The sequence below is a fragment of the Sulfitobacter sp. TCYB15 genome (assembly GCF_040435955.1).
Taxonomy (GTDB): domain Bacteria; phylum Pseudomonadota; class Alphaproteobacteria; order Rhodobacterales; family Rhodobacteraceae; genus Sulfitobacter; species Sulfitobacter pontiacus.
This window is the reverse complement of record NZ_CP159194.1, coordinates 254157-302047: the sequence shown is the minus strand read 5'-3', so window position 1 is coordinate 302047 and position 47891 is coordinate 254157. Positions and strand designations below refer to the sequence as shown.

General features: G+C 57.7%; 41 protein-coding genes, 5 pseudogenes and 1 other annotated feature (1 of these 47 only partly in view). Of the genes and pseudogenes, 20 read left to right on the top strand and 26 right to left on the bottom strand.

Annotation, left to right across the window (positions count from 1 at the left end; all coding sequences use genetic code 11):
- Window positions 1-452: 452 nt before the first annotated feature.
- From ABM428_RS15865 to ABM428_RS15845, 5 genes are all read right to left on the bottom strand, one after another.
- Window positions 453-1382 carry a carbohydrate kinase gene (locus ABM428_RS15865; protein ID WP_353628451.1) on the bottom strand — a complete coding sequence of 310 codons (930 nt, stop codon included), beginning with the start codon at window positions 1380-1382 and terminating at the stop codon, window positions 453-455.
- Between the two features lie 7 nt (window positions 1383-1389).
- On the bottom strand, window positions 1390-2040 hold the full coding sequence (locus ABM428_RS15860) for a phosphoribulokinase (protein WP_353628450.1): 651 nt from the start codon (window positions 2038-2040) through the stop codon (window positions 1390-1392).
- A gap of 9 nt (window positions 2041-2049) precedes the next feature.
- Window positions 2050-2814 (bottom strand): ATP-binding cassette domain-containing protein, encoded by a 765-nt coding sequence (locus ABM428_RS15855; protein WP_353628449.1) that lies wholly within the window; start codon window positions 2812-2814, stop codon window positions 2050-2052.
- On the bottom strand, window positions 2814-3875 hold the full coding sequence (locus ABM428_RS15850; RefSeq protein ID WP_353628448.1) for an ABC transporter permease: 1062 nt from the start codon (window positions 3873-3875) through the stop codon (window positions 2814-2816). The genes ABM428_RS15855 and ABM428_RS15850 overlap by 1 nt, the downstream gene beginning before the upstream one ends.
- A gap of 101 nt (window positions 3876-3976) precedes the next feature.
- Window positions 3977-4996 (bottom strand): sugar ABC transporter substrate-binding protein, encoded by a 1020-nt coding sequence (locus ABM428_RS15845; RefSeq protein ID WP_353628447.1) that lies wholly within the window; start codon window positions 4994-4996, stop codon window positions 3977-3979.
- Window positions 4997-5160: 164 nt separating this feature from the next.
- On the opposite strand from ABM428_RS15845, the gene ABM428_RS15840 reads away from it, so the two are divergent.
- Together ABM428_RS15840 and ABM428_RS15835 are read left to right on the top strand one after the other, a co-directional pair.
- The gene (locus tag ABM428_RS15840) at window positions 5161-6348 is read left to right on the top strand and encodes an ROK family transcriptional regulator (protein WP_051577629.1); all 1188 of its coding nucleotides are present in this window, start codon (window positions 5161-5163) and stop codon (window positions 6346-6348) included.
- Between the two features lie 19 nt (window positions 6349-6367).
- Window positions 6368-7057, top strand: coding sequence for a D-lyxose/D-mannose family sugar isomerase (locus tag ABM428_RS15835; RefSeq protein WP_037967074.1), 690 nt, complete (start codon window positions 6368-6370; stop codon window positions 7055-7057).
- A 440-nt stretch (window positions 7058-7497) separates the two neighbouring features.
- On the opposite strand, the gene ABM428_RS15830 is transcribed toward ABM428_RS15835, so the two are convergent.
- A complete protein-coding gene (locus tag ABM428_RS15830; protein ID WP_353628446.1) occupies window positions 7498-8442 on the bottom strand; it encodes a LysR substrate-binding domain-containing protein in 945 nt (314 codons plus the stop codon).
- 60 nt (window positions 8443-8502) lie between these two features.
- Between ABM428_RS15830 and ABM428_RS15825 the strand changes: the two genes are divergently transcribed.
- Window positions 8503-9144 (top strand): DsbA family protein, encoded by a 642-nt coding sequence (locus ABM428_RS15825; RefSeq protein ID WP_353628445.1) that lies wholly within the window; start codon window positions 8503-8505, stop codon window positions 9142-9144.
- Window positions 9145-9169: 25 nt separating this feature from the next.
- On the top strand, window positions 9170-10063 hold the full coding sequence (locus ABM428_RS15820; RefSeq protein ID WP_353628444.1) for an MBL fold metallo-hydrolase: 894 nt from the start codon (window positions 9170-9172) through the stop codon (window positions 10061-10063).
- A gap of 500 nt (window positions 10064-10563) precedes the next feature.
- Here the strand turns inward: ABM428_RS15820 and ABM428_RS15815 are convergent, their stop codons facing one another.
- Complete coding sequence (locus ABM428_RS15815) at window positions 10564-10905, bottom strand: helix-turn-helix domain-containing protein (protein ID WP_353628443.1); 342 nt, start codon at window positions 10903-10905, stop codon at window positions 10564-10566.
- 106 nt (window positions 10906-11011) lie between these two features.
- Between ABM428_RS15815 and ABM428_RS15810 the strand changes: the two genes are divergently transcribed.
- The 4 genes and pseudogenes from ABM428_RS15810 to ABM428_RS15795 all read left to right on the top strand — a co-directional run bounded on the left by ABM428_RS15810 (window position 11012) and on the right by ABM428_RS15795 (window position 13574).
- A complete protein-coding gene (locus ABM428_RS15810) occupies window positions 11012-11941 on the top strand; it encodes a ring-cleaving dioxygenase (RefSeq protein WP_353628442.1) in 930 nt (309 codons plus the stop codon).
- A gap of 5 nt (window positions 11942-11946) precedes the next feature.
- The gene (locus tag ABM428_RS15805) at window positions 11947-12642 is read left to right on the top strand and encodes a dienelactone hydrolase family protein (RefSeq protein ID WP_353628441.1); all 696 of its coding nucleotides are present in this window, start codon (window positions 11947-11949) and stop codon (window positions 12640-12642) included.
- A gap of 43 nt (window positions 12643-12685) precedes the next feature.
- Window positions 12686-12820: pseudogene (locus ABM428_RS15800) on the top strand (IS30 family transposase); the annotation flags it as partial.
- A gap of 163 nt (window positions 12821-12983) precedes the next feature.
- Window positions 12984-13574 (top strand): NAD(P)H-dependent oxidoreductase, encoded by a 591-nt coding sequence (locus ABM428_RS15795; RefSeq protein WP_340245995.1) that lies wholly within the window; start codon window positions 12984-12986, stop codon window positions 13572-13574.
- A 619-nt stretch (window positions 13575-14193) separates the two neighbouring features.
- Here the strand turns inward: ABM428_RS15795 and ABM428_RS15790 are convergent.
- Entirely contained in the window at window positions 14194-14991 is a 798-nt protein-coding gene (locus ABM428_RS15790; protein WP_340245993.1) for an IS66 family transposase, read from the bottom strand.
- Window positions 14992-16234: 1243 nt separating this feature from the next.
- Between ABM428_RS15790 and ABM428_RS15785 the strand changes: the two genes are divergently transcribed.
- A complete protein-coding gene (locus ABM428_RS15785) occupies window positions 16235-16843 on the top strand; it encodes a hypothetical protein (protein ID WP_353628440.1) in 609 nt (202 codons plus the stop codon).
- Between the two features lie 161 nt (window positions 16844-17004).
- Here the strand turns inward: ABM428_RS15785 and ABM428_RS15780 are convergent, their stop codons facing one another.
- The 7 genes and pseudogenes from ABM428_RS15780 to ABM428_RS15750 all read right to left on the bottom strand — a co-directional run.
- Entirely contained in the window at window positions 17005-19281 is a 2277-nt protein-coding gene (locus ABM428_RS15780; RefSeq protein WP_353628439.1) for an AAA family ATPase, read from the bottom strand.
- A 14-nt stretch (window positions 19282-19295) separates the two neighbouring features.
- A complete protein-coding gene (locus tag ABM428_RS15775; RefSeq protein ID WP_353628438.1) occupies window positions 19296-19853 on the bottom strand; it encodes a group I intron-associated PD-(D/E)XK endonuclease in 558 nt (185 codons plus the stop codon).
- Between the two features lie 87 nt (window positions 19854-19940).
- Window positions 19941-20414 (bottom strand): hypothetical protein, encoded by a 474-nt coding sequence (locus tag ABM428_RS15770; RefSeq protein WP_353628437.1) that lies wholly within the window; start codon window positions 20412-20414, stop codon window positions 19941-19943.
- Window positions 20415-20832: 418 nt separating this feature from the next.
- Complete coding sequence (locus tag ABM428_RS15765; RefSeq protein WP_353628436.1) at window positions 20833-21852, bottom strand: relaxase/mobilization nuclease domain-containing protein; 1020 nt, start codon at window positions 21850-21852, stop codon at window positions 20833-20835.
- Window positions 21839-22183 carry a hypothetical protein gene (locus tag ABM428_RS15760; protein WP_353628560.1) on the bottom strand — a complete coding sequence of 115 codons (345 nt, stop codon included), beginning with the start codon at window positions 22181-22183 and terminating at the stop codon, window positions 21839-21841. The genes ABM428_RS15765 and ABM428_RS15760 overlap by 14 nt, the downstream gene beginning before the upstream one ends.
- 154 nt (window positions 22184-22337) lie before the next feature.
- Window positions 22338-22655: a hypothetical protein gene (locus ABM428_RS15755; RefSeq protein WP_353628435.1), complete on the bottom strand. Its 318-nt coding sequence runs from the start codon at window positions 22653-22655 to the stop codon at window positions 22338-22340.
- 17 nt (window positions 22656-22672) lie between these two features.
- Window positions 22673-23044: pseudogene (locus ABM428_RS15750) on the bottom strand (transposase); the annotation flags it as partial.
- Between the two features lie 216 nt (window positions 23045-23260).
- Between ABM428_RS15750 and ABM428_RS15745 the strand changes: the two are divergent.
- From ABM428_RS15745 to ABM428_RS15725, 4 genes and pseudogenes are all read left to right on the top strand, one after another.
- A pseudogene (locus ABM428_RS15745) lies at window positions 23261-24516 on the top strand (IS256 family transposase).
- 61 nt (window positions 24517-24577) lie between these two features.
- Window positions 24578-24796, top strand: a pseudogene (locus tag ABM428_RS17715) (helix-turn-helix domain-containing protein); the annotation flags it as partial.
- A 36-nt stretch (window positions 24797-24832) separates the two neighbouring features.
- Window positions 24833-26067 (top strand): IS3 family transposase gene (locus tag ABM428_RS15730; protein WP_353628253.1). Its coding sequence is split into 2 segments (ribosomal slippage): window positions 24833-25127 and window positions 25127-26067, totalling 1236 coding nucleotides; the frame shifts between segments, so codons are not numbered across the junction.
- Window positions 25120-25236 (top strand) — a sequence feature (AL1L pseudoknot). (Overlaps the previous gene by 117 nt.)
- Before the next feature lie 37 nt (window positions 26068-26104).
- Window positions 26105-26269, top strand: a pseudogene (locus ABM428_RS15725) (IS481 family transposase); the annotation flags it as partial.
- Between the two features lie 129 nt (window positions 26270-26398).
- Here ABM428_RS15725 and ABM428_RS15720 read toward each other — a convergent pair.
- Together ABM428_RS15720 and ABM428_RS15715 are read right to left on the bottom strand one after the other, a co-directional pair.
- Window positions 26399-29578, bottom strand: coding sequence for an efflux RND transporter permease subunit (locus ABM428_RS15720; protein ID WP_353628434.1), 3180 nt, complete (start codon window positions 29576-29578; stop codon window positions 26399-26401).
- Window positions 29575-30783, bottom strand: a complete 1209-nt coding sequence (locus ABM428_RS15715; RefSeq protein ID WP_353628433.1) for an efflux RND transporter periplasmic adaptor subunit — start codon at window positions 30781-30783, stop codon at window positions 29575-29577. Before ABM428_RS15715 ends, ABM428_RS15720 begins: the two co-directional genes overlap by 4 nt.
- 316 nt (window positions 30784-31099) lie before the next feature.
- Between ABM428_RS15715 and ABM428_RS15710 the strand changes: the two genes are divergently transcribed.
- Entirely contained in the window at window positions 31100-31855 is a 756-nt protein-coding gene (locus ABM428_RS15710; protein WP_353628432.1) for a TetR/AcrR family transcriptional regulator, read from the top strand.
- Window positions 31856-31895: 40 nt separating this feature from the next.
- Here ABM428_RS15710 and ABM428_RS15705 read toward each other — a convergent pair whose 3' ends face one another.
- The 6 genes from ABM428_RS15705 to ABM428_RS15680 all read right to left on the bottom strand — a co-directional run bounded on the left by ABM428_RS15705 (window position 31896) and on the right by ABM428_RS15680 (window position 37651).
- Window positions 31896-33203: a TRAP transporter large permease subunit gene (locus ABM428_RS15705; RefSeq protein WP_005848587.1), complete on the bottom strand. Its 1308-nt coding sequence runs from the start codon at window positions 33201-33203 to the stop codon at window positions 31896-31898.
- Window positions 33203-33709, bottom strand: a complete 507-nt coding sequence (locus tag ABM428_RS15700) for a TRAP transporter small permease (RefSeq protein WP_005848588.1) — start codon at window positions 33707-33709, stop codon at window positions 33203-33205. Before ABM428_RS15700 ends, ABM428_RS15705 begins: the two co-directional genes overlap by 1 nt.
- A gap of 56 nt (window positions 33710-33765) precedes the next feature.
- Entirely contained in the window at window positions 33766-34776 is a 1011-nt protein-coding gene (gene dctP, locus ABM428_RS15695) for a TRAP transporter substrate-binding protein DctP (protein ID WP_353628431.1), read from the bottom strand.
- A gap of 78 nt (window positions 34777-34854) precedes the next feature.
- The gene (gene leuD, locus ABM428_RS15690) at window positions 34855-35445 is read right to left on the bottom strand and encodes a 3-isopropylmalate dehydratase small subunit (protein ID WP_353628430.1); all 591 of its coding nucleotides are present in this window, start codon (window positions 35443-35445) and stop codon (window positions 34855-34857) included.
- Complete coding sequence (gene leuC, locus ABM428_RS15685; RefSeq protein WP_353628429.1) at window positions 35442-36839, bottom strand: 3-isopropylmalate dehydratase large subunit; 1398 nt, start codon at window positions 36837-36839, stop codon at window positions 35442-35444. Before leuC ends, leuD begins: the two co-directional genes overlap by 4 nt.
- A complete protein-coding gene (locus tag ABM428_RS15680) occupies window positions 36836-37651 on the bottom strand; it encodes a GntR family transcriptional regulator (protein WP_005848595.1) in 816 nt (271 codons plus the stop codon). Before ABM428_RS15680 ends, leuC begins: the two co-directional genes overlap by 4 nt.
- Before the next feature lie 141 nt (window positions 37652-37792).
- Between ABM428_RS15680 and ABM428_RS15675 the strand changes: the two genes are divergently transcribed.
- From ABM428_RS15675 to ABM428_RS15650, 6 genes are read left to right on the top strand one after another with little or no spacing between them, the layout of a single operon-like run.
- Window positions 37793-38359, top strand: a complete 567-nt coding sequence (locus ABM428_RS15675) for a tautomerase family protein (protein ID WP_353628428.1) — start codon at window positions 37793-37795, stop codon at window positions 38357-38359.
- Window positions 38356-40050: a hydantoinase B/oxoprolinase family protein gene (locus ABM428_RS15670; RefSeq protein ID WP_353628427.1), complete on the top strand. Its 1695-nt coding sequence runs from the start codon at window positions 38356-38358 to the stop codon at window positions 40048-40050. Before ABM428_RS15675 ends, ABM428_RS15670 begins: the two co-directional genes overlap by 4 nt.
- A complete protein-coding gene (locus ABM428_RS15665; RefSeq protein ID WP_353628426.1) occupies window positions 40047-42113 on the top strand; it encodes a hydantoinase/oxoprolinase family protein in 2067 nt (688 codons plus the stop codon). The genes ABM428_RS15670 and ABM428_RS15665 overlap by 4 nt, the downstream gene beginning before the upstream one ends.
- Window positions 42110-42712 (top strand): isochorismatase family cysteine hydrolase, encoded by a 603-nt coding sequence (locus tag ABM428_RS15660; RefSeq protein ID WP_353628425.1) that lies wholly within the window; start codon window positions 42110-42112, stop codon window positions 42710-42712. The genes ABM428_RS15665 and ABM428_RS15660 overlap by 4 nt, the downstream gene beginning before the upstream one ends.
- Window positions 42709-43569, top strand: a complete 861-nt coding sequence (locus ABM428_RS15655) for an oxaloacetate decarboxylase (RefSeq protein ID WP_180829695.1) — start codon at window positions 42709-42711, stop codon at window positions 43567-43569. The genes ABM428_RS15660 and ABM428_RS15655 overlap by 4 nt, the downstream gene beginning before the upstream one ends.
- Window positions 43556-44923 (top strand): FAD-dependent oxidoreductase, encoded by a 1368-nt coding sequence (locus ABM428_RS15650; RefSeq protein WP_353628424.1) that lies wholly within the window; start codon window positions 43556-43558, stop codon window positions 44921-44923. Before ABM428_RS15655 ends, ABM428_RS15650 begins: the two co-directional genes overlap by 14 nt.
- Before the next feature lie 49 nt (window positions 44924-44972).
- Here ABM428_RS15650 and ABM428_RS15645 read toward each other — a convergent pair whose 3' ends face one another.
- The 3 genes from ABM428_RS15645 to ABM428_RS15635 all read right to left on the bottom strand — a co-directional run.
- The gene (locus tag ABM428_RS15645) at window positions 44973-45737 is read right to left on the bottom strand and encodes an SDR family oxidoreductase (protein ID WP_353628423.1); all 765 of its coding nucleotides are present in this window, start codon (window positions 45735-45737) and stop codon (window positions 44973-44975) included.
- Window positions 45738-45762: 25 nt separating this feature from the next.
- Window positions 45763-47094: a histidinol dehydrogenase gene (gene hisD / locus ABM428_RS15640; RefSeq protein WP_353628422.1), complete on the bottom strand. Its 1332-nt coding sequence runs from the start codon at window positions 47092-47094 to the stop codon at window positions 45763-45765.
- A gap of 104 nt (window positions 47095-47198) precedes the next feature.
- Window positions 47199-47891, bottom strand: partial view of an HpcH/HpaI aldolase/citrate lyase family protein gene (locus ABM428_RS15635; protein ID WP_005848611.1) — the 3' portion only. It continues 72 nt past the right edge of the window; only the last 693 of its 765 coding nucleotides appear in the window; its start codon lies beyond the right edge, outside the window — the gene reads right to left on this strand; its stop codon occupies window positions 47199-47201.

The window sequence follows — 47891 nt, the reverse complement described above, 5'->3', positions numbered from 1 at the left end:
TGTCCGCTTCCTTGTCCGTTCACACCGATTCTCGACCTTCGAGACCCTCCTAAGGTGTAAAGCTATAGACAGGTCAAGTTTGGTGACGCTGAAAGTCGGCTTCGTCCGCAGACCGACGTTCCAGCAGATAAAATGCTGCACTGCGCATGAATGTCAGCAAAGTGAAAGCTGCATCGCGGCGAATGGAGCCTTAGTCAAAGGCCGGTTAGGGCCGTTCTCGTCTTTCAATAGGAAGGGCGGAGAGGAGACCCTCGCTGTAGATGCAAAGCTCCATTTCAACGTGGTGGGAACGGGGCCGCCACAACCGATAGCGCAGTTTTGCCAGCGGTGGCAATTGATCCATTTTAGCAAACGCTGAGCCCTGGTTGTAAAATGATCCCAGAAACTAACGCTCTTTCATAAGGATCGCTTTCGTCTAGATCAGCTGTCGCAAAAAATCCCAAACGCCACGCTCAGTCAACTTCACTACGCCAAGGTGGATTTGCTCCCGCGCGGGTTACTGTGATTGCGGCGACTTTTGCGCCGTATTCGATGGCGCTTTGCAGGGTTTCTGTCGTGATGCCTGATACCGTTATCTTGGTCAGCTTTCCGGCGTCAAACAGGTGTGCAAGAATGCCAGCGTTGAAAGTATCGCCTGCACCTACGGTATCAATGACTTTCGCGCGGACAGCGGGTATTTGTACCTCTGCGCCTGACTTCAGATAGCCGGTCGCGCCCTCTGCTCCGCGGGTCAGGATTACTGCGTCGGGGCCCAGTTCAAGCAGCGCGGTTGCCTTGCTTTTGAGGGACGACGGCCCCGGAACTAACCACTCCAAATCTTCGTCAGACACTTTGACGAGATCTGCGAGCCCTATAGCACCTTTAAGGCGCGATCTGTATGCCGGAATATTATCGACCAAACCCGGTCGGATATTGGGATCAATCATGACGGGGCGGTGCGCGCCCTCGGCCTTGAGTAGCGCGATATACGCGTCCGCGCTTGGTTCACAGGCTAGGCTGATCCCGCCGAGATATAAGGCCGAGACGTCAGTGGTCAGTGTGGGCATATCAACGGGGGTCAACATACGTCCGGCGGAGCCTTCGTCGACAAAGTTATAGGTCGCTTGGCCGCCGTTTAGCTGGACAAATGCGAGCGTAGTCGGGCGGTTTGACACCACGGCACGGGAGGTATCGACGTGGCTGGCTTTGAGGGCCGCCGCCAACTGTATACCGAACATATCCGTTGATAGACCTGTCAACATACCGGTGGGAATACCGAGCCGCCCTAGGGCGATTGCAGTGTTGAATATGGCACCGCCGACATGCGGAACAAAACCCTCGGGCCCTGCCAAGGTCGGGGCGGGGATCATATCGATCAAAGCTTCGCCGCAGCATAAAATCATTGAACAACTATACCTTGGAGATGGGGGGCTGAGCCGGCTGCGATGCGCGTAGAATCTGATTGTCGGAAAGGACGACGTCACACGGCAGACTGTTTTCAAGCACCAAAGTGGCGTTTGGCAGATCGTTGCTGTCTGTTTTTTCAGCCGCCTTCGCCGGTTCGCAGCCGTGATCGGCCCAGCGTTGCAGCAGCCGCTGCCGCAATACATCAAGCGGTACGTCGATCTGTACCGATAGATCCCACAATGGTGCGAGATCCCGCCAGTGGGGCTGGTCCAGAATTAGATAGTTGCCCTCTACGATGATCGTCGTGGTCTCGGGGCGCAGTACGCCCGCCCCTGCAATAGAAAGATCGCGCGTTCGGTCAAACAAAGGGAACACTACGTCATCCTCGGTTTTAAGCCGTTTCACGAGATGGACAAACCCCGCACTGTCAAACGTATTTGGCGCGCCCTTGCGACCGAGCAGACCGCGTTCGGACAGGATCTCGTTGCTGAGGTGAAAACCGTCCATCGGTACGACTTGAATGGTGTCGTTCCCTTCGGCCAGGGCTGTGGCCAAGGTGGACTTGCCGCTGGCCGGTGCGCCGACCAAGGCAACCAGTCGTCGTTTTCCAGAGAAAGATGTAGCCTCAATTTTGGCGAGTAGCTCGGTATTCACAGTCGTGCTCTATGCGGCGTCTGGCACGGCGGCACCGGTCATATAGGCCACCGCGTCGGACATGGAATGCTCCTTGGGGTTGATCAGACACAGGCGCTTGCCAAGACGGTGTACGTGGATGCGATCGGCAACCTCGAACACATGAGGCATGTTATGGCTGATCAAGATGATGGGAATACCGCGGCTCTTTACCTCGAGGATAAGTTCAAGGACCTTGCGGCTTTCTTTTACGCCAAGCGCAGCAGTCGGTTCGTCAAGAATGATAACCTTAGAGCCGAACGCAGCCGCCCGTGCCACAGCGACGCCCTGTCGCTGCCCGCCCGAAAGTGTTTCTACCGCCTGATTAATATTCTGGATCGTCATCAGCCCAAGCTCGGAAAGTTTTTCTCGGGCAACTTCTTCCATGCGTTTACGGTCAAGCTGGCGCAGCACAGAGCCGCGAAAGCCGGGTTTGCGCAACTCGCGTCCCATAAACATATTATCTGCGATAGAAAGTGCGGGGGACATGGCAAGCGTCTGGTACACCGTCTCGATGCCTGCGTTGCGCGCATCTATGGGGGACCGGAAGTGAATTTCCTTACCGTCTAGCGTTACGGTTCCTGCGTCGGGGATAACAGCGCCCGAGATTGCCTTGATCAACGAGCTTTTGCCGGCACCATTGTCGCCGATGATGGCAAGGATCTCGCCCGGCATGAGATCGAAGTCGCAGTGATCTAGGGCAGTAACCTTGCCGTAGCGTTTCACCAGACCACGGGCTTTCAACATAGGTTCCATTAGGCTGCTACCTTTCTAATCCATTGGTCCACTGCGACGGCGGCGATGATCAGCACGCCGATCAGGAGATATGTCCATTGAGCGTCCGCGCCCGCCAGCCGCAGCCCCAGAGTAAAGACGCCGACGATCAAGGCTCCGAAGAACGTTCCTAAGATAGAGCCCCGGCCGCCGAAGAGTGAAATTCCACCGATCACGACCGCCGTGATGCTTTCGATATTCAGTAACTGGCCGGACGTAGGGGAAACCGACCCGATGCGGCCGATCAAGGCCCATCCAGCGAAGGCGCAAATCAGGCCTGCTATGGCATAAACAGAGATGATGGTTTTCTTTACGTTAACGCCGGACAATTCGGCGGCATCGGGATCATCACCGACAGCGTAAACATGCCGCCCCCAAGCGGTGTGCTTAAGCACGTATGCCAGTACAAGAACCAAGACCAAAAGAAAGACCACACCTAGGGTAAAGATCGCACCACCCAGATTGAATTTCACGCCGAGAAGTTGAAGGAGTGGGGCTTCGGCCGCAATGACCTGACTGCGGATTGTCTCGTTGGCGGAGTATAGGAAGTTGGCGGCCAGCACGATCTGCCACATCCCAAGTGTCACGATAAAGGGGGGCAGTTTCATCACGGCCACAAGCCAACCGTTAATAGTGCCGATCAGCGTTCCGAAGATAAGACCGCAGGCCACGGCGACTTCGGCGGGCAGACCATAGCGGAATGTGAATTGCCCCATCACAACGGAGGAGATGACAGCAATCGCGCCAACGCTCAAATCGATGCCTGCCGTTAGGATAACAAGGCTTTGGGCGGCAGCAACGATCCCGACGATCTGCACCTGCTGCAAGATCAGCGTCAACGCGAAGGGAGAGAAGAAGCGGGACCCCAGTAACAAACCGAAGACAGCGATGGACGCAAGGAGCACGATCAGCGGCACAAGCGCTGGCGTAACATGCAAGGCGTGGTGCATCTTTTTGACAAATCCGTCAGAGGTGCGATCGAAACGTGCGACATCCGTCGCGCTCTTCGAGGCTGCGGCCTCATAATTATCACCGGTGGACATTTGTCGCTCCAATTCGTTCGACTGTGATCGTTAGCCTCGCGCGCGAGACGGGGGCCGGGCGATTGTCATCGCCCGGCATTTGCTCGTTACTCGTTAAGGGGTTAGCCCCAGCACAGGTCCTTGCCTTCGGCCACGCTGATGCTATCGACGCCGTCAACCGGCTTGTCGGTAACCAGGGCAACACCGGTGTCAAAGAAGTCCTTGCCTTCGGTGGCTTGTGGCTTCGTCCCGTCCTTGGCAAATGCGGCGATCGCCTCGATCCCCTTGGACGCCATCAACAACGGGTATTGCTGCGAAGTCGCCCCGATCACGCCCTCTTCGACGTTTTGAACGCCGGGACAGCCGCCATCAACAGAAACGATCAGTACGTCGTTCTCGCGGCCAATATCCTTAAGCGCCTCATAGGCACCGGCGGCGGCTGGCTCGTTGATCGTGTAGACGACGTTGATGTCTTGGTCCTGCGCGAGAAGGTTCTCCATCGCTTTGCGGCCCCCTTCTTCGTTGCCGGCAGTTACGTCGTTACCAACGATACGGGGGTCGGTTTCGTCACCCCATTTGCTGGGATCGCCCAGATCAATACCAAAGCCCTGCAAGAAGCCCTGATCGCGCAGAACGCCGACAGTCGGCTGGCTCACGGCCAGATCAAGCATGGCGATTTTCGCATTTTCAGCGTCGTCACCCAACGCGGCGGCGGCCCACTGGCCAATCAATTCGCCCGCCAGAAAGTTGTCTGTCGCAAAGGTCATATCGGCGGCGTCGATTGGATCAAGAGGCGTATCAAGCGCGATCACGAGGATACCCGCATCGCGCGCCTGCTGAACGGCTGGCACGATAGAAGAGGTGTCGGACGGCGTCAGAAGGATACCTTTCGCACCATTGGCGATGCAGGTTTCGATCGCGGACACCTGTGTCTCGTGATCACCGTCGATCTTGCCAGCATAGGTGTTGATCTGCATGCCAAGCTCTTCCGCCTTGGCCTGCGCGCCTTCGCGCATCTTTACGAAGAAGGGGTTGGTATCGGTCTTTGTGATCAAGCAGGCCGACACGGAATGTGCATCAGCCGATGCTGTTCCTGCCATTGCGATCAAGCCCAACGCGGTCCCGGCGATTAATTTCTTCATGACAATTCCTCCCAGAATTTTTTGATAACGGCACGATTCGGTGCGTTCCCGTGTCGTCAAAAATATTCGAAAGGGGTGTCCTGTCAATAAATAAATCAAGTTGACTTATTAATCAGTTCGCCTGAAATTAAATTTATGAAACCGCTATGGCTTGAGCATATTTAATGAATCCGATTACCAGCATAGACGCGATACATCGCGCGGATCAGAACCGGCTACGCAATCCGAACGAACGGGCAATCCTCTCCCTTCTGCAGCGCAATGGGCCGACACCGGGTAGCGACTTAGCACGGCAAACCGGTCTTTCAGCGCAGACAATCTCGGTCATTTTGCGCAAGCTGAAAAGCGACGGCCTGACCCGTCAATGCAAGCCCGTGCGGGGAAAGGTTGGAAAACCTTCGGTCCCAATCGCGCTGAACCCCCTTGGCGCTCTTTCTGTCGGGTGCAAGCTGGGGCGTCGTAGCTGCGACCTTATCGTCATGGATTTTTGCGGCACGACATTGTTCAAGCGCAACCTGATGTACGACATCGCCATACCGCAGACGGTCTTTACCTTCCTCGCGGAAAGCTATGCAGAAGCGCTCGTGGAGATTGGTCCGAAGGGGACAGAACGGCTTTGCGGTTTCGGCATCGCGGCGCCGTTTGAAATTTGGAAATGGGGGGCGTCCGACGGGAACACACCGGGTGAATTCCTTTCGTGGAAAGATCTCTCGTTCGAGCGCGAAATTGCGCGGTTCACCGATCTTCCTGTCTTTATGATGAACGACGCCACAAGCGCATGTTGGGCCGAACAGGTATATGGCCGCGGGCGGGAGTTTAGCGATTATGCCTATTTCTTTGTCTCCACGTTTATCGGCGGCGGTATAGTTCTTAATCAGGCGGTATACGAAGGCAGCCGCGGCAACGCTGGTGCATTTGGCCCCCTTCGAGTTGGTGACCGCGCAGGCCGGACCCAGCAGTTACTTGATGTCGCCTCCGTCCATGTTCTGGAAAGCGCCTTGGCGCAGAGCGGGAGGGGCTATCGGGATCTTTGGAAGCAACCGCAGGATTGGTCAGGCTTTGATGCAGAGGTCACTGACTGGATAGACGGCGCGGCCTATGCAATCGCACAGGCGTGCATGTCCGCCTGTGCAGTGATCGACTTTGAGGCGGTGATCATCGACGGCGCGCTGCCCGAAGATGTGCGCAGCCGTTTGGTTGCGGCTGTACGTCAAAAACTGCCGGACGAAGATAGTCGCGGATTGCTGATGCCTGAAGTCGCAGAGGGTGTTATCGGGGGCGAGGCGCGCGCGCTTGGTGCCGCCTGTGACCCGATCTATAGCCAATTTTTCAGTACAACCCAGCAGGTCTGACCGAAAGGACAAAGCCGAAATGAAACGCTCTGAAATCAACGCGCTTCTTGAAGCCGCAGGCGAAATGTTCGAACGGCATGGCTTCATTCTGCCGCCCTTCGCACAGTGGAGCCCGTCCGAGTTCATCAAGCGACGAAACAGCGCCGCACATCTGATCGACGCACGCTGTGGTTGGGATGTAACCGACTATGGCGCGGGGCGTTTTGACGATATGGGGCTGGTTCTATTTACCCTTCGCAACGGACGTCTGAGCGATCTGAACGCCGGTCGGGGCATGTGCTATGCCGAGAAACTTCTTGTTTCGCGTCAAGATCAATTGTCGCCGATGCACACCCACGTCGTCAAAGCCGAAGACATCATCAATCGGGGTGGCGGCACCCTGGTGGTGGAGCTGTTCGGCTCCGACGCCGAAGGGCAACTAGATCCCAAACGCGGCGGGACCGTCATGTGCGACGGTCTCTCGGTCCCGTTCAAAGCGGGCGATAAGCTACGGCTTGAACCGGGCGAGAGCATCACGCTGCGCCCCGGAGATTGGCATGCCTTCTGGGGCGAAAGGGCGGACGTGCTAATCGGCGAGGTCAGCACGGTAAACGACGACGAAACCGACAATATATTTCATGAACCCATTACACGCTTTTCCCAGATTAAAGAGGATGCAGAGCCAGCGCGGCTTTTGGTAAGCGACTACGCTACCCATTTTCTTGCATAGTCTACTGACTAAACTTAATCCCTGCAGCTCGCTTATCTTGAAGCGAGTTGCTGCTACTTGCTTTGAACGAGTGATTTGGTACTGGAGCACCACCGAATGTAGACGCGAATGTGTTAATCTGGGTAGGCGGTCTCAGCACATCTATAGAATAGTCATCGGACACGTCCTTATAACAAAAATCTTAGGGTGGTTAGACATGCCAGTTTCCGTAATTTTCACTCAACGTGGCCTTCATAAGAACTCCGCTGCACCGGAGCGTACCGATCTGGAGATGAAATACCGATATGGTACGTGAGCGACTGCCTTCCACATCCGATAGGGAGGGCGGAGATCTGCCGTTAGCTGCATTTGCCCAATTGGCTCCCCAAGAATGATAACGGGCATTCAGGGATATTTAGCAATTGTGCGGAGCAAAACTTCTTGGGCGCGGGCTATGACACCTAACCATTTTCTCTTAACTTTTCCGCTTGCCGCAGCATTTTTGTGAAGACAGTTACTTTTGCGGCGCGGAACTTTGCTGCCGGGAGCACCAAGAATATCCCCCCTTCGGGAAGATGCCACGCAGGCAAAACCTGCGTCAACGTCCCTGAGGTCAGACGATCACGCACCAGATAGTCAGGCAGGATCGCCAAGCCTGCGCCATTCTCTACGGCGGCCAGGATCGCGGGCGCGCTGTCGATTGTTAAATTGCTTTGCACGGTGACGGGGGCCGTTTCGCCGGCGGCGTTTTGGAACCGCCAGTGCAGCGGTTCGGATAAGGCCCTATTCGCAATAAATGGCACGTGAGCAAGATCGTTCGGGTGCCCCACGTCCTTGAATAGGTCGGAAGCCTTGCCCGACCCTACGAGAAGCTGTTGGAACCCCCCAAGTTTGCGCGCCAGCAAAGTGGAATCGCGCAGCCAGCCGACCCGAATGGCCAGATCAAGCTCTCCCTCCATAAGATCGGAAATCTCATCTCCCAGATAGAGCTCCACCTGGCAACCAGGGTACTGCCGGCGAAACGCTGCGACCAGCGGGGCCACAACTGTCGTCCCGTAATCATTCGGAGCGGTCAGACGTAATGTGCCGACGGGGTGCTCCGAAAGTTGCGACACCTCATTAAACGCCTCTTCCGCTTCGTTCAGGATCGAAGTGCAGCGCAGGTAGAACAGCCGCCCCGCATCGGTGCTGCTGACCTTGCGCGTGTTGCGTACCAGAAGCGCTGTCTTCAGCTCCTGCTCCAACTGCGTCACCTGACTGCTGACGACAGCCTTCGTGACCCCAAGGCGGTCTGCGGCCTTGGTAAAAGAGCCGGTTTCGATGACAGCGGCAAAATACGCCAACCGGTTGAGATTATGAGATTTGACCATATTCCCACTGTTAGCTTTTAGCATACGATCTGTCAAAATAACACGTCTTATCACAGATAGTGGGTGGCCCTATCTCCATAGCTAAGGAGACAGATCATGACTCAAAACGTAAAACTACATTACCTGTTCGATCCGCTGTGCGGCTGGTGCTACGGCACGTCTGCGACCATCGCCACGCTCGCCGCCCACCCCGCCGTCGACGTCCAACCACAGGCGACCGGCTTGTTTTCCGGCGCAGGCGCGCGGCCTATGAAAAGCTTTGCCCCGCAGGCGTGGGAAAATGACCAACGCATTGCCGCGCTGAGCGGACAGACCTTCAGTGAGGCCTACCGCCGCGATGTTTTGGGGGCCGACGATGCGTCTTTGGATTCCACCATCGCGACGCTCGCCGTTACTGCTGTGGCGGATAGCGCCCCCGACCGCGTGATCGAAGCCCTTTCGGCCATCCAGAGGGCACGATATGTCGACGGCAAGGATATCACCTCTGCGGCGGTTGTCGCAGACATTCTGACCGACCTCGGCCTGACAGACGCCGCCGCGCGCGTTCTGTCCCCCGATGCCGCCCTCACCGAGCTTGTGCGCAAACGCGGCGCGGTGGCACGGGATCTGATGTCATCCCACCACCTGCAAGGCGTTCCCGCCCTGATCGCCGATGTCGACGGCACCCAGTTCGCACTGGATGCCAGCAAACTTTACGCCGGACCCGACGCAATCCTCGCAGCGCTCGGGCGTGCGTAACCCCACCATAGAGAAAGGAAACACCATGAACCGCAGAGACCTTCTGAAACTGTCCACCGCAGCCGGTGCCGCCGCCCTGATATCCCCCAGCGTGTCTTTTGCAGACACGAATGGCCTGACATGGACACACTTCGTCGCAGGCGAAAACGGTTTCTACCGTGCGCCCGTTTTGATCCAAGGCGACACCGAAGCCGTCCTGATCGACGGTGGGTTCACCCTGCCCGATGGCCGCGCCTTGGCTGAAGAGATCCAGGCGACAGGCAAAACGCTGACAACCATCTACATCAGCCAAAGCGACCCTGACTTCTATTTCAGCTTGCGCCCGATCGTCGAAGCCTTCCCCGAGGCCCGCGTCATCGCAGCCAGCGAGACAGTCGCGGCCATCAACGCCAATGTGGCCAAGAAGGTCGAAACCTGGGGACCACAACTTGGCGAAAACGGCCCTGCGACTGTGGCCGAGGTGATCATTCCAGACGCCGACGACAGCACGACGTTGACAGTGGATGGCCACGCCATCGAGATCGTTCCCGCCAATGGGCTGGAGAACCGTCGCTATCTTTGGGTTGAAGACCTGCAAGCCGTGTTCGGCGGCGTTATGGTCTTTTCCGGCACCCACGTCTGGACCGCCGACACCCCCACCAAAGAACAGCGCGCCGCATGGATCGCCAACCTTGACGCCATCATCGCCCGTAACCCGCAGGTTGTCGTCCCCGGTCACATGACGCCGGACGCGCCGATGGGTCTCGCTGCGGTGGAATTTACAAAAGATTATCTCCTGGCCATTGAGGAAGAGCTGGCTACCGCGGAAAATTCGGAAGAGCTTCACGCTGCAATGACAGCCCGCTATCCCGTTCTGGGGATGACCGTTGCATTGGATGTCGGCAGCAAGGTTCTGACCGGCGAGATGGAATGGGGTTGATCCGCGCCTGATCCATTTTGTGGCGCTTGCCGCATACGCCCCCCTATAAACGAGAGCAGCCGAGACATATTGGCTGCTCTCGCTTGGTTTTGGATAAGCACTCCGTGAGATCGCCAGAAGATCCAAGGCGTCAGCAGTGTGACGGATGCGGCTCTCCTCATAACACCGCATGTAGAAAGCTGCGGTGCGGCTTCAGTCTTGGCCATGCTGGTAGTTTGAGGGACGTTCGTGTTGATCGACACCATGGGCAGAGAATAGCCTTTCAAATCAAAAATGCTGAACGCCAGATTTGTCCGCACGACACCAGTTCGTCGCCTCCGAGATTTTTCGATTGCAGAAAATGACCGCAAACCGGGCAGCGACCGCAGCATTTTGACTAGTCGGTGAACGGCAGGAATGGGCCGAAAGCACCAATAACTGCCAACTTAAAAGTTGGTGCGACGCACGTAGCTAATAATATACTGGTTCATCCGTTTTACCTCCGTTTTTTTCAAGCGTGATTAGAGCTCAATCTTTTCAATATTCTTCAGCACCGCATGCACGGCAAGGCCTGTCTCAGTCAGCCCATAGGTCACCTTGGGCGGAATGGTATTCTCTTGTTCGCGCCAAACCAGCCCGTCTGCTTCTAATTCGCGCAGGCGGGTGGTCAGCACCTTGGGAGAGATGCCGGTGATCTGGCGTCGCAACATACCGAAGCGGCAGGTCCGGTGATCGCCCAATACGTAGATCACATGGGTTTTCCATTGTCCCCAAAGCTTGCGCAGCAGCGTGTCCGCCGCGCAGGAGATGTCAACTGGATACCGGTCCTTGGGGCCGGGCACCTTTTTCTGGGTGGTTTCCATTTGGTAACTACTTTCACTTGGTAACTATCGCCTTACATAAGCTCCCAACCAACCGAAACAATACGCCGGACGTGCTTCGCGCTGCTGGCATCCTAAGGAGAGCACTATGTCCCAAGGTATTTCCCAAGCCATCCCCGGACTGCACCATGTTACTGCGATCTCTGGCCCGCCGCAGGATAACCTCGATTTCTGGGTGCGCACCCTCGGGCAGCGGCTGGTCAAACGCACCGTGAACTTCGACGATCCCGGCACCTATCACCTGTACTACGGTGACAAGGACGCGGCACCCGGATCGATCATGACCTTCTTTCCCTTCGTGGATGCCGGTCCGGGCCGTGCAGGGCCCGGTATGGCGTCGGCAGTGGCGTATGCGGTCCCCGATCTGGAACGGCGCATGGGTGAACTGGCCGAAGCCGCCATCGACTTCGAAGGACCTTTTGATCGTTTCGGCGAGCGTGCCATTGCCTTGAAGGACCCGGACGGGCTGCGCGTCGAACTGATCGAGGGCGGCGCTCGGGACGAGGGGTTTCACAGTGTGACGCTCTGGCTTGAAGAAGTCGTCGCCACCGCCGAGGTGCTCGAAGCGATGGGATATGTCCGCGAAGCCGAGGAGGCCAGCACAACCGGCGGCACCGACGGGGTGGAAGCTCGCATCCGCTACCGCTCGACCGACCCCGAACGCGGCTCAGCCGTGGACCTGATGACCTCGGACGCCCGTTCCATCGGACGCTCCGGTGCCGGGACAATCCATCATGTCGCCTTCCGCGCGCGGAATCAGGACGAGCAACTGGCATGGCGTGCGCGCCTCTCGACCGCGGGCCAGCAGATCACTCCGGTTATCGACAGGCAGTATTTCGACGCGATCTACTTCCGTACGCCTGGCGGTGTGCTCTTCGAGATCGCCACCGATCCACCAGGATTTGCGGTGGACGAAGATCCGGCCCACCTGGGCGAGGAGCTGAAACTTCCCAAGAAATATGAAGCTCACCGCGACCGTATCGAGCAGGTTCTGCCGCATATCCAAGTGCCGAAATGAGCGGTATGGCGACTGCGACCCGCGGTACCGGTCCGCACGCTAGGCAACGGCTGGTCACCGCCGGTGCCCCGCTTGAGCGTGCGCGGCTGGCTTTGGTGATAATCCATGGTCGGGGCGGCGCTCCGGAGGATATGGTCGGACTGGCCCACCACCTCGCGCTGCCGGATGTCGCCGTGCTTGCACCTCAGGCGGCCGAGCAGTCTTGGTGGCCGGATAGTTTTCTGGCGCCGCTGGAGGCCAATGAGCCGGAATTCGGCAGCGGGTTGAGCATCATCTCCTTCCTCCTCGATGACCTGTCTGATCAAGGCTTCGATCCAGCGCGCGTAGCGTTGATTGGCTTCTCGCAGGGGGCCTGTCTGGCGCTCGAAGCGGCAGCGCGGCTGGCGCGTCCGTTCCGCGCGGTGGCCGCGCTCTCCGGCGGGCTGGTCGGAACCGGAGAGGCGGGCGGGGCCCCGCGCGCCGATCTCTATGACCGCACCGGCAAGACCTTCGACTACGCGGGCCGACTTACGGATGTACCAGTGCTAATCGGCTGCCATGAGCGAGACCCACATATCCCACTGGCGCGGGTGCGTGAGAGCGCCAATGTCTTGCGCGATATGGGGGCAGAGGTTGAGACGCTAATCTTGCCCAACACCGGACATGGTATCGTCGCCGAAGAGGCAAATTGGCTACGCAAACAGCTGAACACCGAATGCTGAGTAGAGCGTCCAGTGATACCATGTGTCGACATCAACCGCGACGACGGCGCTGACAAATCGATATTTGAAGTCGATTTGCCTCCGCCTCAACAATACGCCGCGCATGTGCCTTGGCTACCCGGCGCCCGCTGAGTTCTTTGAAAGCAAGCTGATGAAAATCCGGAACCGGTTGGGGTAGAACGAGATATCAAGAACTGCAACTTAGCGTGAGTTCAAACACGCCGTGCACTATTTTCTATGTCCCGACATGTGGTCTGGCACTGATCTCTGAAACCTTGCGGCATTCGGAACCATTATGCGGGGACAACAGTTTCCAGCAGAGTAGACGGGAAAGGGATTTCATGAAGCCGAAGATCACAGTTCTATTTTATTCAGCGTATGGGACCAATCACGGTATCGCTGTTGAGGCTGCTCACGCTGCCAAGGCCGCCGGTGCCGATGTCAGGCTGCGCCGCTGCAAGGAAACTGCTCCTGACGAGGCGGTGAACAGTCAAGACGCTTGGCGCGAACAGCTGGAGAGGATGAAAGACATACCGGTAGCGACACCGGATGACATGGAATGGCCAGACGGATACTTCATCTCAGTGCCAACTCGTTTCGGCGTTTCAGCTAGTCAATTCCGCGCCTTCGTGGATACACTCGGCCCACTGTGGCAAAATGGCGCTCTGGCGAACAAGGCTATCACCGCGACTACATCGGCTCAGAACCCCCAAGGGGGCCAGGAAATGACAATTCAGTCGATATATACAACTGCAATGCATTGGGGCGCGATCATCGTACCACCCGGTTACGCCGACCCGATTAAGTTCGAAGATGGCGGAAACCCTTATGGTTACTCATGCACGCCAGGGGCGCTGAGCGATACCGGCAAAAAATCAGTGGCTTTTCAGGCTGAGCGGTTGGTAAATTTCACACGAAAGTTCATGAACTAAGCCCATAGTGCGAAAACTGAACGCAGGCACCATGGGCGAATGCAGCCAGCCCCTCCTACTACATTAGCTAATTACTCACGCTTTCTAAGATCGATACCGCCCCATTACATACAAGGTGAACCACTCAGACGAAGCTAAAAATACTTGCAGACTGCGGCTGAAGACCCATAAGCGTTGTCTGGACAGTACCTTCCCAATTTTCGCCTGAGCTGCGATTCCGTTTCTGACGGATATTCGGCGGGGGTTTCGCGATGGCGACTGCGGTAGAGTTTCTTATGGACTACTGGCTGGACATATATGGTGCTTAGACGTCTAAATATCAGGTACCGACACCTAAAAGACCATTCGTTAATCATGCTTTATCTAGTTGTGTGTATGGTTATCGAGGTAAGGCGGCCGAATAGGCAGCCAAGTTTCCCGCCGAATAGGCGGCTTAACTCACTATGTCGACCGCCGAATAGGCGGAAGAAGCCCGGCCCCTGATGGGGCCGGGTTTTTTGATTTTAGAGATATGATGGGACGCATATAAGCGATCCCTAGAGGCCACTGTCGGGTCAGCTTGACGTCTTGCAGTTTCATGGAAACAGGTCGTCGATGTCGCTTAGTGGGTGACCATTGGCTATCGTTGTGAGGGTTGTCTTGAGAAAGTCGAAAGCTCGACGCCGTTGATGTTGCAGGTCTGGATCAGTGAGGCGATGCGGCCCCAGACGATACCACCCTCATCATGTCCAGCGAAAAGGCCGTTTTTCCGACTGGAGGTGATGGGGCGGATCAGGTTTTCGACGCGGTTGTTATCGATCTCGACACGCCCATCGGCCGGGAACGCCTGCAGCCCGTCCCAGTGATTATGGATGTAGTTCAGCTTTTCACCCAGCCGAGACTTGGCGGAGATCTTGAGGCGTCCATCCTGGAGCCAATCGCCGAAGGCCGCGATCAGTGGAGCAATGCGGGTCTGGCGGGCCGACAGACGTTGGCCGGGGGAGATGCCACGGATATCGGCTTCGACGGCATAGATCTCGGCAATGCGGCGCAGGCCTTCGGCGGCGATTTGTGAGCCATCGCGGTCAAAGACTTCCTTCAGTTTGCGGCGCGCATGCGCCCGGCAATGGGCCACCCGAATTGGGGCACCGCCCTTGCGCGTGGGTTTGGTCAGCCGGTTATAGCCCTGGATCTGCAGGATACCGTCGAAGCCTGTCAGGTAGGTTTCGGCATTCGCGCCCGCCCGCCCGGGGGCATAGAAGTAAACCACACCGGGCGGATCTTCACCGCCCCATGTTCGGTCATCGTGGGCCAGTGCCCAGAGATAGCCAGTTTTGGTTTTACCGCGCCCCGGATCCAGCACCGGGGCGGTGGTTTCGTCGATTACCCGGCAGGCGATTGTGCAGCAGAGATGACAAGATTGCCTCCAGTCCATCATGACCTTTCCCGAAGTCCACAAGCTGCGTCGAGGCCAGTACCCGCAAAACGTAAATTTTTATGAAACCTTTTAGTACTATAACAATTTAAGTAATTCGAAAATAAAATCGAATTACTAAATTTATATTAATATATGAGAATTTCATGAACGATACTATACAAAAGTTAATTAATACAACAGCCTTAGGTCTGGCATATTCCTCCCAAGAGATCGACGCCGCGATGGAATTCCATCTCCGTAAAACACGTAGGTCTAACCCCCCTGGCACTTGGGATAACGCCGGTAGGTTTTACGCTGCGGAGCGCACGGATGCCGTCGAAATGTGTCGCGCCCCATCCAGGGCCTATCCGTATTCACAAATGACCGCGGCACGCACGGCAGCCCACTGTGCGGAGCTCCAAGGTGCTGATTGCGTAACGTATGTTCGCCGCATTGCACTAGCTATTAAGAGGCTGGAGAAGGGAGAAAGCGAAGAATCTATTCGCAAACTACTTCTACCAGGTGTTAAGATTCGAAAGGCGAGATGTTGCCTTGAACACGAGCTTTCTGATTAAATTTGACAATACCCCAGCATTTATTACAAGTGCTGGGGTATCTACGTCCGAGTGCATTTTTCACGTTCGTCTGTCTCAAGCCAACAAATGCCAGACAAAGCATCTCCAAATCTAGGATGCCTTAGATCCCAGTGCATGTTTGCACGTTTGCGGCTGAATACAGCTGGTAATCATGCACTCAGCGGCCGCTCCGCTGCCGTCGCCTTAATCCGTTGACTGCTATGCTTATAGGCTTTTCATCAAACAGACGCATGGTGTGGCTCAGAGTGAGCGTCAGACGTGTCGCCACAATCCCCCCCCACCCGCACAATATCGCAAAACCGTTCGGTACAATACAAAGCCGAAGGCGCACCCGAGACGATGTCGCGCATTTAGAAATCCAGGTCGGTTCATAGCACCATCGGTACCAGTCCACCCGCCAATCTGCGTCATCTCTCTTCAAGCTAACGGCTAGCTCGCGCTTTAATGGAGACCAAATCCATTTACAGACAGCATCTCCTTTTGCCGGTTGACGTATCTCCCAAGCTGACTTTAAGGGAATTACATATAATATATCAATCACTGCATATATTACTAAATACTTTCATCATGTTTTAAACATATTCGTGTATATCATTTTTGAGAAGGCCAGAGATATACAATATAAATTCTGGGATTACAAGTTAATGCTATTAATGGAGAAAAGGCATATGAAAAATTCGACAATTATTACAAGCTCTAAAATAAACAACAAAATCATAAAATTAGGCCTCCAAATAAAATCGATCACAATGGATATTAAAAGGGCGGAACAATCCAGCCGCTGGCTGGAAAACTGGCAGTCTGAGAAACTAGCGGGTCTTAATGCTGAGTTGAGGACTAAGGAGCTTGAGAAGGCCCAGCTCGAACAATCAATTCTGTCAGGATTGATCTCGGTGCTCGCTTTGGTGAACGGAAGAGCGCAAGCATACACTATATGCGCCGAAATGCTCATTGACCTGGCCCACGAGTTTGAAGGCATAATGGAGGACCGCGGCATTACGGTCAAAAACAGAGCTGGGGCTGAAGTGCGCTTTCGTCCAGCTGGAAAATCGGTAGCCCATTCGCCGATGGGTCGAAGTATCACGACCTATGTCGTCATGCGTCGGGTACACGACGGCTGGCGGCTCATCCACGCAGAGCGCGACTATTGCTATGACAATCAACGTGAGTTCATGGAGGTCGTCGTACGATCCTCTGCGCATGAAAATATGATCCGGCACGCGACACGTAACTTCTGCGTCTGGGATGAAACTCCGACTGATGGGTTGATGGCATGATGGATACACGCATGCCTCCGCAGAACCTTGGCCTGGAAGCACCCTATTCGGCACGACCCTACAGGCTTTCCGAAAATACTGTCGAAGCAACAGTAATCGCGGCGTCAGGTGATTGGCAGGGACCCTCTGGGTCCCTGCCAATATCAAGGTGTCGAAAGCGCTCAGGAGCTGGCGATGAGGTGTGCCGAGGGCATCTCGTCTGCATCGTTCGGCGCTTCAGAAGACAGGCGTTTTGAAAGGCTTAGAAGATCCATCCGGGTCAGCTCTTTCTTTTGCACGAGTTCAGCCGCGATGTTTTTAAGCATATCTATGTTATCATTGAGCAAGGCCCGTACTGCCGTTTCTGCTTCTTGCAAATGTGCCTCAATCCGCTGCTGCGTCTTGCCTGGTAGCTTTTGAAAATCCAATTGGCTTACATCCTGCCAGGCCAAGCCGGACTCGCCGAACGACCAATTGAGTTCCATCTGAGCGGCAAGAACCGTTGCTTGCGCGAGGTCGCTTGCGGGGCCCACGCCCGCGCCATTGCTTACCCCACCCAAGACCAACCTTTCAGCCGCGCGGCCGGCGAGGCACATTCTGAGTTTTGCCTTTGCTAGTCGAGACGTCATTGTGGCAAGAGGCGCTGGCTCGACCCTCCCTCCCCTTGCCGTCACCCAAACACCCAAAGGGGTGGGTAAGGGTGACAACAGAGCTGATAGAAGATGTCCTGCTTCGTGGATCGCAACACGGTGCAACAGCGCTGTGTCCAGTGCCGGCGCAATTTGATCGGTCGCCGCTTCCAGATGTTTTTGCGCCAAGGGTACATGATCTGTTCGCGCTCTGCTGAGCGCATCGCGGATAAGCGCTTCTGCGGTGGCACCAGACTCCCCAAGAATGCGCTCTGCAATAGCGCTCAGATTCAGAGCCGGATTGTTTGCGGATCCCAATTTGCGCGCGAGAATTCCCTCGAGCCCAGAACGGTCAGGTAACGGAATCTCCACTTTTAGATCAAACCGCCCGCTGCGAAGAACTGCAGGGTCGACGATGTCTAAATGATTGGTGGCGGCCAGCAGAATAAGACCTTCGACGTACGCCGCCTGATTAATCTGTTCAAGCAGACCGTTGACCACACCCCGCAGATAGCCGTCATTTAGCCTTTTTGAGGAGCGATCGGAAAAGCTGTCGATTTCATCGATAAACAAAACCGCAGGCGCTTGTTGCGCTGCGCGCTCGAATGCCGTCGCGAGGGCTGCAAGCATGTCACCTTGGTGGCCATGTCTTTGGCAGTCAGAATACGACGTAGTGATCAAAGGAATCCCTGCGCTTCCGGCGAAGGCGTTCGCTAGCATCGTCTTTCCTGTCCCCGGTGGGCCATAGAATATGGCGCTTCTGGTCAAATCCGACCAAGCCGCCCTGCCCTCTCGCCACGCATTCAGATCTTCGAGCATCCGTTTCAGCGGTGGCATAGCGCCGCCACATCCTTCCGCATCGCTCAGAGTAATGCGCGGCCCACTGTTCTGAACCGCCACAATCTGTGAAATACGGTCAGCGACACGTAGTGTCGTCGTTTCTTCGAACGCGGCAGCAACTTGAAGCGGCTCTAAGCGGCGAAGCGCGTCAGAACCTGGCAGTCGCTTCAGTAGCTCGTCTTCTGCAAGCTGGCCCGTATTACTATGAGTTAATCGCATCGTCTCAATTATTGCCTTCGCAGATAGACCAGGCCAGCGAAAGCTCTGATAGAGGAGGCTTTCCTGTTCCGCAGATAACTGACGTTTCGCACCACAAACCGCTAGAACGGGCGCGCGGCGCGTCAGACTTTTGTCGATCGCTTGTCTGAACTTAGGGATCGAGCGCTTTTGCTCGCTCGCTGCAAGATCAGAAGTGTTCGCATAGATATGACAAGCAACGTTCTGACCTGTCGGACAGGGTTGTTTTTCTTGCCAATGCGCCAGCACCTCTGCAGAAACGCTTTCAAGCTGAGACCGCATCTGAGCTGATGGGAAGAGCATCAGAGTAAGTCCCCCCGGGCGGAAAACCTGCTCAAGCGCATGTTGATCCTTAATCGTAGCGCACATTAAAATGATGGCGAGAACAGCTACCGGACGTGGTTGTATCTGCCATAAAGGTGAGATCTCTAAGTCAGTGCAGGCAAACGGGTCATCACCATCAGCAAAACACTGCTCGATTTCACTGGGTGTCAGTGTTTCCGCAGCGGGTGCCCCTTCAATACCGTCCGGTCTGCGCCGCACATCGTGTTCAAAAACCCGGCGAACGGGCGGTTTCAACAAGTCGATAGATGCTTCGCCGTCTGCTTCACGATCGTCATAATCGTAAAAGCGCTCGGCATTCGATCTCCACTCAGCAAGTGCGCTCTCGCGTAGCGCAGCGACGGTAGTTCGCGCCAGATCGGCAGAAAATGCGGTCGGAAACAGTGGGGGTTTTTGTAGGAGTTCGGTCATACTATTCACCCCGCTCAATAACAAAACGGCATCAGGCCGACGGGCGCTGGGGGCATCTGGTCAACGCCTAGATCAGCCAGTGCAGCCTCGAAACTTGCGCCCGGTCGACGTCTTAGAGCCGCTATTTCTTCAACACCGATAGACTGTGATCGACGTCGGTCCGTGGTGAACTTCACGACGTTTTCTGACAAGCAGACGAGTGCCAACAGATCAAAGTCATTGTCTGAATATCTGCGAACTCCGGCTGGTGATCGGTGGTACCCACGGGAAACGTTGAAGTTAAAACATCCGCCGCGTGGACGCGTTACAGTTTTGACTTGAACACGCAGAACGCCCTGCTCAAGGAATACAACGCAATCGAAAGGTGAATGCTCTGCGACTCCTACGCTTTGTAGTCCTAAACTTAAGAATACGCTTTCAACGAGCAATTCGCCTGCGCGCCCAAACTGTTTGCCGTGGTATCGACGAGTTTCCGTGTCAATTTCGGGAAACTGAAGAAGGTCTTGGTGAAGGGTGGTCGAAGGGCGGTTAAACACCTCTTCGAGCCCGACCAAGGTCGGTTGATGTGTCATTTTAATATCCTTGAATAGCAATAGGTCGCCCCGCCAGCCGCCTCTGCGGCGCTGGACACGGGCAAAAATTATGGAAAGGTTCGAGACTTATGCGTCGGGCGTGAAGCCGAGATCGCTTCCAGGCTCATCGGCCTCTGCGCGCTCGGCCATCTGCTCTAGAGAGAGCTCCGCTTCTTCCAGCATAAAATACACACGAGCTGGAGCTGCGGATTGCATAATCTGCGCGAGTTTAACCTGTGCCGCTTCCAACTCGAGCGGGGATTTGGAACGAATAGCACGATGGATCACGCCCGCGGCCCGACACAGTAGTTTGTCCGCCGGCTTGCGAGTGCGGAACGTAGCCAGCAATTTGGCGTCTTCCGCCAAGCCTTCCCACACGGCGTCAGTCTCGCTGCCCCAGGCAAACCCATCCGGCCAGTCAGTATCGTCAAAGAAAACTTCTTCATCGAGCGTCGACTGCATATTGCTGACGAGACGTTCGAACATAAGAGATTGTGGCGAGACCCCGAAATTTTGGCCTGTCGCTTGGTCAATTGGGTCGTTAAAATAGTCGTTAAGCATAATGATCTCCTTCATAGATCGTTGTGTTAGAGCGGGATAAGGGTTGCACCCCTTGTCTCGCTTGCATTATTATGATACCATTATATCAATATGTCAACCTATTATTAAGGGAACTATTGCAAAATGGTTAAAAAAGGGCGCCCTCCTGTCGATTCATCTGGGATAATGCTCAGGCTCCATAGCGATATAATAAAAAAAATAGACGGCTTTCGGAAAGAAGAAAACGATTTACCGACACGACCCGAAATGATCCGCCGAATGATACGAGACTGGATCGATGATAAGGAAAATATGAAATAAAAATATGATAACGCAAAAATATGAAATTAAATCCCTGCTGGGTCCGACAGTAAAGGCTTGAAATGCGATGAATAATTAGCTGGCGGGTTTTTCTGGCAAATTGAGCAGTAAGCTCAGGCTAGGTAACATCGGGTGGTTCATCATCTCGTAGCTGCCCGGTGTCGTGGCGATCAGGATCAGGCGGCCCATTTTTTGTCAGTTTAGCACTTCGAAAGCGTGTGATGACCTCATGAGCTTCGTGACCGACACCTCTTAAGCGCCGAACGGCTTCATCATGGGTCTGAGAACCCCGTGGTTGGTCGGCTTCCGCTGCGACGTCAAGAGCCCATGGTGGTACCGGTATTTGACGAGCGGTAGCGTTCTGGGGGCCGCTGAGTCGCAAGCCTTTTTGCACTAGATTGGTGAGGCTGTAGCCCTGCCCCAAACTACGCGGCCCGTATTGACGGCCGTGGAAACCGAATAGAACGTAGGGGGCACCGTCTGCTGTCTGGTCAATCGTCATGTCGATGCCAGCCTCGTCCAGAGCCGCTCTCATACGCGTCTCATCGGGTACACCGGCCATCGCTTCATCAATCGCTGCGCGTATGAAATCCTTGTGACAAGTCCCGGATTTTTCGACAGCGTGTAATTCCTTCATCGAACGAGCACGCCGATGTGAAGACCGGCGGGCTTCATCCACAACATGCGATGATGGCGTTGACTCTAAGTCAAACTCAGCTTCAATTTTGCGAAGCAGAAGTTCACTGCGGCGGTAGTCGTTTCTGTCTGATGCTGCTGTACCATCTAAGCGGATCCGGGAACCAAGGATATGGATGTGGGCATCGTGAAGTACAATCATATAATTCTCGATACCCATTCCAGCACACCAAGATCGACCTATTCCCGCCCAGTTCTTCCGCGACAGTTCACGGTCGGTTTGGGACGCCGAAATAGACACGTGATATAGATGTCTGTTCAGACGAGGACGCAGTTTGGCAACGTGATTGAGAAACTTGACTGCGGTGTCGGGCGCTCTTCCAATCGTGCTGGCAACAACGGACACGGACTCTCGCGGCCTTCCCGCATGGTCACGGGGACTGACGAGATAGCGAACCGTTGATCCTGCCCGACGTGGACGTGATATCTTAGCAATTGCCATGGTCTGAGCCGCTTCTAAGGATGGAAAACCGGACGGTGTGTAACTCGTTTTCCACGTTCCCCAGAAAGTCTATAATTTCCCTTCTCTTCAGTGTGGGATGTGTCTCGACGTGTGGTGAATAGTCCGCAATCAAATCGCTGATTTTGCTCAGCTGTCTGATGGTTTCTCTCTCTAAAAGCTGCAACGGTGCACGCGTTTGCTTGCTCAATACCCGCCCCCGAATATAATCAGAAAGCGATCGTCCCGCTGCTCTCTTGGTCAGTTCTTCACGTTCATCTTGTGTAACACGAAGTGTTACATGCCTTACTTTGTTACTTTTTGATCTGCTCATATTTAACCCCTTGTTAAGAGGCGCGATCAGAGCGAGCGTGTTACGTTTACATTGCTTGCCCAGAAAAATCGGCCTCAAAACGCAAGTGGTCGGGAAATCTTAAAAACGTTGAAAAGAAATCTGGTTAAAATTGCGGATGGCGCGAAAGCTATTTTTAGAAGTCAGGTCCGAACTCAAAAGTCCGCGCTACCAAAAAAAGGGAGAGTGCCTGAAGTTTTATGTTGCTGCGGTAATCCGTAAGGATCCGGCGTAGGCCACAACGAGGTTGTCGCTCGGGATCACGGTTCATTTCGATGAGCTCCTGCAGGTTTTCGATCCTAAACGGAGCGAAGGCGATGACACTATCGTCGTCGGGGCGGAAGACCCGGATTATACCATCTTCGGTTTTCATACAGATGGCGAGATCGAGGCTCTGATTAACGGTTTCGCCCAGTTCGACAGCGACGCGGTCGATAGTCTTGACGGAATGCATTGTGTTCAGCTGCCTGGTTACGTTGCTTGTGGAAGGAAGTGAGCTTTCCAGTGCCAAGGCATAAGTTCATGCATGCGCGAGACGGGCAAGTCGGGCAGCCGGGCGAGAACATCGGCGAGCCAGGCCTGCAGGTCGATGTCGTTCATTTTGGCGGTGACGATAAGGGTATACATGGCGGCAGCCCGTTAACCGCCGCGCTCGGAATCTACAAAGAGCCACGACTTTGTGCCCAATGCCACGCCACGTAAGGCGCGTTCGGCCGCATTATTCGTCAGGCAGATACGCCCGTCATCGAGGAATGCCGCGAAGGCCTGCCATCGGCCATGCTTCTCAAACATGTAGTTGATCGCTTTGACCACCTTGTTGTGTCTGGGAAGTTTCGCGCGCTCGATGTCGAAGTGTAGATATGTACGGACTCTCGGGACACTTTCTGTAAATTACCCAATTTGGGGTGTAGGAAGTTTTCATGACGAACGAAGAACTAGAGCAAGCTTAGAGCGCTCCAGCACGCCGAGAAGATCGGGAATGCCCGTAAGGCATGCGAGAGCGTCCGATCTTCTGTGTAATTGCGATCTGGTCCATTCTTCCTGAGAGGAGCAAGGACGATGACCATATCCGAGGAACTGCTGGACGAACTACTGAAGGGCTGCGAGCGGCCTGAAGACCTGCTTGGCGATGCCGGTCTAATGAAAGAGCTCAAGATTAAGCTGATGGAACGAATGCTCGGTGCTGAGCTGACGGCACATCTGGGCTATGAAGACGGCAAGGATGCCCCGCCTGATCAGACCAACCGTCGCAACGGGTCATCCGCCAAGAGATTGAAGCGGCAAGATGGCGAACTGCCTATAGCTGTGCCATGGGACCGGGACGGTAGCTTCGAACCTGAACTGGTGAAGAAGGGACAGACCCGCATTGATGGGATGGATGACAAGATTATCGGGCTTTACGCCGGCGGTCTGACGGTCCGCGATATCCGTGCTCATCTTGAGGACGTCTATGGCCTGCAAGTCTCGCCAGACTTGATCAGCCGTGTGACCGATGCGGTGTTGGATGAGGTTCGGGAGTGGCAATCCCGGGCGCTGGACCGGATGTATCACATCGTCATTTTTGACGCTCTACGAGTCAAGATCCGCGACGCCGATAGCCGCATGGTCAAGAACAAAGCCGTCTACGTGGCCCTTGGTGTCAGCAGGGATGGCGTGCGCGAAGTTCTTGGTCTTTGGATCGCTGACAACGAGGGCGCCAAATTTTGGCTCTCGGTGATGACAGAGCTGAAGAACCGTGGGCTGCAAGACATCCTGATTGCGTTCGTAGATGGTCTCAAGGGCTTCCCTGATGCTATCACAGCAGCCTTTCCGGACACGGCCGTGCAAACGTGCATTGTCCATCTCGTGCGCCAGTCGTTGAACTTCTGTGCCTGGAAAGATCGCAAGGAAGTGGCCGCTGATCTACGGCGGATTTACAGCGCCCCTACAGCCGATCAAGCTGGCTTGGAGTTGGATGCCTTCGAGGAAAAATGGGCCGGGAAATATGCCTCCATCGCACCGGCCTGGCGCAGAGCTTGGCAGGAAGTGATCCCGTTCTTTGCTTTTGATCCCGCCATCCGAAAGATCATCTACACCACCAACGCCCCCTCTCGGCAGCATGCTTTGCATGCGCCCGCCGGGCAATGATTGAAAGCTTGAACCGTGTAATCCGCAAATCGATCAAGACGCGAGGATCGTTCCCGACCGAGGACGCAGCCACGAAGCTGATCTACTTGGCGATCCGCAAGTTTGAGAAAGGCGGCCGAAATGTTCGAGAATGGTTTGCGGCCCGCAATCATTTCGCCATAATGTTTGAGGATCGCTTCAATGCGTGACTGTATCTAAAACCCGCATGGGCCAGACCAGATACACAAAGTTCATGACACTCCCAGGCATCGGTATTTTGGGATTGGGAGATCCAGCTTCTACAGATGGCGCGATGCCTATCAAAAGCATGGCGAAGCCGGTTTGAAGAATGCCAAATCAATTCTAAAGAACCCGGCCAATCAAACACCACCCGAGATCGCTGAAAGGATTCTGTATCTGCGCCGGAAGTATCATCAAAGGCCGATCAGGATCGTCTGGTGCTTGGCACGGTATGAATCGCCCCGAGTTTGTCGGAGACCATCAACTTAAGTAAGGATGATGGTTATGACAAAAAGCAAAATGGCAAATCGCTATTCACCTGAGGTTCGCGCGCGTGCGGTCCGGATGGTCTTCGAGCATCAAGGCTCATACGAAACGCAGGCGGGCGCGATTGCGGCCATTGCACCCAAGATCGGCTGTATTCCCCAGACCTTGAGCGGATGGGTCAAGCAGGCCGAGAAGGATAGCGGCATGCGTGATGGCGTGACAACCGAGGAACGCGACCGGATCAAGACTCTCGAACGAGAGAACAGGGAATTGCGTCAGGCCAACGAGATACTGCGTAAGGCGTCAGCTTATTTTGCGCAGGCGGAACTCGACCGCCCACTGAAGCGATGATCGCCTTCATTGAGGATCAGCGCGTTGTTTACGGTGTCGAGTCGATCTGCAGGGTGCTGCCGATCGCACCGTCAACATTCTATCACCAACTTGCGTGCCGAGCGGACCCTTCCAAAGCTTCTGCCCGGTATCAGCGGGATACAGAGCTGCGCTCGGAGATCAAACGCGTCTGGGATGAGAATTATCAGGTCTACGGGGTGCGCAAGGCCTGGCATCAGTTGAAACGTGAGGGCTTTGAGGTTGCAAGATGCACGGTGCAACGGTTGATGAAACAGATTGGCATCCGTGGGGCTGTGCGGGGCAAGGTCGTCAAAACAACCGTCCCTGACACGTCAGCGCCTTGTCCGCGTGATAAGGTGAACCGCGTGTTCCGAGCACCAGCCCCTAACCTTCTCTGGGTCAGCGACTTCACCTACGTGTCGACATGGCAGGGCTTTGTCTATGTGGCCTTCGTCATCGATACGTTTGCTGATCGCATCGTGGGGTGGCGGGTCTCGCGATCCGCCAAAACGGACTTTGTTCTCGATGCTTTGGAGCAGGCCCTGCATGATCGACGGCCGGTCCAGAAAAGTGGGTTGGTTCACCATTCGGATCGCGGCGGTCAATATTTGTCCATTCGTTACACCGAGCGTTTGGCTGAGGCTGGCATCGAACCGTCGGTCGGCAGCGTCGGGGATTCCTATGATAACGCCCTCGCTGAGACAATTAACGGTCTCTACAAAACAGAGCTGGTCCATCGCCAAGGACCGTGGCGCAACATGCAGGATCTGGAACTGGCCACCCTTGGCTGGGTCGATTGGTTCAACAACCGGCGTCTACTTGGTCCCATCGGAAACATCCCGCCAGCGGAGGCTGAACAGAACTTCTATGCACAGCACGATGTGCTCGATATGGTCGCGTAAAATGAAGCTACAGGTCTCCGGTAAAACCGGGGCGATTCAGTACCACAGAATCAAAATCTCGGATGCAGGGGTCTACCGTATCCTCAAGCGCAATGGCCTCAATCGGCTGCCCAGAGGCACACGAATGCGTATGCTACACACCAAACGCTATCAGAAACAGGTGCCCGGCCATCATATCCAAGTGGACGTTAAGTTTCTGACCTCGCTCACCGACATAGATCGGAAGGTCTGGGCTAAAGTGCGGCTCGGCCTGACTATTCTGGGATGATGCTCTCGAATGGTTGGTGAACGCGCGGAGTTTCTAATCGAGGGATGTTAACCGCACGCCCGGTCAGCGTTGAGGGTCTGCGCGTTTACGTCTGAATACGCTCGACAACCACGCTCTCCTCGGCCGTTCCGCTGGCGTCGCCTCGTCCCCTTGCAGGCTTCGCTTTTGTCCAAACATCAGCATGGCAGGTGTCAGGATGAGGGTCAGAATGGTCGCGACGACCAGCCCCCCTACAATCGCGCTCGACAGTTCGGTCCAATATTGGGTCGATGGCGCGCCAAAGACGATTTCGCGCGTGAAGAAATTCAGGTTGGCCCCCAGCACCATCGGCATCAGGCCAAGCGCTGTGGTAATCGATGTCAGAAGAACAGGCCGCAAACGTTGTGCGCCTGTGCGCAAGGCGGCCTCGCGCGGGTGCATGCCAGAGGATCGTAGATCATTGTAGGTATCGATCAAAACAATGTTGTTGTTCACCACGATGCCTGCCAACGCGATAATCCCGATGCCCCCCATCACAACGCCAAAGGGGCGCCCCGTGACGATCAAGCCAAGCAGAACACCCGCGACCGAGAAGATGATCGCGCTCATCACCACGAAGGCTTGGTAGAAGCTATTGAACTGAAGAACGAGGATCACCAGCATCAAGACAATCGCGGACACGAAGGCACCAACAAGGAACACCATCGCTTCGGTCTGGTCCTGCGCCTCGCCGGCGAAGCTATAGCTGACCCCGTCGGGCAAATCCACGGCGTCCAGGGCTTGTTGCAAAGCCGTCACCTGATCGTTGACCAACAAACCGGGTGCGACATTTGCCTCTATCGTCACGACGCGCTTTTCATCGACACGTGTGATCGTGCCCGTCCGTTCAACCGGCTCGAAGGTGACAAAGTTGGAGATCGGTACCAATCCGGCAGAGGTGGGAACGCGCAGGTTTCCAAGCTCTGACAAAGACCGTTCCTCGGCCGGGAACCGAACCCGGATATCCAGCTCTCCGTCCGCGTCCTCGGGCCGGTAATCCGCGACGGCGATCCCTTGGGTCAATAGTTGAACGGCTTGGCCCAAAAGACTGACATCCGCGCCATATCGCGCGGCTTCGGCGCGGTTCACGCGGATGGACACCTCTACCCCCGGAAGCGGCAGCGTGTCGGTCACATCCGTGAAACCGCCAATCTGCTCCATGATGGACAAGACCTGGGCGACAGCATCACCCTGCACCGCCGGATTGCGCGCCGCGATCTGAAGGTTGATCGGCTTGCCAGCGGTGGGTCCGCCGCTTTCGGTCTGGACCTGAACATCAATGCCCGCAATGTCCGCGACATCACGCCGGATATCGGTGCCGATGGCTTCTGCCGCGCGTCGCCTGTCCCATTCGGTGAGCTCAAGCTGTATCGTACCGATGGTTTCTTCGCTGCCCTGCCCTGCGCTCATCGTTGATCGGGCATAGACGGTGGCCACTTCATCATAGCCCATCAGTCGCTGCTCAACTCTGCGCACCAACGCGTCACGTTCGTAGATAGAGAAGTTGTCACGGGCAAGCACCTGCACCTGCATGAACTCAGGCTCTACCGAGGGGAAGAACGACAGGCCAGTGCCGAACTGCCCGTATAGACCAAAGCTGCCAAGCAGCATGGCAAGCGCCAGCAACGCCGTCGCACCGGGCCTGAGGATTGCCCATTCCAACAGACGCACATAGGCCCCCGTCAGCCCGCCAATGCGCCGTGGGTCACCTTTTTCAGCTTCGCTTAGCGCACGTTTGGCCGCGGCATTTTGCGGCTGGCGTTTCCCGATGAGGCCACCCAGTACAGGGATGAAGATGAGCGCCATGAACAGGGACGCGAAAAGGGTCAGGATCACGGTAATGGGCAGGAACTTCATGAACTCGCCGACCATGCCGGTCCAGAACAGCAGCGGGAAAAACACGCTTAATGTCGTGGCGGTTGAGGCGATGATCGGCCAGGCCATGCGCTTGGCGGCATAAGCATAGGCTGTTTGCGCATCATCCCCCTCTTGCAGACGACGGTCCGCCAGCTCGACCGTTACGATGGCCCCATCGACCAGCATCCCGACGACCAAAATCAGCGAAAAGAGAACCACGATATTCATCGTGAACCCCATCGCCCAAAGGGCCGTTACCCCCACCAGAAACGCCCCCGGAATGGCAAGACCGACAAGGATAGCCGACCGAAGGCCAAGGGCAGCTACGATGACGATCATAACAAGCAAAACCGCTGCAATGACGTTTGCCTCCAGGTCGCTCAGCAAAGTCTCTACCTGCTCGGACTGATCTTGCAGGTAGGTTACCTCGATGCTTTCGGGCCAATCCTTGCGCAGCTCTTCCAGCGCAGCACGCGTGGCCGCGACTGTTTCGATGATATTCGCTCCGGACCGCTTTTTCACCTCAAGCGCAAGCGCCGGTTGTCCGTCGATACGTGCGTAGCCCGTCGGATCTTGGAAGGTGCGGCGGACGGTTGCGACGTCTTCGAATGTCACCACCGTATTTCCGCGCACCTTTACCGGAATTTCCATGACGTCTTGCAGGTCCTCGATCAGGCCCGGCACTTTGAGCACGATGCGGCCGCCCCCCGTCTCAATGGCCCCCGCCGCAATCAAACGGTTGTTCCGCTGAAGCTGGCCGATTAGCTCATCAAAGCTCAGATTGTAGGTTTGGAAAACCGTCGGGTCGATCAGTACTTCAAGGAATTCGTCCCGCGCGCCGCCAATCTCGACCTCCAGAACGCCGGAAAGTCCTTCGATGGCTTCTTGCGCGTCATCGGCGATAGCGTTGAGCGTTCTCTCTGGCACCGGCCCCGAAATGAGCGCGGTGATAATCGGGAAGAGCGCCGTGTTGATCTCTGTCACCGTGAGGTCATAGGCGGCTTCGGGCAAATCACCTTCGACCCTGTCTGCGGCTTCCCGGACTTTGCGCAGCGCTTCGTCGATGTCACCCCCGGGGGTAAACTCCAGTTGGACGTTCGCATAGCCGTCGGATGCGTTGCTTTGTATCTTCTCAAGCCCGGCAATCGCGGCGAATTCGGATTCCATCGGCTCGATCAGCAGGCGTTCGGCATCAGACGGGCTGATCCCTTCAAGGCCCGTGGAGACGTAAACAAGCGGTAAAGGCACCTCGGGGTTGGCTTCTTTGGGGATGGCGACATAGGCGACCGCGCCTACGCCCAAGAGCATCAGAAGCACCATCAGAACGACACGGCCACGCGAGAATGCGGCGTCAATAATCGTATTCATTCCCGCTGCCCTTCGTCGCTTGCCGCGTCACTATCGGGAATGGGAAGCGCGGGCTGCCCATCTTGAGGGGTGCTGTTTTCCTCACCGTCATCCGCCTTGCTCTGCAATGACGGTGCCACCTCTTCGCCTTCGTTCACGAAACCCTGACCGACAGTGATGATCCGCACCGCGTCCGACAGGCCGCTTACATACAGTCCATCGATCTCTGCCCGCACGATGCGAATGGGGGTGAACACAACCATATCATTCTCATCAACGGTTTTGACGCCCAAGCGCCCCTCTGGGCTAAGCGATATCGTCGAGGGCTGCACAAAATGCGCGCTTGTCGAACCCGTCGGGATTCGAATTTCCGCGGAAATACCGGCGGGAATGGCGCGGTCTTCGTTCGGCACGGTGATCTTGGTGAGGAACGTGCGGGTCTCGGCATTTGCAGCCGTGCTGACAAAGCTCACCGTGCCTTCTCGCTCTTCTCCGGTGATGAAATTTACCGTCGCGGTCTGGCCGCTTTTGATCTGACCAAGCGCCTGTTGTGGCACCTGCAACGCGACTGTTAGCGGCCGATTATCAACGATGCGCCCGACTTCGGCACCCGCCTGAATAAACTCACCCGCATCAAGTGACAGCTCTTCGACACGTCCGGTGAACGGGGCCGAGATAACAAGTGCCTCTATCGCTTCTTCCGCTGCGGTCACTGACGCCTCGGCGGCGGCAAGCGTGGCGCGTGCTTGGCTGACCCGATCGGCAGTCGCCACCCCTCTGTTCAATAGCTCTGTTGCGTTTTTGAACTCTCGGTCCGCACGGGCGAATTCTTCGCGGGCCCGTGCAAGATCCGCCTGAGCTCCCGTCGCAGAGAGCCGAGCAATCACCGCGCCGCCCTCGACCTCTTCCCCCTCCATCACCAAGACATCCACGACGTCGCCTGACGCCTCGGCGCGGATCGACGTATCGCGGTCAGGCTGCGCCTGCCCTTCCGCCTGAAAGGATATCGTGACCTGTTGAGGCGTCGATTTTTCAACCGCCACGGCAACGGGCTTGGCGGGGGCAGTTTCAGCTTGCCCTGCGTCTTCGTCACCCGAGGGCAGGATATACCCGCTGCCCATCCAGCCGACGATGGCGACAACCAAAGCCGCAGCAATCCACGCCGACCGCGACGCGCCTTTATCGTCCTCGAAAGACGATTGCTCTTTGTTTTCGCTGTCGCTCATTTCCAGTTGGCCTTCACTCTCACACACAGGGTTCCTTTTCAGACATGCATACCATGTAGGCCGCCGTTCAAAGAGGTCGCATCATATGACGCTTTTTAGAAACAGACCAGCAGTCTGTAAGCGGGAGATAGACGGTGCGCATGAAACGTCAACGTGACGTCGAGGCATCCAGTGATCCTACCGCTGAAACGAAGCGCAATCGCGATGGATCAAATGCGCTTTGCTGAACACGTACGACCTCAATCAGCATTTAGTTGCTCATGGGTCTTGAACGACGAATGACACGGGCCTAGGTGTTTACCGACTAAAGATCTGTATGGTTAACGATCTGTATGGCTATGGAGACGTCGCATTGGCAAAGACCGATACAAAAAGAGACAGCCGTGTGCGTATGGCACCAGCGGTAAGGCGAGATCTTATCCTTGATGCGGCCCAAGCGCTGTTTATGGAACGGGGCTGGGATGTCGTGACAATCGCGGATGTTCAGGAAGCGGCAGGCATTTCACGCGGCGGCTTTTACCACCACTTTGCCGCAAAAGAAGACCTGTTGAGCGGGCTTATCGGGCGCATGACTGAACAAGCGATGCAGACCACTGAAGCCGCGATGAGCCAGAACAACGGCGATGCATTGGTCCAGTTGAACGGTTTGCTGGATGGCGCGGCGCAATGGACGGCCGACAACGTCAACGAACTGCGCGGTCTCGTGCGAATTTTCTCACGGCCCGGCAACGAGATCCCCTACCGCCGGATCTGTGACGCCGAGGCGGCGGTCGTGATGCCGGTCCTTAAAGCCATTATTGAATCCGGTATTGCTGAGGGAACATTCAACCCCGTTGATGCAGGGCTGACCGCCGAGTTGATGCTAAGCCTTTCGCAGGGCCGTCGGGAGGTTCTCATCAAGGCATTTGACCTGGCGAGCGCGAACGATCTTGACGCGGCAGTTGACGCACTTGACAGGCGCCTTCGATCTGAGGGTGAAATCTGCGACCGATTGCTCGGACTACCTGCGGGTAGCGTCGCCCTGTCAAATCGCACCGAATACCGCCGAATGCTGGCCGGCTTGGTCCAGTAGCGGCGGATGATATGCACGAGTTTGCAACGCGACGCTCCGACTACATCCCGGGCAGCCACAGCGCCAGTTGCGGGAACAGGATCAACAAGAACACCAGCAGCACCGAGCATCCCATATAGGGGAAGGCAGATCCGTAGATCTCGCGCATGGTTGTGCCTTTGGGGGCGACGCCCTTCATCACGAAAAGCAACAACCCGAAGGGCGGTGTGGTAAAGCTGATCTCGAGCGCCAGCAGGATCACCAGACCGAACCACACCGGATCAAATCCCAGCGTTGTGGCGAGCGGGAAAAAGATCGGTACGGTCAGCAACATCATTGAAATCTGCTCCATGAACATACCCAGCAGCAGCAGGACGCCGAACATCACCAGCAGCATCGCCACAGGGGCCAGATCAAACGACGTCGCCCACCGGATCAACCCGCTGGAAGCACCGGAGAACGCCAGCAACTGGCTGAAGGTGGCCGACCCGAAGACGATGAGATAGGCCATCAGGGTCACCCGCATCGCGCCGATCACCGATTTCTTCATCGCTTCCCATGTGAGGCAACGGAAGGCCACCGCCAAGATCAACACGCCAAGCGCCCCGAATGCCGCGGCCTCGGACGGGGTGATCAGCCCGCCCACCATGCCAATCACGATCACGACCATGACAGACAGCATGGGCACCACATCGCCGAAAAACAGGCGCATCTTCTGGCCAAAGCGCAGGTCTTCAACCTCGTAAGCAGGGGCGGCGTCGGGATCGATCCGGGTCTGAATATAGATTGTCGCGATATAGAGGCTGGCAAGGATGAGCCCCGGAATGATCCCCGCGATCAACAATGCGCCCACATCGATCCGCGCTAAGGTTGCCAACAACACGGCCAGCGCCGAGGGCGGGATGATAATCGCCAGACCACCCGTGCCAAGGATCGGACCGATGGACATATGCTTTTTATACCCGCGTTCCGTCATCTCGGGCACCATCAGGCTGCCCAGCAACGCGGTGGAGCCCATGGAGGACCCAGACAGCGTTGAAAATGCCGTGCCGCCCAGAACCGTGACATAGGACAGCCGCCCCGGCAGCTTGCCCAGCAAACGGTCGATGGCATTGAACATGCGCTTGCCCAAACCGGTGTAGAAAAAGATTTCGCCCATCAGCAAGAACAACGGGATCGGCACCAGCGCATAGTTGGTCAGCCCGCCGAACCCATTGTTCAGCAGCAGCGTGACCCCTTTGGCTCCGCCCATAAAGAACCACGCCCCAACGATATTGGCTGCGAGAAAAGCCAAGGCAACCGGCATCCCGATGGCCATCAGCACCAGAATAGAGCCCAGCAAAAGGGCCAGCGATTCAAACCATTCCATTATTCGTGTACCCCTGCTTCGCCGGAGTGCATCAGGTCATCGCCAAAAACAAATCGGGAAAATTCAATCGCCATCAGGCCAAAGCTGACCGGAAAGGCCAGCGTCAGTATCCATTTCGGAAAGTAATACGCACGCACATCCAGATCATTGCGCGCGATGTTGTTCAGGCACAGCTCTGCCCCTTTCCACGCCAGTATCAAGGACACGACAACACAAAGCACCGCGACCAGCCGGCTGACAAAGCGCCGTGCCGCTTCGGGCAGCGCCGCGGTCACCAGTTCGATATGCACATGCCCCTTCTCGCGTACCAGCCAAGGTGCGCCGAGCATGGTCATATACAGGATCGCGTATTCAGAAGAGGTAAAGAGCCACGCAAAGGGCTGCATCCCGCTGTTGCGCATCACCACTGACAGAATGACCGAAATCATCAGCCACACCAGCATGGCCCCGGCAATCCCCGCCATCGCGTAAAGGAAACCTCTGTAAATTTGTCCGACACGCGCCATGGCTGCCCCTTTTGAACGAAAGCAGGCGCGCCCCATCAGGGCGCGCCAGATGTGGCTTACTGATTTTTCTGCGCGTCGTAGAACAGCTCGATCAGTTTGTCGTAGTTCCCGTCGCCTTGGGGGCTTTCGGCCATCAGGCCCTTCATCCGGTTCCACGTATTCTCTGTCGCCGCTCCCAGATAGTCTTGCGCCGCTTCCCCTTCCAGCGTCACAACGGTCATGCCTGCCTCTTCGAGCTTGGCAAAGTCTTCATCACGCACCGCGCCCAGCTTCTCGGCCGAGGCTTTCTCGTGCTCGATCGCCACGTCTTGCAGGATTTTGCGTGCCTCGTCCGAGAGGGAGTTCCACTTGTCGAGGTTCACAATCGTGCCAAGATCGGTCGAGAAAAAGCAGGGTTCGATCCGGTAGTTCAGGAACTCGTTCCATTTAAGGTCAATAAGGCCGATCTGTGTCCAGCCTGTTGCATCGACCACGCCGCGTTCCAGCGCAGAATAAACCTCGGTTGTGGGCAGATCGATCACCTGCGCGCCCAGATAGTCGGTGAAGAAGGCGTTATAAACCGCGTTGCCCCGCAGCTTGAGCCCCGACACATCCAGGTTCCCCTCTGCGTCAAGGCTGGGCTCATTACGGGTCCACAGGTTGTAGCATACGCCGGAATCGAACCACCCGAGGTATTTGACGCCCATCTTCTCTTGGTGGATCTGGTCGATCAGGTCCAACCCGCCATTGGCGCGGGTTTCGACCGCTGTCAGGTTGGATGTGACCAGCGCGTCTTTTTCAGGCAAAGCCCCTGCGTAAAAGCTGCCCGGCGTATAGACCATATCGACCACACCCGACCGGACGGCGTCGGGCTGCTGGAACATGCCGATGGCTTCGGGGCCACCGCGCACTTCGATCTGCACAACGCCTTCACCGGCGGTGTTCACCTTGTCGACGAATTCAAGGAACGACTTGGTATAGATCAGCGATTCAGGAAAGGCGTGCACTGCGGTCAGCGTCTCTTGTGCAAAAGCCGCCGTGGTCAGCGCCGTCGAGGCGAGGATACCGCCAAGGATTGTCTGTTTCATCGTATATACTCCCGGTTGGTGGGGCTGTTGGACCCCGTTATGTTGCCGCCCTGTCCCTCTTGCGGGGATCAGCACGTCTTAGGATGCGGGCACTGCCCACGGGTGCGCGGCAAACCGTGCCGTGCGAAAATCTTTGATGCGGTCGTTATGCTGGGCGGTCAGGTCGATATCATCCCAACCGTTCACCAGTTTCTCTTGCCAGACGGGATCCAGTTCGAACGTCAGGGTATGCCCCGCGATCACCGCTGCACATTTTTCCAAATCCACTGTCGCGCTGACAGCATCGGTGCCGATCGCGTCCAGCAGGGCGTCAATCTCTGCATCGCTCAGACGGGCGGGCAGCAGTCCATTGTTGACAGCATTGCTTTGAAAGATGTCGCCAAAGCTCGGGGCAAAGACGGCCCTGACCCCGAAATCAACCAGCGCATAGACCGCCGCCTCGCGGCTTGAGCCGCTGCCGAAGTTGCGCCGCGTGATCAACACATCTGCCCCTGCATGGCGATCAAGCACATGATCCGCCGCATCCTGACGCAAGTCATGCAACAGGAATTTGCCATAGCCGTCAGCCCGCGGCGCCGACATAAAGCGCGCCGGTATAAGCTGATCGGTATCGACGTTTTCCTGCGGTAACGCGACGGCGGTGCCATTGATCTGTGTCCAGCCGGTCATGTGCGTCCCTCCAGCAGCGGGCGCACATCGGCGAGATGTCCGGTAACCGCAGCGGCGGCGACCATCGCAGGGCTCATCAGATGGGTCCGCGCCCCGCGTCCCTGACGGCCCTTGAAGTTACGATTGGTCGAGGACGCGCAGCGTTTGCCGGCCTCGACCCGATCGCCATTCATGCCGACACACATCGAACAGCCCGATGCGGCCCATTCCAGCCCCGCTTGCACAAACACTTCGGCCAACCCTTCGGCTTCGGCCTGTTTCTTGACCTGCGCCGATCCGGGCGACACCAACCCCGGCACGACGGCCTTGCGCCCCGCCAATACTTTGGCGGCAAGGCGCAGGTCTTCGATCCGGCCATTGGTACACGATCCGATAAACACCTGATCGACTGTAATTTGGTCCAGCGCCATTCCCGGTTCCAGCGCCATATACTCCAGCGCCGCGCGCGCCTGCGCCTGTTTGCTGCCCGACAGCTGCGCCGGATCAGGGACATGTCCGGTGATGGGCAGCGCCTCTTCGGGGGAGGTGCCCCAGGTCACGGTTGGCGCGATATCGCTGGCGTTGATTGCAACCTCGCGGTCGAAACGGGCGTCTGTGTCGGTCGCAAGCTGGGACCAGTCCCGCAGGGCCGTGTCCCAATCCGCGCCTTTCGGGGCAAAGTTGCGCCCTTTGATGTAATCGAATGTCACCTGATCCGGGGCCACCAGCCCCAAGCGCGCACCCCCTTCGATGCTGAGATTGCACAGCGTCAGGCGCCCCTCCATGCTTAACGCGCGGACAGCGGGGCCGGCATATTCAATCGCGTGGCCGCGTGCCCCATCGGCCCCCAGCTCTGCGATCCAGTGCAGCGCCAGATCTTTGGCCGTGACACCGGCCCCCAACGCCCCGTCCACGGTGATCCGCATCGTTTTGGGGCGTTGTTGCCAGATTGTCTGCGTCGCCAGAATATGCGCCACCTCTGTCGCACCGACGCCAAAGGCCAGCGCACCAAAGGCCCCATGCGTTGAGGTATGGCTGTCGCCGCAATTGATCAGCAGCCCCGGCAAGGTCAGCCCCTGTTCGGGGCCGATCACATGCACAATGCCCTGCCCCGGATCCCGTAGATCGAAGAGCCGGATGCCCTGCGCCTTGGCGTTGCGCCCCAATGTGTCGATCATCCGCCGGATATCCGCCGCCATCTCGCCGGCGCGGGTGGGGGCATAGTGATCGACGACCCCAAAGGTCAGATCAGGGGCGGCGACCTTCATGCCGCGGCTCTCCAGTTTCACAAATGCGTGGTGCGATCCTTCGTGCACCAGATGTCGATCAACCCATAGCAGTGACGTGCCATCATCGCGCCGCATCACCTCATGTGCGGCCCAAAGCTTGCCAAAGAGGGTCTGCGGCGCGGTCATTCTGCGGCCCCCTTCCGGCCCGGTTTCACCACCGGCTCCCAATGGCGCGCCTCGCCTGCGCCGACACGGCTCAGCGCCATTTCAAGGCGGAACATATCGGGGCGATAGAGCGCAGACAGGTATTCAACCCCGCGTCCATCCTCATCCTTCACCACACGGTCCAGCGACAGCAGCGGCGCGCCGACACTTACCCCGAGCGCATCCGCCACATCGGGCGATGCGAGGGTCGCGCTTACCGTTTGATGGGCTGATGCAACCTTGACGCCAGACCGTTCCAGCAAGCGGAAAAGTGGCGTCGTCGCCAGCTCTGCCTCTGTATAGTTATGCGCGATATCTTCGGGCACCCAGGTGGTCAGGTGGGAAAACGGCTCCCCTTCCACCAACCTCAGACGCACCGCAACCTGTACACGCGCTTGCGCATCCAGCCCCATCGCGGTGGCCACACTGCCCGGCGCGGCACCATAGCTAAAGGACAAAAGCCGCGCGGTGGTGTTCTGACCCATCTCGACCAACTGCGGCATCAATGTATTGAAATCCGCGGCAAGCGCGGGCTGCACCTTGGGCGCGCAAACAGTCGTCCCTGACCCAGCACGGCGCGAGATCAGCCCGTCCCCTTCCAGCGCGTCCAGCGCACGGCGCACGGTCACCCGCGACACATCCAGCGTTACCGCCAGCTTTTGCTCACCCGGCAAAACCGCACCGGCGGCGTAGACGCCGCGCATGATCTCTTCGTGCAGATGTAGGTAAACGCGCCGCGCCTTACCCCCTTCGGGAAGCCCCCTGCCCTTCGAAGATGTGCTTTGAAGTGTCATTTGAATCCTTCCAATCCCTTCCAACCCTACAAAGAGTTTTTTCAAAAGCAAGAAATCTATCTGACAAAAATCAAATTATTTGATCTATGCACATTTAATTATCTGTATTACAAAAAATACAGATCTGACGCAGGAGGCTTTATGCCGATCATCGAGATTCATGTGCTGCAAGGGTATGACGCAGCCCAGAAAACAAGGCTGTGCAAGGCGCTGACCAATGCCGCGCGCACGGTGATTCCCGCGACACCGGATGCGGTGACAGTGATGATCAAGGAAATGCCCGCCACCGATTATATGCGCGGCGGTCAGCACCGATCGCCCGCCCCCGCCCTGCCGGATGCCCCGTCAATGGTGGCGCGATACCTGCGCGCGATGGAGCAGCGCGACATCGTTACCGCCCGCACGCTTTTAGGCGACGGGTTCACCATGCACTTCCCCGGTGCCGCGCCTATGACAGAGCTTGATGATCTGCTGGAGTGGGCCGCGCCGCGCTATCGCTTCGTCAAGAAAACCCTCGCCTCGATTGACCTTGCGCCCGGCGACGGGCCGGCCACGGTCGTCTATTGCCACGGCACGCTGTCAGGCGAATGGCCCGACGGGACCGCATTTTCCGATATTCGCTTTATCGACCGCTTCGAAGTCACCGACGGCTTCATCACCCGCCAAGACGTCTGGAATGACATCGCAGAAACAAAGGCCCAACCATGACCCAAGACATCGACCCGATTACATTGGCCGTTCTGGCCGGACGGATGGAACAGATTGCCGACGAAATGGACGCAACCCTGTTCCGCGCCGCCTTTAACCCGATCATCGCCGAAGCACATGACGCATCGCACGGGCTGTATCATGCGGTGTCGGGCGACACGCTTGTGCAGGGCAAGTCCGGGCTGCCGATCTTTGTCGGGGTGATGTCATTTGCCGTGAAGGCGGTGATCGACAAAGCGGCTGAGAATGGCGATCTGGAAGACGGCGACATCTATATCTTCAACGATGCCCATCTGGGCGGCACGCACCTGTCCGACATGCGGTTGGTGCGCCCCTATTTTCACGACGGCAAACTGTTTTGCTATCTCGCCTCGGTCGGGCATTGGCATGATGTGGGCGGCGCGGTGCCGGGCAACTACAACCCCGCCGCCACCGACGCCTTCCAGGAAGCCTTCGTGCTGCCCCCTGTGCGTCTTGCCAAAGCGGGCAAGGTCCAGAACGACATTATCGACATCCTGATGCGCAACACCCGCCTGCCGCAATCGGCCCAAGGCGATCTGAACGGCCAGCTCGGCGCGCTTGATCTGGGCAAGAAACGTCTGGACGAACTGCTGGCGGAATACGGTGCCGACTCAGTGCGCGCGGCGTTGGATGCGCTGCAGGACCGCGCCGAGACCCTGATGCGGACAGAGCTGACAGACCTGCCAGATGGACGCTGGGAGGCAGAGGATTTCCTGGACAACGACGGCATCACCGATACGCCGCTGCCGATCAAGGTCGCGCTCGAGATCAAGGGCGATCAGATGCTGCTGGATTTCACCGGCACGGCAGATCGCTGTGCAGGGCCGGTCAATATCGCGCTTCCCACGGCGGTGGCCACGGCCTATGTCGCGATCAAACATATCTTTCCCAGCCTGCCCGCCAACGCCGGTGTGATGCGCCCGATCGAGGTGAAGATCCCCGAAGGGTCGCTGCTGTCCGCCCCCTTCCCGGCGCCGGTCGGCGGCTATACCGAAACGATCCTGCGGATGGTCGATGTGATCTTTTCCGCCGCGTCGCAGGCGGCACCGGACCGCGTGGTTGCCAACGCGTATGGCACGATCAACGCGCTGTCGATTTCGGGCAAACGCGCGAATGGTCAACCTTGGGTGATGTTCAGCTTTTACGGCGGCGGGCATGGGGGCTCTCCCGAAGGGGACGGGCTGAACCACGGCAATGCGCCGATCTCCACCGCGACCATCCCCCCGATGGAGATCCTCGAATCCGCCTATCCGGTGATGTTCAAACAATGGGCCCTACGCCCCGACAGCGCCGGCGCGGGTCAGCATCGCGGCGGCATGGGGGCCACCTACGAGATCGAAGTGCTTGAGGAATCCGCCACCGCCTTTCTGTTCGGCGAACGCGGACGCTTTGCGCCGAAAGGGGTCGCAGGCGGGGGCGACGCGGCGCTGAACCGGTTCGAGTACGAACAAGACGACGGCTGGCACGCCCCGCCCATGGCCTCGAAAATGGTAGGCATCAAGCTGCAACGCGGCCAGTCCGTACGGCTCGATACCCCCGGCGGTGGCGGCTATGGCGCGCCCGCAAACCGAGCTGCGGCCGATGTGGCCCGCGACGTGGCGGGCGGCCTGCTGACACCCGAGTACGCGACACAGACCTATGGCCCAGACTGGAAAGAGGTGACCCAATGACCAGCGCAAACCGCATGATCGGCGTCGATGTCGGCGGCACCTTCACCGATATTTTCGTTTTGGACGAGGCGACAGGCAGCGCGCAGGTCGCCAAGGTTCCCACCTCGCGCCCCGACCAATCGGCGGGCTTTTTGTCGGGCATCGGATCGCGGGTCGATGATCTGTCGACTGTCTCTGTCGTCGTACATGGCACCACTGCCGGCACCAACGCGCTGCTGGAACGCAAAGGGGCCAAGATCGGCGTGATCACCACGATGGGCCTGCGCGACGTGCTGGAAATGCGCCGCCGTGACCGGCCGCGCACCTGGGGGCTGCGAGGGGACTTCACGCCCGTTGTCGATCGCGCCTTGCGCCTTGAAGTACCGGAACGCACGCTTGCCGATGGCACGATCCGTCAGGCGGTGGACCTCGAGGCGGTGCAAGCCGCCGCGCAAGAGCTGCTGGATCAGGGCTGTCTTGCCTGTGCGATCCTCTTTGCCAACAGCTATGCTAATGCCGAAAACGAAAGACTGGCGGTCGAAGCTGTGCGCGCCATGTGGCCGAATGCCCATGTCTCGGCCTCAAGCGAAATCCTGCCCGAAATCCGCGAGTTCGAACGGTTCTCTACCACCGCGTTGAACGCCTATCTGCAACCCGAAGTCTCTGGCTACCTCGCGCGGCTTGAAACCGCGCTGAAACAGGACGGGTTTGCGGGCGAGTTCATGATCGTGCAGTCCAATGGCGGGGTGATGGATGCGGCGACTGCGGCGCGTCTGCCCGTGCGCACGGCACTTTCGGGTCCGGCAGCGGGGGTCATCGCCGCGGGTTACATCGCCGAAGCCGCCGGTTTTCCTGATATCATCACCGGCGACATGGGCGGCACCTCTTTCGATGTGAGCCTGATCGCCAAGGGCCAGTCGATGCTGTCGCAACAGACGTCGATCGACTTCGGGATGGTGGTCCGGTCCCCCATGATCGAGATTACGACAATCGGCGCGGGCGGTGGCTCTATCGCTTGGGTCGATAAGGGCGGCTTGCTGAACATCGGGCCGGAAAGCGCCGGGTCCACGCCCGGCCCTGTCGCTTATGGTCAGGGGAACACGCGCCCCACCGTGACCGACGCCAATGTCGTTCTGGGCCGTATTGATCCCGACAACCCCATCGGCGGCAAGCTGGACCGGCTGGACGTGGAGGCGGCAAAAGCCGCGATCCTTGAACATGTGGGCACCCCCCTTGGGCTGGACGCGCTGCAAGCCGCCGAGGCGATCTTGCGCGTGGCCAACAGCCGCATGGCCGGCGCGCTGCGACTTGTCTCTATCGAGCGCGGGTTTGATCCAAAACGCTTTGCGTTCATGCCCTTTGGGGGCGGTGGTGCGCTGCACTCCGGTGCCATGATGGCAGAGGTCGGTCTGGCGCGGTCCATCGTGCCGCGTTACCCGGGGGTAACATCTGCCATGGGCTGCGTCATCGCGGATATGCGGCAGGATTTCGTGCAAACCATCAACGCCACCCTGTCGGGCATCGACCTTGGGGCGCTGACCGGTTTCATGCAAACCCACGTCGATGGCGGGCTTGCCACGCTTGAAGCCTCGCGCACCCATTTTGAACGGCGCGATACGGAGTTCACGCTTGATATGGCCTATCTCGGCCAGACGCATACGGTATCGGTGACGCTGCCGGTGACCGCGACCGATGGCACAGTGACACCCCCGACAGAGGACGATATCTCGGCTGCATTCGACAGCGCCTACCACGCCACCTATGGGCGGCTGCTTGAGAATGGCACGCGACGGGTGATCAACCTGCGCTCTGCCATCACCGGACGGCGCCCGCGCTTTGATCTGTCCACACTCGCCCCTGTCGGTGGCAGCGTTGAAGACGCGCTGAAAGGCACGCGTCAGGTCCACTTTGACGGACAGTGGCACGAGACGAAGCTCTATCACCGTCTTTCCTTGCCGGTCGGTGCCGAAGTCCCCGGCCCCGCAATCCTTGAGCAACCTGACACAACCGTGTTGATCGAACCCGGACTGGTCGGCAAAGTCGACGCCTACGGCAACACTCTGATCGAAAGGGCCACCGCATGACCCCTGCCACGACCGCTTTGCTGACCATCGACCTGCAAAATGATTTCCTGCATCCCGAAGGTGCCTATGGCCGGGCGGGTCAGGGGGCCGAGAGCATCCTCGCCCTGCCCGACCGGATCGCGCCTCTCAAGTCCGCGCTGACTAAGGCGGGCGGCACCTATATCTCGGCGCAGTTCACGCTGGTGCCGGGACGCGATGACGAACCGCTGATCGCCGCGCATCTCAAGAAACTGCGCCCCTTCCTGACCAAGGGCGATTTTACCCCGGGCGGCTTTGGCCACGCGCTGGTACATACGCTCGCCCCGGCGGATTTCACGATCGAGAAGGTCGCCTACTCCGCCTTTTACCAGACACGGCTTGAATATGTGCTGCGCGCGATGAAGATCGACACGCTGATCATCGGCGGGATCGTCACCAACGGCGGTGTCGCCAGTACCGTGCGGGATGCGCATCTGCGCGACATCCATACGGTGCTGCTGTCGGACGGTTGCGCCGCGTTCAAACAGGACGTGCACGAGGCGACGCTGACCTCGCTGGGGTCGGTGACGCAGGTGATGACCTGCGCCGAGGCCACCGCCGCTGTCGGAGGTGCCCAATGACCCTGCGCCAACGCCTGACCGCCCCCGATATTCTGATCGCCCCCGGTGTCTATGACGGGCTGACCGCCGCCCTTGCCGCCGACGCAGGCTTCGAGGCGCTGTATCTTTCCGGTGCAGCGGTTGCCTATACCCGTTTGGGCCGCCCCGATATCGGGCTCAGCACCGCGTCCGAGATGACCGATACGATGGCGTTGATTGCCGATCGCACCGACCTGCCGGTGATCATGGACGCCGACACCGGTTTCGGCAATGCGCTGAACGCGCGGCGCACGATGCAAAGCTATGAACGCGCGGGCGCCTCTGCTTTGCAGGTGGAGGACCAGACCTACCCCAAAAAATGCGGCCATCTGTCTGATAAATCGCTGATTTCGAAAGAGGAAATGGCTGGCAAGATCGCCGCCATGGCCGATGCGCGCCGCCACGATACGCTGATCATCGCCCGCACCGACGCCATCGCGGTAGAAGGCTTTGACGCGGCGATTGATCGCGCGGGCAGCTATATCGACGCCGGTGCCGATGTATTGTTCATCGAGGCCCCCCGCGACAGCGGAGAGCTTTCGCGCATCGCCGATACCTTCAAGGGGCGTGTCCCGCTGCTGGCCAATATGGTGGAAGGCGGCGCGACCCCGATCTCTTCGGCGACCACACTAGAGGATATGGGCTTCGATATCGTGATTTTTCCCGGCGGCATCGTGCGCGCTTTGGCGAAATCGGCGCAAGACTATTACGCGAGCCTGAAAGCAACCGGCTCTAACAAAGCGTTTTCCGACCGGATGCATGATTTCGACGGGTTGAATGCAGCGATTGGCACCCCCGAGATGCTGGCCCTTGGAAAGCGGTTCGATGGCAAATCCTGATGTCGCCGCCCCGCCGTCGGCTTTCGATCTAAAGGTCGAAACCCTGATCATCGGCGCGGGGGCCTGCGGCATGATCGCGGCGCTGGCGGCGCATGAGGCAGGTCAGGATGTGCTGCTGCTAGAGGCCGACGCGACCCCCACAGGCTCTACCGCGCTGAGCGCCGGGTTGATCCCCGCGGCAGGGACGCGCCTGCAACAGGACGCTGGGATCAGTGACAGCCCCGACGTTTTTGCCACCGACATTCAGGCCAAAGCGCACCACGAAAACGATGACGCACTGGTCGCTGCGATGGCCCGCACCGCCCCTCAGGTCATCGACTGGCTTGTCGAAACACATGGGCTGCCGTTCTCTCTTGTGCGTGACTTTGATTACCCCGGTCACAGCCAACGGCGGATGCACGGGCTGCCCTCACGGTCGGGGCGCGAATTGATCGACGCCCTGCGCGCGCGGATCGAAGCGCTTGATATTCCGCTGATCTGCAACCGCCGCGCCACCCGGCTTTATGCGGCAGGCGCAACGCTCGCAGGGGTGCGGGTGTCGTTGCCTGACCAAAGCGGCGAGGATATCGGCTGCGACCGGCTGATCCTTGCGTGCAACGGGTTCGGTGGCAACCGCGCCATGGTCGCCCACCACATGCCGGATATCGCGGACGCGATCTGGTTCGGCCATGACGGCAACCGAGGAGAGGCGATCAGCTGGGGCGAGGCGCTTGGCGCGCGCCGCCGTCATCTGGGCGCCTATCAGGGGCACGGCAATGTCGCCCACCCTCACGGTATCCTGATCACATGGGCCACAATCACCGAAGGCGGCGTTCAGGTGAATACGACCGGCAAGCGGTTCTGGAACGAGGCGCAGGGCTACTCCGAAGCGGCGCGGGCCGTGCTGGCGCAGCCTGACGGCGTGGCGTGGACCATATTCGACGCCCGCATCGCCGAGATTGCCCGCCAGTTCGAGGATTTCAAGAACGCCGAGGCCCAAGGGGCGGTGATTACAGGGCATACGGTCGAAACACTGGCTGCACAGGTCGGATTGCCCGCAAATGTTTTGGCGAAAACGATCACTGATATTCCGGCGGGCGGGCGTGATGCCTTTGGCCGCACATGGGGTGCGGCGTCCCTTTCCGCCCCCTTCTGCGCGGTGAAGGTGACCGGCGCGCTGTTTCACACGCAAGGCGGGCTTGAGGTTGACCCGACGACGGCCAAGGTGCGCAGGACAGAGGGTGGCACATTCGACAATCTATACGCCGCTGGCGGTGCCGCTTGCGGGGTATCGGGCAAGGGCGACAGCGGCTATCTGTCGGGCAACGGCCTGCTCGCGGCTGTCACGCTTGGATTCATTGCGGGGCGCGGATAGGGTTTTGCCGCCATCCTGCGTCTCCCGTGTTCGTTGACCGCTTTGTCCCTTACTCGGCTGTCCAACCGCCATCGACCATCAAGGCTGTGCCCGTCACCATCGCAGAGGCATCGCTCGCGAGGTAGACGATCGGGCCCATGATATCCTCGATCTCGCCGACGCGGCCCAGTTTGATCTTTTCTTCAATCCAAGCCAGACGCGCGGGATCGGATAGGGTTTGCTCTCCTAAAGGCGTGCGGATGAAGGTGGGGCATAGCGTATTGATGCGCACCGCCTTTGGGCCCCATTCGATCGCCATCGCTTTCACCATCCCTTCCAAAGCGTGCTTCGATGCACAGTAGACCCCCCGATCGATGCCCCCGACATGGCCCATCTGACTGCTTACATGGATGATGGAGCCGGGACGGCCTGCTGCGATCATTTGGTCGGCGGCGGCGGTGGAAAGGAAATAGGCTGCCCGAAGGTTAACATTCATGACGGCGTCAAAATCCTCGGGCGTGGTGTCGAGCGCAGGCCCGTGGCGGGCCATGCCGGCGGAATTGACCACGATGTCAACCGCCCCAAGACCGGAGAATGCCGCGCGGGTCGCATCCACATCGGTGATGTCGAGCTCTTGCGTCTCACAGCTCAGCCCCTCGGCCTTCATCGCGGCGTGCAACTCGCCCAACGGTCCGGCCCGGCGCGCGGCGCAGACGACATGCGCCCCCGCCCTGGCCAAGGCCGTCGCGGCCCCCAGACCGATGCCAGAGGTGGCACCGGTCACAAACGCGCGTTTCCCCGAAAGGTCAAACCCGGCAAAGGACGGAAGTTGCATCAAGATCTCCTATGTTAACAGCGGTCTATTCGGCCGCTTCGCGGTAGCTTGCGGCTGCGCCATACGGCACGTTCTCACCGCCATAGCGCCGCACGCGGACATTGCATTGTTCGGCGTGCCCCACAAAGCCTTCCAACATGCATAGACGCGAACCATAGGCCCCGACCGTTGCTGCGGCCTCATCCGTCATAATCTTCTGATAGGAATGGGTCTTGAGGAATTTACCAACCCAAAGGCCCCCTGTATAGCGCCCCGCCTTATGCGTGGGCAGCGTGTGGTTGGTCCCGATCACCTTATCACCATTGGCGACATTCGTACGCGGGCCCAAAAACAGCGCGCCATAGCAGGTCATGTTTTCCAAGAACCAGTCATCACGGTCCGTCATGACCTGCACATGCTCCGACGCGATATCATCGGCCACCTGCAACATCTCGTCGTAGGTATCACAGACGATCACCTCGCCGTATTCCTCCCAGCTTGTCCGGGCTGTGGCCGCAGTCGGGAGAATTTGCAGCAGTCGGTCAATCTCGGCCAAAGTATCCTCGGCCAATTGACGCGAATTGGTCAGCAGAACGGCAGGGGAGTTATAGCCGTGTTCCGCCTGCCCCAAGAGATCGGTCGCGCACAGCTCGGCATCCGCTGCTGTCTCATCCGCGATAACCATCGTCTCGGTCGGGCCGGCGAAGAGATCAATCCCCACCCGTCCGTAAAGCTGACGCTTGGCCTCGGCGACGAAGGCATTGCCGGGGCCAACCAGCATGTGTACCGGATCGATCGTCTCTGTGCCAAGCGCCATAGCCCCGACCGCCTGGATCCCGCCCATGACATAGATCTCATCCGCACCGCCCAAATGCATGGCGGCAATAACAGCCGGGTTTGGTTTTCCGTTAAAGGGCGGCGTGCAGGCCACGATGCGCGGCACTTCGGCAACCTTGGCCGTGGCGACAGACATATGCGCGCTGGCGACCATGGGGAATTTCCCGCCCGGGATGTAGCAGCCGACGGATTGAACCGGGATATTCTTGTGCCCCAGAATGACCCCCGGAAGCGTCTCTACTTCGATGTCGGTCATGGAAGCGCGTTGCGCGCGGGCGAAATTCACGACCTGCTCTTGCGCAAACTTAATGTCCTGCAATTCGCGTGGGCTGAGCTGACGGATCAGGTCGTCAATCTCTTGCTGGCTTAGCCGGAACGTTTCCGGGCTGTAGCTGTCGAACTTTTCGCTCAATTCGCGCACCGCTGTGTCGCCGCGCGTTTCGATGTCCTGCAAGGTCTGCTCGACGACCGCACGGGTCTTGGCGTCGTCATCGGCACGGGCAGCATCGGATTTGCCCTTCTTGAGGTAGGTAATTGTCATGGTTCGGTCCTTTGGTCAGGCGCTGGCAGTGATAGGTCATTTCTAGGCTGACCAATCCGAGTTGCAATATTTTCTATATTTACTGCAATTATTTCATAGTCATGTCAGCGCGCGTCTCTCTTTTTAAAATCTTCCACGAGCGCTGCACCGCCCAATTGCATGAGCGTGTGTTCGGACCCCACGACAAAGAAGCTCCCTCCGGCGTCGCGGTGCGCGTCTAGAGGCTCTGTCGGGGCGCAATAGAGTCCCGTGGCCGCCCCTGTCGCGGAAAGGATGTCCCGCGTCATCTTTGCCACTTCAGGCGCAAAGAAATCGGACAGACCATGAGAAACGGCCAGATCAGCGCGCCCGATAAAGAGCGCATCTACGCCGTCTACGTCCGCAATTTCACTGTGGTTGACCACGCCGTCGGGGTCTTCAATCTGGCAGATCAAGGCGACTTCACTTCGCGCCACGGACAGATGCTCTTTCAGGCTGCGGCCTGCATAGTCGGCCGCCCGTGACGTGCCGGCAAAACCACGCCCGCCGGGGCCGTAATTCACGGCGCGCGCCAGTTCTTTGGCCTGCGCTGCGGTTTCGACATGAGGCACCATGACACCGGCCGCGCCGCCGTCCAGCACATTGAGCACCCAATCCGCTGTTGCCACTGGCACGCGCACCACGATGGGGCATCCTTCGGCACGTCCGGCCATGGTCATGGCGTCAACGGTGCCCCGATCAAAGGGCGCGTGCTCTGCATCGACGACCAAGAAATCGAACCCTGCCCGGGCCATGATTTCGATCACGATCGGATGGGG

What these genes read in the sequence shown, in the direction of transcription:
- ABM428_RS15865 (WP_353628451.1), bottom strand. Translation starts at nt 1,382, where the DNA reads ATGATTTTATGCTGCGGCGAAGCTTTGATCGATATGATCCCCGCCCCG.
- ABM428_RS15855 (WP_353628449.1), bottom strand. Translation starts at nt 2,814, where the DNA reads ATGGAACCTATGTTGAAAGCCCGTGGTCTGGTGAAACGCTACGGCAAG.
- ABM428_RS15850 (WP_353628448.1), bottom strand. Translation starts at nt 3,875, where the DNA reads ATGTCCACCGGTGATAATTATGAGGCCGCAGCCTCGAAGAGCGCGACG.
- ABM428_RS15845 (WP_353628447.1), bottom strand. Translation starts at nt 4,996, where the DNA reads ATGAAGAAATTAATCGCCGGGACCGCGTTGGGCTTGATCGCAATGGCA.
- ABM428_RS15840 (WP_051577629.1), top strand. Translation starts at nt 5,161, where the DNA reads ATGAATCCGATTACCAGCATAGACGCGATACATCGCGCGGATCAGAAC.
- ABM428_RS15835 (WP_037967074.1), top strand. Translation starts at nt 6,368, where the DNA reads ATGAAACGCTCTGAAATCAACGCGCTTCTTGAAGCCGCAGGCGAAATG.
- ABM428_RS15825 (WP_353628445.1), top strand. Translation starts at nt 8,503, where the DNA reads ATGACTCAAAACGTAAAACTACATTACCTGTTCGATCCGCTGTGCGGC.
- ABM428_RS15820 (WP_353628444.1), top strand. Translation starts at nt 9,170, where the DNA reads ATGAACCGCAGAGACCTTCTGAAACTGTCCACCGCAGCCGGTGCCGCC.
- ABM428_RS15815 (WP_353628443.1), bottom strand. Translation starts at nt 10,905, where the DNA reads ATGGAAACCACCCAGAAAAAGGTGCCCGGCCCCAAGGACCGGTATCCA.
- ABM428_RS15810 (WP_353628442.1), top strand. Translation starts at nt 11,012, where the DNA reads ATGTCCCAAGGTATTTCCCAAGCCATCCCCGGACTGCACCATGTTACT.
- ABM428_RS15805 (WP_353628441.1), top strand. Translation starts at nt 11,947, where the DNA reads ATGGCGACTGCGACCCGCGGTACCGGTCCGCACGCTAGGCAACGGCTG.
- ABM428_RS15795 (WP_340245995.1), top strand. Translation starts at nt 12,984, where the DNA reads ATGAAGCCGAAGATCACAGTTCTATTTTATTCAGCGTATGGGACCAAT.
- ABM428_RS15790 (WP_340245993.1), bottom strand. Translation starts at nt 14,991, where the DNA reads ATGATGGACTGGAGGCAATCTTGTCATCTCTGCTGCACAATCGCCTGC.
- ABM428_RS15785 (WP_353628440.1), top strand. Translation starts at nt 16,235, where the DNA reads ATGAAAAATTCGACAATTATTACAAGCTCTAAAATAAACAACAAAATC.
- ABM428_RS15780 (WP_353628439.1), bottom strand. Translation starts at nt 19,281, where the DNA reads ATGACCGAACTCCTACAAAAACCCCCACTGTTTCCGACCGCATTTTCT.
- ABM428_RS15775 (WP_353628438.1), bottom strand. Translation starts at nt 19,853, where the DNA reads ATGACACATCAACCGACCTTGGTCGGGCTCGAAGAGGTGTTTAACCGC.
- ABM428_RS15770 (WP_353628437.1), bottom strand. Translation starts at nt 20,414, where the DNA reads ATGCTTAACGACTATTTTAACGACCCAATTGACCAAGCGACAGGCCAA.
- ABM428_RS15765 (WP_353628436.1), bottom strand. Translation starts at nt 21,852, where the DNA reads ATGGCAATTGCTAAGATATCACGTCCACGTCGGGCAGGATCAACGGTT.
- ABM428_RS15760 (WP_353628560.1), bottom strand. Translation starts at nt 22,183, where the DNA reads ATGAGCAGATCAAAAAGTAACAAAGTAAGGCATGTAACACTTCGTGTT.
- ABM428_RS15755 (WP_353628435.1), bottom strand. Translation starts at nt 22,655, where the DNA reads ATGCATTCCGTCAAGACTATCGACCGCGTCGCTGTCGAACTGGGCGAA.
- ABM428_RS15720 (WP_353628434.1), bottom strand. Translation starts at nt 29,578, where the DNA reads ATGAATACGATTATTGACGCCGCATTCTCGCGTGGCCGTGTCGTTCTG.
- ABM428_RS15715 (WP_353628433.1), bottom strand. Translation starts at nt 30,783, where the DNA reads ATGAGCGACAGCGAAAACAAAGAGCAATCGTCTTTCGAGGACGATAAA.
- ABM428_RS15710 (WP_353628432.1), top strand. Translation starts at nt 31,100, where the DNA reads ATGGTTAACGATCTGTATGGCTATGGAGACGTCGCATTGGCAAAGACC.
- ABM428_RS15705 (WP_005848587.1), bottom strand. Translation starts at nt 33,203, where the DNA reads ATGGAATGGTTTGAATCGCTGGCCCTTTTGCTGGGCTCTATTCTGGTG.
- ABM428_RS15700 (WP_005848588.1), bottom strand. Translation starts at nt 33,709, where the DNA reads ATGGCGCGTGTCGGACAAATTTACAGAGGTTTCCTTTACGCGATGGCG.
- dctP (WP_353628431.1), bottom strand. Translation starts at nt 34,776, where the DNA reads ATGAAACAGACAATCCTTGGCGGTATCCTCGCCTCGACGGCGCTGACC.
- leuD (WP_353628430.1), bottom strand. Translation starts at nt 35,445, where the DNA reads ATGACCGGCTGGACACAGATCAATGGCACCGCCGTCGCGTTACCGCAG.
- leuC (WP_353628429.1), bottom strand. Translation starts at nt 36,839, where the DNA reads ATGACCGCGCCGCAGACCCTCTTTGGCAAGCTTTGGGCCGCACATGAG.
- ABM428_RS15680 (WP_005848595.1), bottom strand. Translation starts at nt 37,651, where the DNA reads ATGACACTTCAAAGCACATCTTCGAAGGGCAGGGGGCTTCCCGAAGGG.
- ABM428_RS15675 (WP_353628428.1), top strand. Translation starts at nt 37,793, where the DNA reads ATGCCGATCATCGAGATTCATGTGCTGCAAGGGTATGACGCAGCCCAG.
- ABM428_RS15670 (WP_353628427.1), top strand. Translation starts at nt 38,356, where the DNA reads ATGACCCAAGACATCGACCCGATTACATTGGCCGTTCTGGCCGGACGG.
- ABM428_RS15665 (WP_353628426.1), top strand. Translation starts at nt 40,047, where the DNA reads ATGACCAGCGCAAACCGCATGATCGGCGTCGATGTCGGCGGCACCTTC.
- ABM428_RS15660 (WP_353628425.1), top strand. Translation starts at nt 42,110, where the DNA reads ATGACCCCTGCCACGACCGCTTTGCTGACCATCGACCTGCAAAATGAT.
- ABM428_RS15655 (WP_180829695.1), top strand. Translation starts at nt 42,709, where the DNA reads ATGACCCTGCGCCAACGCCTGACCGCCCCCGATATTCTGATCGCCCCC.
- ABM428_RS15650 (WP_353628424.1), top strand. Translation starts at nt 43,556, where the DNA reads ATGGCAAATCCTGATGTCGCCGCCCCGCCGTCGGCTTTCGATCTAAAG.
- ABM428_RS15645 (WP_353628423.1), bottom strand. Translation starts at nt 45,737, where the DNA reads ATGCAACTTCCGTCCTTTGCCGGGTTTGACCTTTCGGGGAAACGCGCG.
- hisD (WP_353628422.1), bottom strand. Translation starts at nt 47,094, where the DNA reads ATGACAATTACCTACCTCAAGAAGGGCAAATCCGATGCTGCCCGTGCC.